Here is a 56,775-nt window from a genome sequence, read left to right on the forward strand (position 1 = left end):
AAATCCTCCCGGACACAAGGAATCAGCCCCAATCAATCACCGCAAGAACAATTGAGTATCGAGCCTAGAGCATTTTTGCTTCTAATGAATCAGAAGCAGACTCCAGGATTTTTCATCGACACGTTTTCTTCACGCGAACCGGTATTCCCTTCGGGTTGCGTGGATCAGACTTGTCGGTTGTCTTTTGGTTTGAGCATGATCTTTTCCGAAAATAGGTTTCCACTTTTCGGGATCATGCTCTAGCTATCACCTGCGTTTAATCGCGCCATGGAATAACGCGTTCATCCAGTGCTTGCGCGATGTGCTCAAGCAGTGCCTCTGTTTTGTGCTCCGCCAAATTAGAGGAGCGCTCCAGCGACAGCGATATATGATCGGGAAACCGCAGCCCTTCGAAATGAGAGTTCCCAGCGCATTCAAACCTCGGGAATATCTCAGCCAGCTCTCTCGCGACACGCTCCCAATCTTGATACCCCATACGGCGCCCCTCTACGAATACAACGGCCGCAAAATAACTCGGGTTACGATCGTCTAAAAAGCTGATTGCCTTTGAATAGTTACGGAAGCGTTACGAATCGTTACAGAAGCGTTAAAAAGAGGTCAAAATAGACAAACGCTGCCTCTATAGCGTTTTCAAGCGAAACGGATACCGGTTCACGCGAAGAAAACGCGTTAATTCAAATCCCAGAGCCCGCTTCTAAATCAGAAGCGAACAGGCTCTGGTCGTCGCTGAAGACCCATACTGGCAAGCTCGCATGCGAAAGCCCTATGCCCTCTGTCTCTCCGGAGAGACATTGGCGTCGGCGATCCGGAATTCCTCGATCCCTTTCCCCGTTTTGATCGCGGCTACCAGCCACCGCGGTAACTTGCCACGGCCAGACCATGTCTCGGAAGGGCTTTGAGGATTACGGTATTTAGGGAGTACGCGTGGATATTTTCGTCGTCTCTTGGCAACTGGCAGGGAACCGGCGTCGGCCTGCTCCTCCGGTGAGGCTATTCCCCGATGAAGTACAGCCAAACGCTTTTCCAGCTCGAGCTTTTCTGCCTGAATCCGATCTGCAAGCAGACTGCTTATCTCTTCATGCAGCGACCAGAGTTCATCAAGATTCATCGATTCCAATGCAACGCTCGGAGTGAATGTGCTGGGCTTTTGCGCAGTCAAAATGCTTCTCCATGCCTCAAGCTACAAAGCTCGGTTTATTCTGATCGCGGCCACGTTTCGCGATTGTCTCAACCGGTAAAGCGTCGCGTCCGGCATCCGCCGAGTTCAGTATTTGAGTATTGAGCACCGAGTGGTGCAGTTGCATCTTAAGGGTCAAATGCGGCCTCGTTCAGATAGATCGGAAACGCAAGAACTGAACAACTTTGTCGCACTAAATGATTCTATCATTCCGAACCATTATTACGGAAAAATCAAGCCAATCTAGGGCACAGCAAATATTAAATATCAAGCGATCAAAACTAATCCTGTTTTCGGCGACTGAACTTGCCCGCCACACAGTCGGTTTGTATCCAGCTATCGCGTGCGGATTACAGCGATCATTTCGCTGCACAATGCCATTTGGGGCCTCAGCGGGTCACCCGCTGCAACTGGCGCAAGCAAGGGTCAGTGCAAAATGTCTTCGTCTTGCAGTGCACAAAACGTGATGCGGTTCTGAACGGCATCAAAGCGAAGTTTCCAGCACTCCAAAATCATTGGCCAAGTCCGACGCGAGTCGGAGCATAACCTCGCGCGAGAATGGCTTTCCACCAATCCTTCCGGTCGATGTACCAGCGGACCGTGCTTTCAATTCCACTCTCGAAGTTTTTCTCGGCTCTCCAGCCGAGTTCACGCTCTAACTTGGAGGCATCAATGGCATAGCGCCTGTCATGCCCGGGTCGATCGGCGACAAATAGAATCGAATCGTGCCGCGAGCCGGAGACGTGCGGCGAAAGCTCGTCCAGCAAATCGCAGATGGCCTTCACAACCTGGAGGTTTGTCCGCTCGTTGCGGCCCCCGATATTGTAAGTTTGCCCGACTACGCCACGTTCGAGCACGAGGGTAAGAGCCTTCGCGTGGTCTTCAACGAAAAGCCAGTCGCGGATGTTCTGGCCGTCGCCGTAAACAGGCAATCTCTCGCCCGCCAGTCCTTTGATGATCGTGTGCGGGATCAGCTTTTCCGGAAAATGGTAAGGACCATAATTGTTCGAGCAATTGGTAAGAAGCGTCGGCAGCCCATAGGTCTCATGCCACGCCCGAACCAGGTGATCCGACGAAGCCTTGCTTGCCGAGTAAGGCGAGTTCGGAGCGTAGGGCGACACCTCTGAAAAAGAGCCCTCCTCTCCGAGTGAACCGAAAACTTCATCCGTGGAAACGTGCAGAAAGCGAAATCCTTCACGTTGCGCCCCCGTCAGCCCGCGATAATAACGCAGAGCTTCCTGCAGCAAGGAGAACGTGCCGATGACATTGGTCTGTATGAACTCACCAGGGCCGTCAATCGAACGATCGACATGGCTTTCGGCGGCAAGGTTCATCACCGCGTCAGGCTGAAATTTTGCAAAAAGCTGTCGCAGCAGCGGCGCATTACAAATGTCGGCTCGCTCGAACGCATAACGTGAGTTTCCGGGACCATCCGGGATGTTGTCAAGACTCGCTGCATAAGTCAGCTTGTCGAGATTGATGACGTTGGCTTGCGTATCAGCGAGAAGATGCCGGCACACCGCTGAGCCTATGAAGCCGGCGCCGCCGGTCACGAAAATCGTCGCTCCTTTGAATCGCATGGTGTGATCCTGCTAATATTGGCCGGCTTCAAAGTTACGATAGACGGTCATCAAATATTCGCCGTAGCTGCTTTTGGCGCACTTCTTGGCCGCATGGCTGAACTGCTCCAGAGAAATATAGCCTTGGCGGAGCGCGATCTCTTCCGGACAGGCGACCCGCAAGCCCTGACGCTGCTCCAGAATTTGAACAAAATGGCTCGCTTCGACCAACGAAGAATGCGTGCCGGTGTCGAGCCAGGCGAAGCCGCGGCCTAAAACCTCGACAAAAAGATCACCGCGTTCCAGGTAGGCTGAATTGACATCCGTGATCTCGATTTCACCACGGGAGGAAGGCTTGATCCCGGCAGCAATATCGACGACGTCATTGTCATAAAAATATAGTCCCGTCACTGCGACGTTGGATTTCGGGCTCTTTGGTTTTTCTTCGATCGAAAGCGCCCGGCCGGCAGAATCAAGTTCAACCACGCCATACTGATCGGGGTTCTTGACGACGTTACCAAATATCGTGGCCCCTGCTCTACGGGCCGATGCCTTGGTGAGAAGCTCTGGCAAGCCATGTCCGTAAAATATGTTATCGCCCAACACCAAAGCGACGGCATCTGATCCGATAAAATCACGCCCGACGATGAAGGCGTCGGCCAGCCCCCTGGGGTGATCCTGAACGGCGTAGGAGAATTTCAATCCGAAATCGCTGCCGTCGCCGAGTAACCGTTGAAATAGCGCTTGATCCGAAGGCGTGGTGATCAGCAAAATCTCGCGTATTCCAGCGAACATCAGCACCGAAAGCGGATAATAAATCATTGGCTTGTCGAACACCGGGAGCAATTGCTTGGAGACGACAGTCGTAACCGGAAAAAGGCGGGAACCGGTTCCGCCAGCAAGGATGATGCCTTTCATGGTCCCTCAAAGGATTAAATTGAGAATTAGCAACCAGCGCCGCCGACAGCACACGTTCGTTATATACGTATTTATTGGCTGAACTCAGAAAAAAATGCTGTTAAATTAATATCATAGCCGCAACCATACCAAGAAGCACCTATCATTGAGCCTCCGGTCTTCCACGATCCAAGGGGCTTCTTTTTGGGAACCTGTCACCGCATGGAATCCCACGGCCCTTCCAGCCGGGGGCGTGCTGCGGGGGCTTCTTGCTCAGAACCCGATGAGCCAAGGCAAGCTCAAACAAGAACAAATGGAGCGCGGAATCCCCGTCAACGAGCTAAGCACGTCTCCGGGGCTTGCCCCGGGAATGGCCAGCGGTTTTCTTGAAGAAAATACGATAAATCAAACTCTTAGATCAAATTTTGATCCATCAGAAGCGAAAGGCTCTCATGTTGAAGTGTGACGATCCTCCGGGCGAAGCCAGGGCCTGCTCGCCAGTGTGCAGGCATGTTTTTCGAAAATGACGCTCGGTTGGGCTGAACTGTCCTCTCACTGTGCAAGTCTGCCGCATTGTTCTAATGTTATTGATGGTGATTCTGCTTGGTATGAACTTCCAAGCGGGACTCTTTGCCATACGAGGGTACACTGTGAAAAACCTCGGGAGTCCCCCAATCACAACGGCGAGACATGCTCAAGGGGCGGGTAGGAAAATTTGAGAAACGGGCACGCGCTCCGTCCGGGATTCGCATCTATGCCATTGGCGACATCCATGGCTGTGCAGATTTGCTCGAAAAGGCTTTTGCGGCCATCGACCACGATATCGCGGAGTATGACACTGAGCGCGTCATCCACGTTTTCCTGGGAGATTATGTCGACCGCGGGCCTGATACGAAACGCACGCTTGATCTGCTGATCGATCGCGGCCAGAACCACGAAGCCGTCTTCGTTCGTGGCAATCATGAGCAACTGATGTTGGACTTTCTGGACCGCCCCTCGGTCCTGCCGGAATGGTGGTCGATGGGAGGCGCTCCGACGCTGTTGTCCTATGGGCTGTCTCCGGGTTCGAAATGCAGGCCTGGCGAAGAGTTCTCGCTCCGCGACGCACTGGTTGAAGCCATGCCGCAGTCCCATCGCGCATTTCTTTCGTCATTGAGGTCGGCATATAGTTGTGGCGATTTTTTCTTCACGCATGCGGGAGCGCGGCCCGGAGTAGCGCTCGAACTTCAGCGCGAGGACGACCTCATGTGGATCCGGGAGCCTTTCCTCAGTAGCCAACAAGATTTCGGAAAGATGATTGTTCACGGTCACACGCCTGTCCGCGAGCCGGAGATGCGTCACAATCGAATCAACATCGATACCGGTGCCTACGCGACGGGCTGCCTTTCGATCTTGTCGATCGAGGACAGCCAACTCGGTCTACAGCTTGTCAGTAGAGCCGGTGTGACAACTTCAATTGCATAATCCGCTTTCAGCCGATTTCCGACGAAATTAATTTTAATTCCGGAAAGCGTGAGGTCATAGCGGTCTTGAGGAACTTGAGGTGCTCGATCTGGTTTTCAAGTTCCGTTAATCGGCGTTCTCCATTCTTGACTTCTGCGTCCAACAAATTTTGAAATTCGTTATCGATTGCGTCTCGTTCGAGATATTCATCAGTTCCGGATCCAAAGGTCACGGCCGCGCGTGCAATGGCATCTCCGATACGCCTATGCAGGCCGATACGCTCCGCCTCCGCAGTTGCGATCGCGCTTTCTATTGCTTCAGCCACGGGCCTGAGTCGCGCTTGATCGGCATTGGTATTGCGGGCATCGGAACGGGTTCTGAAAAAATTGTGAGCGCGCGCCGGCAAAAATCGTTGAAACATGGCTGATCTCGCGAGATCGAAAAAAACCCTCCATAATTGTAATTGTTATGGCTCGTAAAGCCTAGAATATTTCTGTTGCAGCGCACGAGTCTTCTGTGGGGATCGAAGATCCGTCGAATCTCCGAAGGAAGCAGGTCGATCATAGGGTCGTGCACTCTAATTGACACCGCCGCCGTTGCGCGGTGTCGCAGAATCTGCTTAGCAGCCCAGCCGCCGCGGCATCATGCGTTCCGGTGACGCCGCTCCAGTGGGCGGCGTCACCGACCGATCGGCCGTTTACGTAAACATGATTGCCATTACGGGGAAGAAACGACCGACAATGATGCGATGAAGGCTCTTCTCGATTGCGATCATGGGATGAGCAGCGGGTCAGGTCAGGTCCGTGGCGCCCCCCTGCTCCGGCATTGAGCCCGAGCCCGATTTGAAGGCCAATTGACAACTCTCCGCGATCAGGACCTCAAACCCTTGATCACCGGGCTCTTGAAGACCACTATCACCCAGCCCAACGAGAATTTCGCTCCAGCCGCGGTCTAAAATTTTAAGCCAAACCTTGAACCTTTAATTCGCTCCGAAGACTAACTTCGGCGACAGTACGACCGCCGATGAAGGAACGACAACATGTCTCCAGATCAGCGTCTTGCGACGATTAGGCTTCGCACGACAAATTTAATTAATGAATTGCACCAACTGAATTTGTTGCGGAACAAGTTCCAAAGGGCGAAACTGTCGGCCAGACGAACCCGGAGCGTTAAAGAAAGGGTGATGTCACGATCGAGATTGCAGCGGGCACAGCATTGGCGGCATCACACTGACGGCGCCAAGGGCCGTTGCAGCCCACGCGATGCTAGGACTTGATGTGGCCAATGACGGGTCGATGACGAAGCCGCGGAAACCTTAACATTAAATTCGCAAGGCCCGGCGTGCCCTTATCCTATCGATACTTCATACGAGGGAATAGATTGCCCCCTGCCGTTTACCGAGTAAGGCAGTATAAATTCACGTAAACGAAGATGAAGATATCGTCACGCCGAGAGGGATATTAGCATTGAGCGAAGCCGCGCCAATAACTTACTCAATGTCGGAACCTCATCCGCCTATCCTTCCGCCGGGATTTGCCGTCGATCGTTTAGTCCGTTTAATGCAACGAGCGATCTCGGCCACAGAGCTCGACCTCTCAACTATGACGGTTCTTACCGAAGCTGCGACCGGAGCTTATGCCGTAACCCCCATAATCGCGGCGATGGCCAACGCGAAACAAGTCTTCGCGCTCAGCCGCCCCAGTCGATATGGCAGCATGGTCGAGGTTAAGACTTGGATCCACCAACTAGCCAAAGCCGCAGGTGTGTCGGAAAAGGTCAATATAGTCAGCAATCTCTCATCCGACCTTCTTCGCCAAGTCGATATTGTCACCAATAGTGGACATCTTAGGCCGTTAACAGCCGACCTGATCAATTGTCTTCCCTCCTCGGCAGTTGTCGCTTTGATGTTCGAGGCATGGGAGGCGCGTTCCGAAGATATCGACTACGCAGCCTGCGCGCGCCGTGGCATTCCAGTTGTTGGTATCAACGAGCAACATGAAGCCGTGGACGTTTTCTCGTTTCTCGGTCCACTATGTGTCAAGCAGCTGCATGACTGCGGGATACCCGTCTATCGCAACAAGATCGCTCTAATCTGCGATAATAACTTTGATAAACCTATTTTGCGCGGGTTGAGTGGCCAAGGTGCGTCGGTCAGATTGTTTTCAGATGTGGGAATATTGAACAAAGATGACTGGGATGCGGTGGTTATTGCGCTGCAGCCTCATCGCTCTCCAAGAATTGGGCTTGCAGAAGCTCAGCATCTAGCAGCGGCGATGCCACGGAGCGCCGTGCTCGTCCAATTTTGGGGTGACATCGATCGTGATGCTGCAGCATCGAGTGTCCTCACTGTCTGGCCACTGCAGCCGCCAACCTCCGGACACATGGCCATTTTACTTTCTGAAATCGGACCGGAGCCAATTGTCCGTCTACAAACTGGCGGGCTGCGCGCCGCGGAATGGGTCCGGCGCGGGCTTCCAGTACAACCAGATGGTTTTTCTCAACTCGTTGGTCGCGGTTAAGCAATCCAGTACAGCTGGATCGGGATGCAGTTAGTAAGAACAATATGAAGAAAATAAATGTACTACTGCTTGGTGACGGCCCCACATCGCTGACAGCTTTACGTTCCCTGTATGAATTCTGCAATGTCGTCGGCGTATTGCGTGCAGAGTCGGCATCCGACCCCGTTCGAGACTACGCGGCGAAGCACGACATTCCTGTATGGTCTCTAGGCGGCCTCAATGAGTTGCCTGCAATCATTGCAACGCGGCAACCCAACGCAGTCGTTATCTCATCTTTCAACAGAATTATTCCGCCTGACGTTCTCCGGTTGAGCCTGTTTATTAACGTCCATTATTCGCCACTACCAGAATACCGCGGCCGCGCCAACGTTAACTGGGCGCTTATAAACGGCGAAAATACGGCCGCGATTAGTATCCACTTAGTGTCGGGGGGACTCGACGACGGAAATATCTTGTTTCAAGAACGGATATTGATCACGCCGTCGGATACGGCACAATCACTGTACGAACGCTTAAATGCCATTCAAGAGCGTGAGCTAGGGCCAGCGGTGGACCGAGCGGTGCGCGGCGATTCTGGAGTTGCCCAGGACCATTCCGCCGCAACATATGGCTGCAGCCGAATTCCGGAGGATGGCGAGATCGATTGGACCATGTCTTCATTGGCAATCGATCGTCTCGTTCGTGCTCTCTCTCCGCCTTTTCCTGGCGCCTTTACACATCTCGGACACCGCCGATTAGTAGTTGCACGCGCTCAACCGAACAACGATGCCCCTAAGTATAAGGGCTGCGTACCTGGACGAGTCGTGGCACGATCGACACACGAAGGCTGGGTCGATGTATTAACCGGCGCTGGAATTCTGCGTTTATTCGAGATCATCTCCGATTCGGGCACAATCTCGCCCGCATCATCAATCATTACATCTACCCGAGCGACCTTGGGGCTCTCACGGCTCAATTTACTACGATTAATTAGTGATCTCGAAACTCGTGTTGCTACGCTAGAGGCGATGCTCCATATCAACGCGAGGTAGCCTAGCCTAGAAGTTCAAGAACTGCCAATTGAGCCTCGGCCCTATAAACTCTTCTCACCTCTAGGATCGCACTTCGCCGTCAACCCGTCAGTGCCATCCGATCGTTTCTACGGGCGGCACGACCTGTTCGCGGACTGTCGCCGAGCGCATCCGTAATCTGATTCAGAGCCTTCTGATCTGCCGCATCGACGGCCGTATATCGCTTTGCAGGCCGGTGCGCGTCTTCGACGATCTTGGCCTTTTCAGGGGGCGTAACCACCTCCATGGCTGTTTGCTGCCTGACCGCATTGATCGCAGCGACCATCGTCGCTCGAGGATGGGTCTTCGCAAAAAGCAGTCCCTTGAAATAGATCATCCAGAGATGCTCGGGCTTGATGTCAAGACGCCCGGCAGATCCGATTGCATTGAAGACGGACTGGCTGAAATCAACGATCTGCCGATCAAGCGAATGCGTGCACCGAGTCGTCGACAGAGCCCGCTGATGAAGAATCCAGGTCAACGCGACTTCCAAAACACTGGTATCGATGAAGGACTCGGAAGAAGAAGGCGCGGAAACCTTCTGCGCAGGTAGGATGACGATCGGTTGAGGATTGCCCTGCTCACGGCCCCGCCCCCTCACAATTTCTGAAGTCCGCACCATCATTTGGCTTCGCATCCATCTCAATATCTCCGCCTTTCTAGCGGGGCGCGGATGTTAACCATGACGATTTCTCAATGAACAGCCTTCTTGCTTAGGATTTAAGGCCCAAAAACCTTTGTGGGACGACGGCAGCCGTCCACCGTTCAGCCGCCCAAAAAATAACAACCGGTAAAAAAAACGTGCGGCCTCAGTTAGATATCTGCACCGTGGATCACGGGCGTCGGGACGTCCTGAAACGTCAATCTTAATCGCGCTCGCCGGATCGATTTCCACAGAATACAATCCATTTAATTTTCAGATGGCGCCCGGTTTAAAAAGAGTTTATGCATGGGCTTTTACTGATTTTGGCTGGCGTTTTTTCGGGGTCGGATTGATGAGCACGACAGAGACAGCGGGCAGCGCTGGTTCCGCGATTGATGCCTGGAACACGCAATGGCAACAACAAGCCCTCACTTCACCGTGCGGCTCCTGCACTGGCAGGGCATGCACGGTCTGCTCGGTCCGCACCGGCGGCACACCGGGCGAAAATGGCATGCCGTCCGGCTACGCGCCCAAAGTCCTCGAATACTACAACCCGACTGATACGGCGACCGATCTAGGCACCTTCAGCCCGTTGACCTTGACCGTCACTTCCGATGGGACGCAAACCGACGCGAAATCGGACACGACCACTACGTTCGCGACGACAGCCCCTTCGCTGATGGCGACCGCGGCGACTCCTAATGCGATTGTTCTCGAAAACATGAAGCAGGGAACGCCCGAGAGCGAGTGGTGGATCGACCAGGGCGACAGCAGCATCGAAGGCTACGCCGCACAGTTCACGATTGATCACGGGCAGCGCGTTGACTTCAAGATCAATACCGACGCAACCAACTATCGCATCGATATCTATCGGATCGGCTATTACAATGGTGACGGCGCCCGCAAGGTCGGGACGATCGATCAATCTCTTCCGACCGCGCAGATTCAGCCGGTACCGCTGTTTGATCCGACGACGAAGCTAGTCGATGCCGGCAACTGGTCGGTGTCGGCTTCCTGGAACGTTCCCGGCGATGCCGTGTCGGGCGTCTACTTCGCGGAACTGACACGCCTCGATACCGGCGGCAAGAACATCATCCCCTTTATCGTCAGGGACGACGAGAATCCGAGCGACATCACGTTCCAGACTTCGGACACCACTTGGCAGGCCTATAACTGGTGGGGCGGCTATAACCTGTATGGTGGCATAGATGGAGGCGGCAGGGCTGGCCGCGCAGATGCCGTCAGTTACAATCGTCCGATCATCACGCGCGACGGCGGCTATTCCGCCGGGCCGCAGGATTTCATCTTCAGTGCCGAGTATCCAGCGATCCGATGGCTTGAACAGAACGGCTACGACGTCAACTACATTTCCGGCATTGATACCGCTCGTGACGGCGCGCAGCTCCTGAACAGCAAGCTTTTCCTGTCGGTCGGCCACGATGAATACTGGTCCGCGGACCAACGGGCGAACGTCGAGGCCGCGCGCGACGCTGGCGTCAACCTCGCCTTCCTGAGTGGCAATGAGGTCTATTGGGAGACCCGCTGGGCACCGAGCATCGACGGCAGCGGCACGCCGTACAAGACTATGATCTCCTACAAGGAAACCTGGGACAATGCCGACTCGGATCCCGGAAATACGACCGGGACGTGGCGCGATCCTCAATATGGCGCCGGCCAACCCGAAAATGGACTCACCGGCACGATCTTCACCGTCGACTCCTATCGGCTGGATACGATTACAATCCCATACGATCTTTCCAACTTCCGCTTCTGGTCCAATACGGACGTCGCCGATCTTCAGCCGGGCCAAGTCTACTCGTTGACGCCTAATCTGCTCGGTTATGAGTGGGATTCCGATCTCGACAACGGCGCACGCCCGGACGGCCTCATCGCGCTGTCGTCCACGACGGTAGACGTCAACACCCTACTATTAGACAATGGTGTCACTACCGGACCTGGCACTTCCACGCACAGCCTGACGCTCTATCGCGCCCCGAGCGGAGCCTTGGTGTTCGGCGCGGGAACAGTCTATTGGACCTGGGGTCTCGATTCGCATCACGACAACGAAGCTACGCCCACCGATCCGAATGTCCAGCAGGCCATGGTGAACCTGTTTGCGGATATGGGCGTGCAGCCACAGACCCTGATGCAAAGCTTGGTGCTTGCCTCAAAATCTACCGACACCACTGCTCCCACATCAACCATCACCTACCCAACGGCAAGCGACTCCTTTATCGCGACGCAGCCAATCACGATTACCGGAACAGCTACCGACACCGGAGGCGGATTAGTCGCCGTTGTCGAGGTTTCGACTGACGGCGGCACGACGTGGCACCGCGCAACGGGCTACGAGAATTGGACGTATACTTTTACGCCCCTTGCAGGGGGGGTATACGATATTCGGTCGCGCGCAGTTGACGACAGTCTGAACCTAGAATCACCCAGTAGCGGTCTGAGCCTCTCGGTTTCGTCTGCGCCGACCGCGACATTGTTTTCAGATTCTGACGTGCCGACAAACCTCTCAGAGGCCGACCGTTTCGTCAATCTGGGCGTTAAGTTCACGACGTCCCAATCCGGTTCGATCGTAGGAATAAAATTCTATAAAGGACTAGGAGACGGCGGCACACACGTCGGTTCATTGTGGAGTAGCACGGGCGTTCTATTGGCAAGTGCGACATTTACTGAAGAGACCGACAGCGGCTGGCAGACTGTTGCCTTTGATCATCCAATCGCAGTCGGACCCGGAACTTCCTACGTCGCAAGTTATCGCAGTAGCGGAAACTATGCGGATACTACCAACTATTTCACGATCGATCACACAAGCGGCCCGTTAACGGCACAAGCAAACAACGGCCTTTATACCTACGGCACCGAGAATCTGTTTCCAACTAGCGTATCGAATTATAACTATTGGGTTGACGTGATTTTTAGTTCGGTGACCCCGCCCAACCTCGCGCCCATTGGCAATAACGATAGCGGATATTCTGCAATACAAAACAATCAATTGATTATCTCAGCATCACAACTATTGGCGAATGATGTCGATCCAAATGGTGACCCTCTATCGATATCAGGAGTAGGTGCGGCATCAAATGGCACGGTTTCATTCGATCCGATCAACAACGTAGTCATATTCACGCCCAGTCCAAACTACGTGGGATCTGCAAGTTTTGGATATGCCATTTCTGACGGACGTGGGGGAACCGGTTCCGCTATAGTAAGTCTGAATGTTGTATCTTCGATTTCAAATTTGAGTTTGTTTTCAAGTACGGACGAACCATCTTCGCTTGGGGATTATGATTCTTCGTCCGTAAATCTCGGCATGCGGTTTACTTCATCCGCCAATGGCGTCATCGACGGCATCAAATATTATAAGGGCGCCAACGATAACGGCACACATACTGGCTCGTTGTGGACCAGTACGGGCACTTTGCTGGCCACGGTCACGTTTTCGAACGAGACGGCTAGCGGATGGCAAACCGCAACCTTTAGCAGCCCGGTCGCTATTACTGCTGGGACCACTTACGTGGCGAGCTACCACAGCAATGGCCATTATGCTTCGACGGTCGACTACTTCTCAACCGACCACGTTAGCGGTGTCCTGAGTGCGCCTGCGGGCGGCAACGGCGTCTACACTTACGGCAACGACAGCCTTTTCCCGAGCAACTCGTACAATGCGACGAACTATTGGGTCGACGTCATCTTCAGTTCGGAGACAAGCAGCAGCAACCATCCACCAGTCGCCAACAACGACAGCGGTTTAACCACGCCCCAAGACAATACGCTGACGATCGCAGCAGCGACGTTGCTGGCCAACGATACGGACGCCGACGGCGATACCCTGACCATCACCGGCGCAGGTATAGGGGTCAACGGCACCGCCGCCTACATCATGAGCACGAATTCGGTGACGTTCACGCCGACGCCCGGTTACACCGGTCCGGCTTCGTTCACCTACGCCATCTCCGATGGTCACGGCGGCACCGCTAATGCCACGGTGAATCTGACGATTGTTCCATCGAGCAACCATCCTCCGGTTGCCGTGAATGATAGCGGCTTCACGACGACACGAAACACCGCTCTTTCAATATCTGCCGCTGCATTGCTGATCAACGATACCGATCAAGACAATGACACGTTGGTCATTACCGGGGCCAATGGCGGTATAAATGGAACGGCGACCTTCGACGCGCAAACCAACACTGTGACCTTCACCCCGACCGCAAGCTACACAGGGCCCGCATCGTTCATCTACTCGATCTCTGATGGCCATGGCGGCACCGCCAGCACCACCGTGAGCCTGACTGTAAATGCCCCCCCCAATCAGCCTCCTGTTGCGGTCGACGATAGTGGTCTCGTGGTTTCTCGAAATGCGAGTCTATCGATCGCGGCATCTGCACTGCTGGCCAATGACACCGATCCAGACAACGATACGTTGACCATCAGCGGAATCGTCAGCGGCAGCGCCGTCAACGGCACCGCTATCTACGATAGTCAAACCAATACCGTCACTTTCACTCCGACTGCAGACTACGTAGGAGCGGCGAGTTTCAGCTATTCTGTTTCAGATGGAAAGGGCGGGACAGCCACTGCAAATGTCAGTTTGACCGTCGCACCCCCCTCCGTCAGTTTATTTGGGACTTCAGATACTCCTGCCATACCCTCCAATTCTGACATCAACCAAGTCAATCTTGGCGTGAGATTTGTTGCTTCCGGCGACGGTACAATCGTGGGCATCAAATATTACAAGGGTGTCAACGATACCGGAACCCATACCGGATCGCTCTGGAGCAGTAGCGGCACATTGCTGGCCACTGCGACGTTCACCAACGAAACCTCCAGTGGTTGGCAGACCGTCACCTTTAGCAATCCCGTCTCGATTACAGCCGGGACAGTCTACGTCGCAAGCTATCACAGTAACGGTCACTACGCATTGACAAGCGGATATTTCAACGCCACCTACACAAATGGGGTGCTGAGCGCGCCGGCATCTGAAAACGGTGTCTACGCGTATGGCAATCCTACCCTGTTCCCCGATAGCAGCTATGGCGCGAGCAACTATTGGGTCGATGTGATGTTCAGCCCGGCCGCTACGGGCGCTAATCGATCGCCGATTGCGGTAAACGACAGCGGCTTCAGCGCCACGCAGGACTCCGTCCTCACGATCCCCACTTCGGCCTTGCTCACCAACGACAGCGACCCGGATGGCGATGTGCTGTCGGTGACAGGCGTCAGCGACAGTTCACACGGCGTCGCCGCATTCGATCCGCAGACCAACACCATCACCTTCACGCCGGATGCCGGCTATAACGGGCCAGCCTCTTTCAATTACGCGATCGCCGATGGACGGGGCGGTGCAGCGACCGCAACGGTTAGCCTTTCCATCAATCCCGCGTCTTCATCGACCGTGAGTCTGTTCAGCTCGACTTCAACGCCTCAGATTACTTCGATTGCGGACTCGAATCCGGTCGAGCTTGGCTTCAAGTTCCAGGCTTCGGACGCCGGGCAAATCACCGGCATCCGCTTTTATAAGAGCGCCCTGGATGTCGGCACTCATGTCGCGGATCTCTGGACTGCCAGCGGTACATTATTGGCGACAGCCACCTTCACCAACGAAACGGCAAGCGGCTGGCAACAGGTGGAGTTCGCATCGCCCGTCGCCATTGATGCGAACACGACCTATATCGCTTCGTATCATAGCTCCGGGCACTACGCAGCCGATCCGGGCTTATTCACTAACTCCGTGACGAACGGACCGCTGACGGCTCCGTCGTCGTCTTCGGTCGGCGGCAACGGCGTTTATGCCTACGGTAGTTCGAGCCTATTCCCGACCAATTCGTACAATTCGACGAGCTACGGCGTTGACGTCCTGTTCCGCGCGCAGCTCGCTGCATAACATGAGAAAGGAGAAAGTGGAGGATTAGGCCCAAAGAGTTTGAAGGATCAGCTTAATTGAGTCCGGGACCAGGCAATTAATGGAAGGTGCTGAGACCGAGACGCTTGGGCTTTGTGGAAGGCAAAGGATTTACTGAAGGCGATCCGGGACATCTCGTCGATATAGGCATGGGACGAACTCCCAGCCCACTCTGTGCGTTTTGCTCTGGCCCGTGTGATCGCCGTGATGCGATAGCCGATTTGATTGAACTTACCGAGCTTTTTGATATCGATGTAAATCAGCTCGTCAAGATTCCGCGCTTACGAGCTCTTTAAAAGACTGCAGTGCGATACGCCTCTGGATGCGTCGCACCGATCATCGGGAAAGATGACTTGCTGCCTTTGCGGCCAGTTCGACGAAGATGTTGTTGAACACACCGAGCCGGCTCCAGCACGAAACCGATTATAGATCGCCTTGTGAGGTCGCAATCCGTGCGAAAGCGGAAATACGGCTCGATCCGGCGCATCTGAGCTTCCGACAGCAACAACACTTCAGCCATAACGATCGCCCCAACCTCACCGTTGAATCAACCCGCCACCTTCGCAACGATCCTGGAACCTTGGCGATATCGTCGAAAAACAATCTGTTCGGAGGCAGGATCGCAGACGAAAAGAGATCGGCATCAATGCTTCGGCTTTGCACGGCTGCAACCACTCCGTAGTGATCGATCGATCCAACCTGTCGCATTGGCAAAACGCGCAGCGTGGACTTTACAAAATTCTCCAAGCTAGCACGACGCCAATATCGTTAACATGTGAGACTGACGCAACCGGTGGGGAGTACGCGCGCGGTTTCCTTAACGACGGTTGATCCGAAGGGGCGTGGCTCCAACGAACACTTAATCATATCTAAAAAATTTGTCATCATACGCCCTTTCAACATTTAAAATAATATAATAAACTAAAAAATAAATAAATAACATATGAACTCGCTGGACTTTGTCGATGGAGATTATTGTCGTAATTTCATATCCTTAGGCCGAAGCTCCGGCTGGACCACAGAACCCGACGAATAAAATAATCCATCCCCTCGGTCAGTTACGGTATTTCTGAGCGACTATGCTATCGATCTACTCCTAACCTGCAAAAAAGCTCGGGAAACCGTCGCACTCAAGGGTAACCATGAGATCTTCGTCCATCGCTTTCTTGCCGATCCTTCGACATTTGACGAATGTCGAAGCTGCGGTGGTCTGGAACGGGTTGCGGCCGTCGATCCATCCTGATCGCTACGAACAAGAGCAACTCGCCACGAGTTTACTCGAGCGATACCTCCAAAACATCACGCGTTTTTCGGTTCACTCGAGCTTTCGTTCTGTTGCGGAGACTTTTTATTCGTTGATGCCGGTGCCCTCCCCGCCAATCCGATCCACAGAACAAGGGGATCACCAGCTCTGGATCCGAGATGAATTTCTTTCCCGGGATCGTGGTCATACATCTGTGCCTGTACCGGATATCCGCTCCAATCGAACCGACGTCGACAACGATGCATTCGCGACCGGCAGCCTAACACTTGCCTAGCAATCGAAGGTTTGCGCATTACGATGCTGATGCGTTCAACTGGGGGCCTGATGCTCGCAACCTCCGACATCCAGAAACGAGGGCAGAACGTGCGTTACAGGGATGAACAAGCAGCACTGACGCAAACCCTTGAGCCTATTTTGACCAATTCTCGCAAAGGGAAGGAAGCCACCGGCTTGGCTGCCGCGACCAGCGAGGCCATTGCCGTCGTTATTGTCACGTACAACAGTTCCAAGCTGCTCCCGGATCTGATTGCCTCGCTCCCTGCCGGCATGGGCGGCCTTGAATGGCACCTCATCATCGTTGACAATGACTCGTCGGACGACAGCGTTGCGCAAGCTCATCGTCTGGCACCCAACTCGATTATTATCGAGACTGGTCGAAATGCAGGCTACGCTGCCGGCATTAACGCTGGCGTGGCAGCCGCTCCTCCGCACGGCTACGTCCTTGTCCTCAATCCCGACGTTCGCCTCCTTCCCGATTGCGTACCGGAGCTAATCACTGCGCTCGGCAAGCCTGGCACAGGCATTGCCGCGCCGCATCTCGTTGATCGTGAGGGTATCCGTATCGACACACAACGTCGTGAACCGTCAATTATCCGGGCTCTTGCCGACGCGTTGCTGGGCGCCCGCACAGCGGGCAAGATCGCTGGACTCGGAGAAGTGATTACTGATGAGGACAGCTATCGTCGCGAGACCTTGGTCGATTGGGCCGAAGGCTCGACATTGCTTATCAGCAAGGCCTGCTGGGATACCTGCGGCCCATGGGACGAATCTTTCTTCCTTTATTCCGAGGAAACCGACTTCGCGCTGAAATCACGCGACGCTGGTTTTGTGACGCGCTATACGCCCTCCGCCCGCGCTATTCACCTGGAGGGCGATTCCGGACAGTCGCCAGCGCTGTGGGCGCTTCTCAACCTAAATCGCGTGCGCCTGTATCGCCGTCGCCACGGTGCGGTGCTCGGTGCGCTATACTGGGCTGCACTTGTGTTGAGGGAAGGTAGTCGCGCAATGTTGGGGCGCCAGGTCAATCGTGCAGCGCTCCGTGCCCTCCTCAGCCCTAGCAAGATGCGCGCCGTTGCCGGACCAGACCTGGTTCAAACGCTGGGTTAAGGGCATGTCGGTCTCAATTCGCGCTATTCAGGGCGGCGATCTGCCTGCCGTCGGCCAATTCCTACATTCTCATCTTAACCCGCGGATCAGCGCCCAAACATGGGCCTTTGCGCCGCTCGTTCCATGGCAAGTATCTTCACCCAATCATGGCTTCCTGCTTGCGGATCGCGACGAAATTGTTGGGGTTTATCTGGCGTTCTACTCAGTCCGATCCTTTGGCGGCGTCGATGAACCATTCTGCAATTTAGGCGCCTGGTGTGTTCGCCACGAATATCGTGGACATAGTATGCGGTTGCTGAAAGCTATGCTCGGCCAGAAAGGTTACACCCTCACCGATCTGTCGCCTAGCGGCGCAGTAATCCCGCTGAACGAACGGCTCGGGTTTCAACATTTGAACACGGCCACTGTCCTGATTCCTGCTCTGCCCCTGCCGATTTGGCCCAGCCGCATCCGCATTTCAGCAGATCCGGCCGAAATCGAACGCGTATTGACCGGCAAACAATTACAGATATACCGCGACCACGCGCGCACTGCGGCGGCCCACCATCTGCTGCTGACTAGAGAGCGGGAGACTTGCTACGTCATCTATCGACGTGACCGGCGTAAGAACCTTCCGGTTTTCGCTTCGATCCTTTACGTCAGCGACCCGGACTTGTTCAAAATCGGGTCTACCAACATGTCACGGTATCTGCTGTTCAGACATGGAATATTGGCGATGCTTGCTGAAGTACGAACAATAATTCACCGTCCAAAGCTCTCACTGATGCTGACTTCACCCAGACGCAAAATGTTCAAAAGCGAGCGCCTGAAAGCAGAGCAGATCGACAACCTATATAGCGAACTCGTTTGCGTGCCCTGGTAACCTTTACATTGGAAAAATCATGCGGCGGTATCTGCACGACCTAGTGAGGCAATCAGCCCGAGATTGCACTACAGCCACAGCGCTAACATCCGGCACGACGACACTAACATATGGAGAGCTCTGGCAACACATCAAGGCGGTCGGGGCCGGCCTACAACGTCTCGGACTTACGCGAGGTGACCGTGTCGGCATTTTCTTGGATAAACGGATTGAAACGGTAACAGGCATTTTCGGCACGTCAGCCGCGAGTGGTGTGTTTGTGCCAATCAATCCGTTGCTTCGATCACGACAGGTAAATTACATCCTCGACGACTGCGACGTCCGGGTACTTATTACAAACAAGGAACGTTATGACCTACTGCGGGACGGTCTTGTCAATCTCCCAGCTCTTGAGCACATCGTGTTGATCAATGGCATACCGACGTCGGAAACCAACGGAGGCCACCGCATCCATTCTTGGGCAGATTTGACGTCCGATAGCCATGCTGAACCTAACGAAACCGGCTTGATCGACGTCGATATGGCTGCGATATTTTATACGTCAGGCAGTACGGGAAACCCGAAGGGCGTCGTCATAAGTCATCGCAACCTGATTTGTGGTGCTGAGAGCGTTGCGAGTTACCTCGTCAACAATCCGTCGGATGTCATCCTTGCCGCACTTCCACTGAGTTTCGATGCCGGGTTCAGTCAGTTGACGACGGGATTCGGCGTCGGGGCACAAGTCGTACTGATCAACTATCTGTTGCCGTCGGATATCGTGAAGGCGTGCGCCAAATACGGAGTGACCGGTCTAACTTGCGTGCCGCCCCTTTGGATCCAGGTTGCTGAGTTGAAGTGGCCTGAAGAAGTTGCGCAGAAGCTGCGTTACTTCGCCAACACTGGCGGCCGAATGCCGCGCGCGACACTGGATAAGCTGCGCGCAATATTCACCAAAGCCTCACCCTATCTAATGTACGGTCTAACTGAGGCTTTCCGTTCGACTTATCTTGATCCATCGGAAATTGACCGCCGCCCTACCTCGATCGGCAAGGCTATTCCCAATGCGGAAATCCTCGTCGTGCGCCCAGACGGGTCGATATGTGACGCGAATGAAGAAGGAGAACTGGTGCATCGCGGCGCGCTGGTCACGCTTGGCTATTGGAATGACCCGGAACGAACCGCCGCGAGATTTCGGCCGGTGCCCGGGCGGGCTAAAGAACTCAAAATACCGGAGCTGGCGGTGTTCTCGGGTGACGCCGTCATCCGAGACGATGAAGGCTTTCTCTACTTCGTCGGCCGAAAAGACGAAATGATCAAGACATCCGGCTATCGCGTCAGTCCGGCGGAAATCGAGGAGGTCATCTACGATACCGGCATGGTACGTGATGCCGTTGCATTTGGTATGGAGGACGAGGCTATCGGCCAAGTCGTCGTGATTGCGGTCAGCCCGCCGCAAAATGGGACGCTTGATGAATCGGCTTTACTCGCAGAGTTGCGCAGACAGCTACCCCTTTACATGATTCCACATCGAGTCATCATTCGCGATGAGCTCCCACGATCACCGAACGGCAAATTCGATCGCACCCTGCTACGCTCGGAGATCGTGGCGTGAGTGCACGAGACACCATTGCAGCGTTCGAAATCATCGATGGAAAGCTCGCCGTCGGCGGCCTGCCTCTTGACCGGTTAGCCGCACGGATCGGTAGCACGCCATTCTTCGCATATGATCGACGGTTGCTGACCCAGCGCGTCGCGCTTCTGCGTGAAAAGCTGCCGAGCAAGATTAATCTGAGCTACGCGATCAAGGCAAACCCGATGCCTGCCGTCGTGCAACATCTGAGCTCTCTTGTCGATTCATTCGATGTTGCTTCGACCGGTGAATTGCGGATCGCGTTAGACACACCAATGAGGTCCGACCAAATCAGCTTCGCCGGCCCCGCCAAGACGATCGCTGAACTCACCCAAGCGGTAGCCGCAGGCGTGACGATCGAACTGGAATCCATCACCGAAGCCAGGCGCGTTCTCGCGATCGGAGAAAAACTCGGTGTGCGCCCGAGAGTCGCGATCCGGGTGAATCCCGACTTTGCCATCAAGGGGTCCGGCATGCGGATGGGTGGTGGACCGCAGCAGTTCGGCGTCGACTCGGAGGTCGTGCCGCAATTTCTCCACGAGCTGAGTAAGGTCGACCTCAATGTCCTCGGCTTCCACGTCTTTGGCGGCTCGCAAAATCTCCGCGCCGACATTATCTGCGAAGCACAGCGCAAGACGGTTGAGTTGGCAACAAAGCTTGCGGCGGCAATGCCGTCCCCTGTCCGCTACCTGAATCTCGGAGGAGGTTTCGGTATTCCTTATTTCGACAAGGATGAGTCTTTGAATCTCGCGATGGTTGGCACCAACCTGCAGGAGTTGTTCGATGGTCCAATCCGCAACCACTTTCCCGAGGCCCGGTTGGTCATCGAACTTGGCCGTTATATCGTCGGCGAGTGCGGCATCTACGTTACGCGCGTGGTCGATTGCAAGCAGTCACGTGGCAAGCAATTCGTAATGGTAGACGGCGGTCTCCATCACCAGTTGGCGGCATCCGGCAACTTTGGTCAGGTTATCCGCCGCAACTACCCGTTGGCGATAGGCAATCGGATGACCGAAGCGGTGACTGAGACCGCAAACGTTGTTGGTTGCCTATGTACACCGCTCGACCTGCTTGGCGAAGGCGTCGGCGTGCCAAAAGTTGAAATCGACGATCTTGTCGTATTGTTTCAGGCCGGCGCGTATGGCATGAGCGCTAGCCCAAGCGCGTTTCTCAGCCATCCACCAGCAATTGAGGTTCTAGTATGAGCCCAAATCTGACTCTCGACTTATAAGACTTGCGAGGAATGTCAATGACAAGCACGCCACTGTTCGATGAGGTGAAGGACGTTGTCGTTACAACTCTAGGCATCCAGGATCGCGCATCTGCACTTGAGCCTTCGACCCCGCTCCTGGGGAGCGTTCCGGAACTGGATTCCATGGCTGTCCTGGAAATCTTAGTCGCCATCGAGCAACGATTCAATTTCGAGATCGATGATACCGAGATGGCAGGTGAAATTTTCGAAACTTTCGGTAGCCTTGCGAATTTTGTTGCGCAACGCCGGAATTAAACCGCTACTGTTCGCCCCGAGCAGGGCCATGCCGACGTCCTCCGCAAACGCCCGGCGTTAGCGATCGTGGCAAGCCTCTATCCTCGCCGACCCGTCTTCATCGACGAGACCTGGATCAAGACCACCATGCACCATGGCTCCGCTGCGCGATGGGCGCCGAAAGGAAATCGCCTGCGTGGCTTCGCGCGACACTGCCACTGGCGCACGATGACCTTCCTCGGAGCGCTGCGTTACGACCGTCTCGCGGCTCCCTGCAGGGCGATGTGATTCAGATTTTCCCTGGTCTGGGAGGCTTGGATGGCAAAGCAGGTTTGCTGGCTGAGCGATGCGGAGTGGCAACGGATCGAACCTTTGCTCCTGCGGGGCCGGCGTGCGCATCGGGTCGATGATCGTCGGATGATCAGCGGCATCGTCCATATGCTGCGCTGTGGGGCCCGCTGGCGTAATTGCTTCCGCCTAATAGCAAACGCTCTAGAATTCGACGAAGCCTCGATTAGCGGACACCGTGGGCAGCTATCTTTCCCTGAAGGCTCGCTCTGCTTGTTCGCGTAGCGGCTTGATCAGATAGGCCAATGCCGTCCGGCCGGTGGTTTGGATGAAAACATCCACAGGCATGCCAGGAACGAGTTTATTCGAACCAAGCCGCGCAAGTTGCTCGGGCTTTAGCGAAATCCTACTTGTATAATAACTCATTCCGGTCCGTTGATCCTGCGTCAGGTCCGCGGAAACCAAGCTCACATCGCCCTCGATCTCCGGCGTGGTGCGCTCGTTGAGAGCCGCGAAACGCATGAAGGCCGATTGCCCGACATAGACCTGATCGATGTCACGCGGTGCGATCTTGACCTCGACCGCCAACGTATCGTTGTCAGGCACAATCAGCATGATCTGTTCGCCGGGCGAGATCACGCCACCAACAGTGTGCACCGACAGTTGATGGACACGCCCGTTCTGCGGTGCACGAATATCGACGCGATTCAATTGATCTGTGGCAGCAATCTTTCGTTCCGAAAGCTCGGAAATTTTCGCGCGCGCCTCTATCAGATCCTTGCCAACCTCGGTTCGCAGGTCCTGATCGATCTGGATCGTCTGAAGTTCGATTTCGGATATCTTCCCTTTCGCCTGGGCGACCATTCCCGACAGTTGGCTGCGCTCGCCTTCCAGGCGCGCCGTATCGCGCTCCAGTGCGGTCAAGCGAGTGATTGGAACCAGATTCTTTTGCCAGAGCCCGCGAACACCTTCCAGTTCCTGATGGATGAAATCGACTTCTTTCTGTTTGGCATCAAGTTGGCCGTTGTAACCTTTGATTTCATCACGTAACTGTGCGCTGCGCTCTTTAAGTTGCGCCTTTTGCCCGTTGCGCGCCTCACGACGCAAATCGAACAAACGACGTTCGGCCTGGATGGCATGCGCAGCTTCCGAATTCGCGTCGCGCGCGCGCTCCAACAGCGTGCGGGGAAATACGATCTGGGACGCGCTATCGCGCTCCGCCTCGAGTCGCGCCTGGCGTGCCAGCAATTCCTCGTAGCTTTTCGTGATGATGGTCGCATTGGCAAGCGTCTGGGTTTGATCTAGCCGGACCAGAATGTCACCCGCCTTAACTCTGTCACCGTCCTTGACGTTCAATTCACTGACCACGCCGCCGGTCGGATGCTGAACTTTCTTGACGCTTGAATCGACAACAACTGTGCCCTGCCCAATTACCGCGCCGGACAGCTCCATTGTTGACGCCCAGCCGCCGATCCCGAACGTGACCGTCACCGCCAAAATGATACCTACGACCATATAACGTTGAATCGATGCCAAGGCAGACGTTGCCGGGGCACTCATCGTTGATCTCCCACGACCTTGAGCGGTGGACCAGGTTTGAGCACCTTGCGCAGAACATCCTCTTTCCGACCGAACGATTGGACCTTGCCATCGGCGACAACAAGAACATGATCAACGCCATCGAGCGCCTTCGGGCGATGAGCGACAACTACCACGATGCCGTTCCGCCGCCGCACGTTGAGAATGGCTTCGGTCAGCGCCTCCTCGCCATCGGAGTCGAGATTCGATGTCGGCTCGTCGAGAATAACAAGGAACGGATTGCGATAGAATGCCCTCGCAAGACCGATGCGCTGACGCTGGCCGGCGGAAAGCGCGAACCCACCCTCACCAATCTTCGTGCCGTATCCGTCGGGGAACGAAAGAATCAGATCGTGGACACCAGCCGTCCGTGCCGCCTCCAGCACCGCCGCCGGACTGGCCTGGGGATCGAAGCGCGCGATGTTGACCGCGATGCTGCCGTCAAACAGTTCGACGTCCTGCGGCAAATATCCGACATGGCGCCCGAGGTCGTCCGACGCCCATTGCCCCAACGCAGCGCTGTCGAGCGTGATCTTGCCACGTAACTGAGGCCACACACCGACCAACGCACGCACCAGGGTGGACTTTCCGGAGCCGCTCGGGCCGATGACCGCGAGCCCCTCGCCCTTCGCCAACTTGAAGGAGACGTCATTGAGGATGAGGCTGTCCGATCCCGGCGCCACGACATACAGGTTTTCGACCGAGATGCTGTCGACGGGCGGCGGGAGCGCTAGCGGCGCCTCTTCCTTTGGCAATAGCGTAAGCAATTGATCGAGCCGCCCGCCCGCCTGACGCGCACCGACAAAGCCCTTCCAATTCGCGATCGCCATTTCCACCGGTGCCAACGCACGGGATGTCAATATCGAACCGGCGATGATGATGCCTGCTGTGGATTCCTGATAGATGACCAGATAGGCGCCGACGGCCAGAACGCCGGATTGCAGGATAGCTCGAAATACCTTTGATACACCGCCAAGTCCGCTCGCGATGTCGCTCGCCGCCTCATGCGCGGCAAGATACTTCTGATTGGCCTCGCGCCAGCGGAGCGCCGCCTGCTGGCGCATGCCCATCGCATGAAGCACTTCGGCATTCCGTCGTCCTTCGGCCGCTAGCGCGTTTCTCGAGACCGCGAAGCGCGAATAAGCCTTGGTCGGCCCTTGGGTACGAACCTCGGTCGCAATGGTAATGGCAATCAGGAACAGCGCTCCGATCAAAGCGGTCACGCCGATCCAGAAATGGAACATGAAGCAGATCGCCAGATAAACCGGCATCCAGGGCAGATCAAACAACGCCGCCGGTCCACCACTTGACAGGAAACTGCGGACCTGATCGAGGTCACGCAACGGCTGCAGGCCATCGCCGTCCCCCTTCGCCTTTAACGGAAGTCGGACAATGGCATCGAATACGCGCTCCCCCAGCGTCTCATCCAGATAGCGGCCAATGCGCACGCTGATCCGGCCGCGAATGAGATCAAGCCCACCCTGGAATGCGTACAACACCACCGCGAGTACCAGCAGCGCCAGAAGCGTGGGAACACTCCGGCTTGGCAACACCCGGTCGTAGACCTGCAACATGAAAAAGGAGCCGGTGAGCATCAGGATATTGCTCACGCCGCTAAAGATCGCCATGCCCCAGAAAATCTGGCGACATGAACCCAGGAACGTCACGATTTCGGACTTTGGCGCGGCATATTCAGCACCGGTCCGCAACTGGCCAGAAAACAACTTGCGACGCGCCGCTTCGAGCATCTGTCGCGCAACTGCAAAATACCGCAGCCGAGTCTCTTTACACTGCGTCCATAAACGTTCGATCGTCAAATGAATGGCACGAGTGCCGCTTTCCCCAAAGCCGGTGCCACTGATACCCGCACCCTCGATCCCGGAGGAAGGCATCTCCCCCCGTCTGCCGAAGCTTGTCATGATAGCCGTCCCCCAACCATCACCACTCGGGGGTCGCCCCGAGTGGCCGTGGTCTTATCAATCGCAACGAGATACCCGATCAGGCGAAGTGGAAATCGAACTTATCGAGTGAAGCAAGTTTCATATTTTTCAGTGTCAGCGAATCACCATGCCCCGTAGAGATTACAACGTCATGGCTGCTTTGCGACGCATGCGCAAGAACATCCGCGAAGCTGTCGAAGATACCCTTGTCGAACTGCAGCACGTCGTGTTGCCAGCCCTTCGCTCGAAAGTCCTTGATGGTATCGTTGCCGAAGTTCGGGGCAAACACAAACGTATCCGAGTGTCCGCGCCCGACCAGCAGATCGTCCCCCGTGGTACTGACAATCTTGTTGCTCGAACAATTCCCCAGAATCGCGTGCCCCGAACTCGTGACCGCCTCTCCGGCCGCATCCACTCCCTTGGCGGAGAACGATTTTACCGCGCTCGATGAACCGGAAGAACTGGTAAGAGTCCAGTTGCCGTCGGCGTCCGCCGCAGCGGTGCCGATCGCCTTTGTGCCGTCATAGACCTTGATCTGGCTATAAGCGTCGGCCGTCCCCTTGATGGTGACCGAAAAATGCGACCACCAGTTGTGCGAGACATCGGTAAAGTCGATTCCTTTCGAAGATGACTGCGGCGCATCGAGGATCGAAATCGCCTTGGCGGACGAAGCAGCGCTTGTATTGCCAACGGCATCCGCTGCCGTCGATGTGAACGAGTGCTTCCCATCCGCCAGGTGGCCGGTGTCGAAGCTCCAGCTGCCATCCTTGGCAGCGTGCGTCGTGCCGATCTGTTTGCCAGCATCGAAGACATTGACGACGCTGTTGGCCTCAGCCTTTCCTTTCAACAGAAAGTCATCGACCTGGGTAGATCCACTCAGAGCCTTCCCACTCGAAGAATAGACGGCAAGCGTTGGCGCGGCAGGCGCCGTTGTATCGATGGTCACGGCCAGAGCCGACGAAACCGAGCTGGTATGGTGCGAGGCATCCGTCGCAGTCGCGGTCAGATTGTGCGCACCATCAGCGAGTGTGGCCGTGGTATACTTCCAGGTACCGTTCGCATCGGCCTTCGTCGTGCCGAGCTTTTTATCACCGTCGAAAACCGTAACGGTGCTTTTCGCATCGGCCGAGCCGGTCAACGTCAACGTCTTGTCGTTCGTGATATGATCGCCGGCGACGCCGCTGTCCTTGGAGAAGGATACGATGCTCGGCGCCTTCGGATTCGCCGGCGCAGGATTGGAAATATCTATTTCCAGCACCGTGGATGACTTGCCGACATTACCGGCCACGTCCGTCGCCGTTGCGGTGAACGCGTGATGTCCGCCCGCAAGCGAGTCGGCCGTGAACGACCAGGTGCCATCGGTCCCAGCCGTCGTCGTACCGATCTTCTTGCCGCCGTCGAGAATGGTGATCGTGCTCTTGGCTTCGGCCTGACCAGTCAGGTGAACGGCTTTGTCGTTAGACGAACTCGACGCAGCCGCTCGTGCAGCGAGCAACTGAGTGGCGCCGCTGCCTTCCGCGATTGTGGGAACTCCGGGCGCATGCGTATCGATCGTTACCGTGAGGCCCGCCGAAGCAGCGCTGGTTTGTCCGGCCGCATTGGTCGCGGTTGCGGTCAACGTATGCTTGGCATCCTTGAGGGCTGAGGTATCGAAGCTCCATGCACCCTTGGCATCCGCCTTGGCGGTGCCGATCTGCGTGCCGCCATCATAGACCTTGATGGTGCTATTGGCAGCTGCACTGCCCTTCAGCGTCAGGGTGTTGTCATTGGTGATGCCGTCTCCCACCACGCCGCTATCGTTCGAAAAGGAAGCGATTTTAGGCGCGCTTGGAGCCGTCTGCTGCGTCGATGGTGCCACCGCGACGGCGAGAGCGGCCGAAGCCACACCGGTATTGCCTGCCACATCCGTAGCCTGGGCCGTAAAGTTGTGATTGCCGTCCGCCAATGTACCGGTTGTGAAAGTCCAGACACCGCTGCTGTTGGCCTTTGCAGTACCGACCTGGGTGAGGCCGTCAAAGACCTTTACGGTGCTGTTCGCTTCCGCGGTGCCGTCGAGCTTCGCCACGTGCGTCGAAGCCAGGTTCGAGGCCGAGGTCGAAAGTTTGAGCGTGGGAGCGTTCGGAGCTGCCGTATCGATAACCAGGGCAAGCGGTGAGGAAGCCGAACTGGTGACCCCGCCGCTGGTGGCAGTCGCCGTCAAGCTATGGTTGCCGTCATTCAGTGCCGCGCTCGTGAATTTCCAGGCGCCGCTTCCGTCGGCGGTGGCGGACCCGATCTGCTTGCCGCCATCAAGCACCTTCACCGTGCTGTTGGCCGCCGCCTTACCGCTCAGCGTTACCGTATTGTCGTTGGTGATCTTGTCACCTGCGACACCGGTATCGGACGACCATCCCGCTATCACGGGCGCATCCAGACCGGGAGCCGACGAAGGTGGCGAAGATGGCGAAGATGACAATTTCCCATCCACCGATATGGTCTTGCCTGAGCCAATTTCGGTGTTACCCTGCCAAACAACAGTGTTGTTGCTTATGTAGGAGAAGCCCCAGTAGCCCGATCCCAGCTTGTTATTGGTGAATTGGACGCCATTTATTTGGGGGCCTGAGCCTCCACCCTTTTCGTCCGAATAGACGGTGAAGCCGGCGCCGATCAATTGATTGTCATCGACAATGACACCGTTGACCGGTCCCCAATCATTCGAAATGTATATAGTGCCGGTATCGCGCTGCTGGTTAACGATCGTATTGTGACTGATCGTAATATTGGACAGAGCGCCGCCGATTTGAATCCCATCATAGTGGGGATCGCCGGACGCATGAAAATCGTGAATATAGTTGCCCTTTATGACGGTGTTGTTTCCATCGACAGCTATACCGTTTTCAACGTTATAGATATTATTATTTAGGAAAGTCCCCTGCCCCTGAATCCCATCGACCCCTTGCGGACTCGTGCCGGTTCCATTGATTTCGCAATTCTGAACCACGGTGCCGGTTACACCGCTCTTCACGTTAACGCCCCAGTAGTTAACGAACGTAATTTTGCAATTCTCAATCGTTACGTTGGGAGCATTGATGAAAACCGTACCCTTGATATCAAGGCCCGAGATCACCGCCCCCGGCGTGTTTACAACGAGATCGCCATTATACGTCTTCAGAGCTACTCCCGATTGCACACCAGTCGTCGTCGCATCCGGATACCCGGACAAAAGTGTCGTGGCCAAATTTCTGCTCCCTCTGTCTAGTCAGCGCCGGCCTCTCACTCGATTTGTCCCTGAGTGAGGACCACACCCCAAGCTGCCCGTTCGTAATGCTCTGCGTCGGGCGGCTTTTTTTTGACCAGACGAGGGCGTGGCCGAGGTCATTTTGAGAACTCGCTGGAGTATGCCCCTCTGAAATAAATAAGACCTTGCAATCCCACCGATTAATCGTCTGAATGGGAAGAGAATTCATTAAGCAGACGTGCTGCTCGACTGCATTCCCGCTACCTACCGATATGGCAATTTGGGCCGCCGTCAGCACTGTAACCGTTGGGCTGCTTGCGGCGCTTGTTGTCCACATCCCAAGCGTGAATTACGCGCCTCCGTGGAGCCGTCACAGCTATTTCCAAACAAGCTATTTTAGAGCGGCTAAGACCTCGGCAAATATGGGCTTTCTTCTGCAGAGTTTTAAAAGTAAATTTACTGCAATTTCGATATTCCGCTGATACGCGCGTCGGTTCTGTGCGATTATCCCCAGGTCATCCCCTGGAGATTAGGCATGGACCTCTCGGGCACCACTCCACCCTACAAAATATAGTGTTACCAACTCGATTAACCGACTCGATAATTTGAGCTTATTTTTAAAAAATATCATATTGATTAAGTCTGTCTGTTTAATTATCGTTCTAAAAAATACACGTAATTTAATTTTATGCACTTGCTATTAAGGTAGAATATGAGCGAGCTATTCCGTGCAAGAAATCCTGCTGATCGGCGCTCCAAAGCCGCGCGCCGCAAGCTGCTGGCGATTGCCTCGGGCGGCGGGCACTGGATTCAACTTCTTCGCATTGGACCTGCATTCCGGGATTGCGACGTGACCTTTGTGACGACCCACGCGTCCTATCGATCCCAGGTGCACGGTCATCGGTTTTTGACCGTGACCGACTCCAATCTCTCTACGAAATTCCGTCTTCTCAAGACTGCAGCCGAAGTGGCCTGGATCATCTTGACCGAGCGCCCGGATATCGTCGTTTCGACCGGTGCCGCGCCTGGCTATTTCGCTCTCCGCCTGGGCCATCTCATGGGGGCCAAGACAATCTGGCTGGACAGCATCGCGAATGTCGACCGGCTATCGGTATCCGGCCGTCGGATCGGCCGCTGCGCAGATCTGTGGCTGACCCAGTGGCCTGATCTGGCGAAAGTCGGCGGCCCATACTACGTGGGCTCCGTCCTATGATTTTTGTCACCGTCGGCACGCAAGGGCGCTTCGACCGCCTAATCCGGGCAATCGACGAATGGGCCGGCACACGTGGCCGCACAGACATTTTTGCCCAGACCGGTCCTTCCGACTTTCATCCCCTGCATATCCGCTCCGCACCGTTCATCGGTGCTGACGAATTCAGACAACACGTCGAAGTCGCCAGCCTGATCGTCGCCCATGCCGGGATGGGGTCGATCATTACTGCCCTCGAACTCGGCAAACGAATTCTCGTGATGCCGCGTCGTGCGGATCTCGGCGAGCATCGTAACGATCATCAGATGGCAACCGCTCAACGATTCTCCGAGCAGGGCCGTATTCTCACTGCGATGGATCAACAGGAACTCTGTGAGAAGCTCGATCAACTCCAAAATCCGACCAGTTCGGAACGACTCAATTTTGAAGTGTCTCCAAACCTGATCCGCACCATTCGAATGTTTATTGAAACAAAGAGCGTTCAGTTTAACGACAAAGACGCCTCAGCTTAAATTAACCAACAGAACCCAACGGCTGGCTCACGAAACGGCGAAGCCGTCTTGGACGCTGAACGATCGTGAAATTGTCCTCTCGGCGCACCTCGCTTCTACACGGGTGCGATATGAGGATTTTCGATATGACAGGTAGGACATGGCGAACAGGCAACTAGGCATTGGTGTTATCGGGTACGGATATTGGGGTCCAAATCTCGTCCGAAACTTTTCGAACGGCATATCGACCCATGTGATCAGTATATGCGATCTAGATCCTGGCAAGCTTGCAACGAGCCAGCGACTTTATCCGGGGATCACAACGACTTCAGATTTCCGCGACCTACTGACAAATCCGGGGATCGATGCAGTCGCGATCGCGACACCAACCCACACCCATTACGATCTGGCACTGGCTGCTTTAAAGGCCGGAAAGCATGTGTTCGTCGAGAAACCCATAGCTCCAACGGCAGAGCAAGTCCGCCGTCTGATCGACGAAGCCGACCGCCGCAATCTTGTTCTGATGGTAGATCACACATTCCTGTACACACCGGCGGTCCAGAAGATTCGCGAACTCATTCACACCGATAGCCTGGGTGAAATCTATTACTACGACAGCATCCGCTCGAGCCTTGGCCTGTTTCAAAGCGACGTCAATGTAATTTGGGATCTCGCCGTCCACGACATTTCCATTATCAATTACATCCTCAAGGACAAGCCTGTTTCGGTTTCTGCAACAGGCTCCTGCCATGTCGCCGGATCGCCGGAGAATATGGCCCACATCACGCTGTTTTTTGATTCCAAGTGCGTCGCTCACGTGAGCGTCAACTGGCTCTCGCCCATCAAGGTACGTCAAACCTTCATTGGCGGAAGCCGCAAGATGATTGTCTATGACGATGTCGAGCCGACCGAGAAGATCAAGGTTTACGATAAGGGCATCATCCTGAATCCGTCGCCCGAAAATGCTCATCAGATCAAAATCGGGTATCGCGCTGGCGATATGTGGGCCCCGCACATATCCGCGAAGGAAGCCTTGCAAACCGAGATCGAGCATTTCGCCGATTGCGTCCGAAACAACCAGAAACCTATCTCCAGCGGCGACTCCGGACTTCGTGTGATTGAAATTCTGGAAGCTGCGTCCCATTCAATTCTGGAGCAGGGAAGACCGGTTCGTCTGGGCCAACCGCTGGAACTTCGCAAGCGAGCATAGGGGCTTTCTGATCGTTCCAGCAACCAGGTGAGTTACCTATCCCGATGAGCTCCGTTCAACATTCGATCTTTTTCTCAGCGATTGAGCGCTACGGGAGTTTTCTGCTCTTTTTGATTTCCACTGCGGTACTTTCGCGATTGCTGACACCAAGTGAGTTTGGTGTTTACGCCGTCGTGAACGCGATTATCCTAATCTTGACTGCCTCATTTCAGGAGTTCGGTGGAGCGAACTATCTCATCCAGAAGCAAGAACTCTCGCAATCAAATATTCGCACTGCATTCACGATCGTCTTCGGGATTTCTGCGCTGATCGGACTTGTTCTATATCTTGCCGCAGACGTTTTCGTCTGGATGTTCAAAAAGCAAGACCTAAAGCTTGGTATCGAGGTATCGGCGCTTAATCTTCTGTTGACCCCATTTGTCGTCGTCATGGCCGCTCTTCTGCGCAGGGAAATGGCCTTCAACAAGCTTGCTGTTTGCAATCTGGCAAGTAACTTGGCCGGAGCTCTCGCATCCATCCTGCTTGCGGTCTTGAACTTCAGCTTTATGGCTCCGATCTGGGGAGTGCTAGTCGGGAATCTAACGCTCGTCGTCTTGCTGATGTTCTTCTCAGGAAACGTCGGTCTCTTCTTTCGTCCTTTGCTTTCCGGCTATTCCGACGTGTTGAGATTTGGACTGTATTCGGGAGGGGTCAGCCTGATCAATGTCTTCTACAACCTGGCTCCGCAATTATTTCTCGCCCGCATTCTGGATTTCAATGCGGTCGGCCTCTTTACGCGTGCTAACGGCATCACGCAGGTTTTCGACAGACTGATCGGTCAGGTGATCGGACCCGTTGTGATGCCGGCAATCTTTGCACAAATCAAAGCAGGTGGGAATCTCAAGAACATCTATTTGGAGGGAGCAGGATATCTGGCAACCATACAATGGCCGTTCCTGACCTTTGTTGCGATCATGGCGCATCCCCTCATCTTGATTTGGCTCGGTCCAACGTGGGTTGAGATCGTTCCGCTGGTGCGCCTGATGTGCATCGCCAATCTCGCATTATTCGCGGCGTGCCTGACCTATCCCGTTCTGGTCGCTACCGGTAGCGTACGCGATTCCCTTATTTCATCATTGATATCCCTTCCTCCGTCGTTGGCTTTGATCTTCGTGGCCTCTTTCTTCGGCGTGGAAGCGGTTGCGGCATCGATGTTGATCACTCTTCCCTTCCAAGCCGCGGTCGCCATCTACTTCATTCGCCGGCATTTGAAATTTGAATTCAGTGAATTGACCCAGGTGGTATCGAAAGGTGCGCTTATAACGCTGATAACCTCGGGTGGAACTGCTATTTGCGCCGTGTTTGTGGAGTTGAACTGGCTCCCGACCGCGGTCGGATTAGTGCTAGCAGGCTTTGTGGTGTCGATTTGCTGGCTGCTGGGTTTGGTTTTAACAGCACATCCGTTGTTGCCCAGGCTGCAACTCGCAGCCGGCGAACTATTCAAAGTGGTTCTCAAATCAACTGGCTTCTTCAGACGCAATCTGATCAGGTAAGGTTGATCTATCAAAGGTAATTATCTGATGCCGATCACTGACGACGTACGTCTTGGACGCGACGTCCGCATTTTTCATCCCGACCTGGTGAATCTCTATGGATGCACCATCGGGGATGAAACCCGCATCGGAACCTTTGTGGAGATTCAGGTCGGAGCCAGGATCGGCGCGCGATGCAAGATCTCGTCGCACACCTTTATCTGTGAGGGCGTCACGATTGAAGACGAAGCCTTTATCGGACACGGCGTCATGTTCACCAATGACAAGCTTCCACGCGCCACGACCGAGGATGGTCGCCTGCAGGGCGCCGCGGATTGGCATGTCGAAACCACAAGGGTCGGACGCCGGGCATCGATCGGCTCCAACGCCACAATTTTATGCGGCATCTCGATCGGCGACGGTGCCGTTGTCGGCGCAGGTGCCGTTGTCACGAGGGACGTGGCTCCGGGCGATGTTGTCGCGGGAGTTCCCGCCCGCTCTGTCAGATCCCGGATCGATACATTAACCTGAGATCGCAACTCCATTATTAATCAAACGTGCCGGAACTTCCGTCTAACGATCGATATTCAATTTATTTCTGTTTTCATTTTTTTGATTATGTAGTTTAGTTTTTTACGCCGAAAATAAATTGAAACGTCCCAACGTTTTCCCGCATAGGAATATTTCCTTGATCCCCTTTCTCGATCTGAAAGCACAATACCTGCAAATGAAGCCCGAGATCGATGCCGCCGTCCTGCGCGCCATCGATAGCACACAGTATGTGCAAGGTCCGGAGGTTGCCGCCTTTGAGAAGCGCTTTGCGCCTTACTGCGGGGTCGAACATTGCCTCGCGGTCAACACCGGGACATCGGCTCTGCATCTGGCCCTTCTCGCAGCCGGCATCGGAGCCGGCGACGAGGTGATTACCGTATCTTTGACGTTCGTCGCGACCGCTGCGGCCATCCTTTACACCGGAGCCAAGCCGGTTTTCGTCGACGTCGATCCCGAGACCTGGACGATGGATCCGGCGACCATCGAAGCGGCGATCACGCCCAGGACCAAAGCGATCCTGCCTGTCCATCTTCACGGATTGATGGCGGATATGGACCCCATCATGGAAATCGCCCGGCGTCATGGCCTCGTCGTTATCGAGGACGCCGCGCAGGCCCATGGCGCGGAATATAAGGGCCGGCGCGCCGGGGCGATCGGCGATCTAGGCTGCTTCAGCTTCTACCCGGGCAAGAACCTCGGCGCATATGGCGAAGGCGGCGCGGTGGTCACGAACAACGCCGAATTTGCGAAGCGCATTTCGCTGCTTCGCGATTGGGGCCAGGAGTCCAAGTATAACCACGTGCTCCGGGGTTATAACTACCGCATGGACGGCATTCAGGGCGCCATTCTCAATGTCAAGATGAACTACATCGAGGCATGGACGGAAGGCCGCCGCGCGGCCGCCTCACAGTACGACCAGCTGCTGCAGAAACTGCCCTGTCAACGACCGGCGTCACCGGCGAGCCGCAGGCATGTCTACCACGTCTATGCGGTGACCCTCGCCCGACGCGACGAAGCACAGGCTGCCCTGCAGGCCGCGGGAGTCGCCACCGGTATCCATTATCCCATTCCGGTGCATTTGCAGAAAGCCTATGCCGATGCCGGCCACGGCGCCGGCTCGCTTCCGGTGACCGAAGCGCTTTCGAAACAATTTCTATCGTTGCCGATCTACGCCGAGCTCAAGCCCGAGCAAGTTGACGTGGTTGCGACGGAACTGGAAAAAGCTCTGCCGGCTCTCGCGGCCTAGCGCCTGTCCTGTCGCTTCGTTCTCAAACGAAGCGACATTCATCGAATTACAAATGGAGTGTAATGTGGCCGACTTGAAGGGAAAACGAATCCTGGTCACTGGCGGCGCCGGATTTATCGGCTCTCACATCGTTGACCTTCTGTGCGACGAAGATTGCCGGGAAATTGTCGCTATCGACAACATGGTGCGCGGGCGTCCGGAAAACCTGAAGAACGCCCTGGCACGTGGTCCGGTCCGATTGATCGACGGTGATATCCGCGACAACAAGCTGATGACTGAGCTGGTGAAGGATGCGGACATCGTGTTTCACCAGGCGGCCTTGCGGATCACGCACTGCGCTGCCGAACCCCGTCTCGCAATGGAGGTCATGGTTCAGGCCACCTATGATTTACTCGAGCTTTGCGTCCAGCATGAGATCGAGAGGGTGATCGCCGCATCCTCGGCATCGGTCTATGGCATGGCCGATGAATTCCCGACGACGGAACATCACAACGCGTATGACAACCGCACGCTCTACGGCGCGGCGAAAGCCTTCAACGAAGGCCTGCTCCGCACCTTCAACGACATGTACAAGCTCGATTACGTTGCCTTCAGGTATTTCAACGTCTACGGCGAACGCATGGATATTCACGGACGGTATACCGAAGTCCTGATCCGCTGGATGGAGCGGCTGGAAGCTGGCCTGCCGCCGATTATTTTTGGCGACGGCCAACAGACCATGGATTTCATCCACGTCAGGGACGTCGCCCGCGCCAATATTCTCGGCGCCAAATCGAACGTTACCGATCAGGTCTTCAACGTGGCCAGCGGAACCGAAACCAGCCTGGCGCAGCTCGCGACGGCCCTGACGTCGGTCATGGGTCGAGGCGGTCTCACCCCGGATTTCGCTCCTGAGCGCAGCGTCAATCCTGTTCCCCGCCGTCTGGCCTCGACGGCGAAAGCAGAAGAGCTGCTTGGTTTCCGTTCCACGATTCTGCTGGAACAAGGATTGGACCAGCTCGTCGCATGGTGGCGCGACGAGCTTTCATCCTCGGCAAAGCCCCGGCAGAAGGAGGCCGCTGTTTCGTGATCCCGATAGCCTTACCGTTCCTGGACGACGAGGAAGCGAACGCGGCTCGCGACGCTGTATTGTCAGGTTGGGTCTCGCAGGGCCCACAGGTCGCCGCGTTTGAGCACGAGTTCTGCGCTCTCGTGGGCGCTCCCTATGCGACCGCGGTTTCGAATTGCACGACCGCACTTCATCTCGCGCTGGCGGCCATCAACGTCGGCCCCGGTGACGAGGTCATCACGGCAAGCCATTCGTTTATCGCAACCGCGAACAGTGTGAGGTACTGCGGAGCGACGCCGGTCTTTGTCGATGTCGATCCCGACACCTACAATATCGACCCGCTCAAGGTCGCGGAGGCAATTACACCGCGCACTCGCGCCATTATTGCCGTTCACCAGATGGGCATGCCTTGCGACCTTCCGGCCTTGGTGGCGCTTGCGCGCCAGCATAACCTGGTGCTGATCGAGGACGCGGCCTGCGCAGCCGGCAGCGAAATCCGCGTGAACGGGAGCTGGGAGCGGATCGGTAAGGCGCACGGCCAGATCACATGCTTTTCCTTTCATCCAAGAAAGGTCATAACCACCGGCGAAGGCGGCATGCTGACCACCTCGGAGCCGGAATTCGACCGCAAGTTCAAACTGCTGAGGCAGCACGCCATGAGCGTGCCGGACACGGTTCGGCACGGCGCGTCGCAGGTCATCTTCGAACAGTATCTCGACGTCGGCTTTAATTATCGGATGACCGATATGCAGGCGGCCATCGGTCGCAAACAGCTCAAGAAGCTCGATGACATCGTTACCCGACGCCGGGCGCTGGCTGCAACATACGCAGAAATGCTCGGCAATATCGAAGGACTGCGTCTCCCCTTCGAGCCGGATTGGGCCCGCTCGAACTGGCAAAGCTACTGCGTGCGCTTGCCGGATCATGTCGATCAGAGAGAAATCATGCAGGCTATGCTCGATCAGGGCATCGCAACGCGGCGCGGAATCATGTGCTCACACCGGGAGCCAGCCTATGCAGGCGAGAAGCCGCGCCATGATTTACGACAGTCAGAACTTGCGCAGGATCATTCCATCCTGCTTCCAATATACGCCCAAATGACTCACGAAGATCAAACTCGCGTGGCAGATGCGGTAAAGACCGAGCTCCGCTAGCTGCTAATGAACTCATTATCGATACGCTGCAGATCCACGAGATTTGGAAGTTGGAGCCCATGCCAAAGGTCGATATTGTGGTTCCTTGCTACAATTACGGACGGTTCCTGACCGCGTGTGTGAAGAGCGCTCTGGAACAATCCGTCCGCGATATTCGCGTCCTTATTATTGATGATGCCTCAACAGACGATTCTCTGATTGTCGCCAAGGAACTCGCCCGCGACGACCCTCGCGTGAGCGTCATCGCGCACTCACAAAACAAGGGGCACATCGAAACATATAACGAGGGGATTGCTTGGGCGGCCGCTGACTATTTTCTGCTATTATCGGCTGACGACATGTTGGTTGCCGGCGCGCTCCAACGGGCCACACAAATCATGGATGAAAATGCAGATGTCGTGCTTACACACGGCGATTGCATCGCGTGGCGTGATGATCAACCACTCCCTGTCGTCGAGCAAGCACATGATTACACATGGAAACGTCACGACCTGATCTTCGAAATGTGCGGAACTGCAGTGAATTTGGTTCCGACCCCAACAGCGATCGGGCGAACGAAAACTCAAAAGGCAGTCGGCGGCTATCGAGCATCGCTACCCCATGCGGGGGATTTGGAAATGTGGCTTCGCTATGCGGCGCATGGCTCGGTAGCCCAAATCAGCGCAGTCCAGGCCATTTACCGAAAGCATGCCGCTGCCATGTCCAACAGCTATTACAAAAGAATGTTGTTGGACTACCGACAATGCCAACAGGCTTTCGATAGCTTCTTTGACGAATACCACGCTCGACTGACAGATTCTTCCTACTTGCGTCGCGTAACAGCTCAGACATTGGCCAAGCGCATGTTCCGCAATGGGATCGGCGTATTTCGACGCGGGCATATCGTTGAGGGGATTCAACTCGTCCGCGCAGCAGCTGCTGTTGGCTATCAGTCAGTACGCGTGGCTGCGCTTCGGAAGCCTCCCGCTAATACTAAATCGGCACTTCCCGATGGGCACCAAACACCCGGGCAAGCAGGGGCACATCATGAAGGATGATCGACCACTAGAATCTGCAGGTGGCAACATCACACCATTAGTTAGCATCATAATGTGTGCCTACAATGCAGGAGAATATCTTCGTGCGTCGCTCGTAAGTATCTTGACCCAGACGTATCAGAACCTGGATATCGTTATTATCGATGATGGCAGTACCGACGATTCCTTCGCATCCATTACTGATCTGCTGACCGACCGTCGTATTCGGGTTTTCCATCAGGAGAACGCCACCCGACCCGTCGCTCTGAATCGCGCATTGGACCTTATTCGTGGGGATTTCTATGCAATTCAAGACGGCGACGATATTAGCCATCCCACTCGTATTGAAAAGCAAGTCCGCGCCATGCTCAGCCAGCCACAGGTGGCTGCCGTCTTCTGCGGAAATGAGCTAATTATTAACGACAGGTCGATAGCGCCCACGTTTGCCGCGAAAGATACAGATGAGTGCAAACGCTTGATAGACGCATTTAGCATGCCGGCGCATGATCCAACCGGAATGTTTCGACTATCGCTTGTCAAGAATTTTCGATATCAACAAGATCTACAATATGTTGAGGCATTCGACTACATTCTGCGAGTCGGAGAGCAACACCCCATGATCGTATTGGGCGAATGTTTGTACGGCTATCGGATTCTTTGGAGTTCTGTTACCCGGCGCGATCCTGCAAGACGCGTTAAATTTGTCGCTGAGGCGATGAAACAGGCCTGCGATCGACGCGGCAAAGAGCATCATCAAGATACTGCGGGGCGGTCGGGATTAAGGTCTCAAAATAGTATATTGGACAATAATTTAGCAGCCCATTTTATGGAAAGCGTTTTGGATCAACGCAAGATCGGCAACTACTGGGGAGCATTCAAAGCAGGCATGGAATGCGCCAGATTACATCCGCTTGACGCGCATTATTATAAAGCGCTGATTTACGCCATAGCACCCTTGAACGTTATTTTTTTCATTCGCGATAAAAGGTCACGTCAGCACAAACCAGGAAGAGCGAAAGCTTATTTCAGTGGAACTTAACATAAATGATCTAGATGCATGACGGACGAGGGACTCGTCTTATGAGGGCGGCACAGCTTCATTCGCAACGACCGTGGAGCCGCACAAAGCAGCCTCAAGCACGCCCAGTCGCGGCAAGCGGCAAAGAGACTCTACTAAAATTCTTAATTGTCCTTCTGTGTCTGCCTGAAGGCCTCTCATTCTTTATAGGTGATTTCCGCCTTTCATTAGCTAGGCTCCTCATTATTCCACTGACGATCGACGCAATAGCACAATACCTTCGGCGTCCTTCCAAAGTCTTCGTGCCGTCAGATGCGTTCGCTGTTGCTGCGGGGCTCTGGATGATGCTCGCCGCGATTATTATCCAAGGACCAGCTGCCGGGCTGAAGAGCGGCGGCATTATGGCATTAGAGTTTAGCGGCCCTTATTTTATTTTTAGGACTTTATTAAGCCCTGTAGATAGCAGCGTCCGGATCATAGCGTTCACAAGCAAACTACTCCTGGTGATCGTGGCGATTGCTGTGCTGGACCCTCTTACAAACAAACCTTTTACGTATGAATTCATAAAGGCAATTACCGGGTATACGATACCTGATTACGAGTGGGCCAAAGAAACACTTGCCGACACGCTGTACAGGAAGGGTGTCGCTCGTGCGATGGGGCCCTTTGAGCACTCAATCTTGTTTGGCGCATTCTGCGCCTGGGTTGGCACACTGGCAATTTGTACTTTCCCCTCGCGATTTATCGGCTGGAGCACGGCGGCAATAGCGTTCGTTGGAATACTTGCTTCGCAAGCGCGAGGGCCACTAGTCGCCTACGCACTTTCGTTGGGACTTACCACTTTTTACTACGTTTGCAGTCGCTTCTCCGCCAGGTGGAAATTACTGGGTGCATTGTTCTCGATTGGCTTCGTTTTTCTTAGCCTCAGTTCTTCGAGCCCTCTTGCTACCATAATGAACCTTAGTGGCATCGATCCCGCAACACGGTGGAATCGAGAAGCAATATGGGCAGCCGTTGTTCCACTGTTAATGCAGCAATCTCCAATTTTCGGCTTGGGCATGGATGTCGATTGGGATTGGTACAGTTATGGACTTTATGGCCCAAGCGTCGATTCCATGTGGCTCAGAATTGCCATGACTATGGGAATACCCGCCAGCTTTTTGGTATTATTCACAATGATCGGAGCATATTGGAAGGGCTCGCTCGATCGGTCTCCGTATCTCTCTCTTGAAGAACGGCGTTTATCAGTAGCCCTTGGTATAATCACTGTCTCCTCAATATTTATCGGATTTACTGTTCATTTTTGGGGTACGTGTTGGGTCTTTTTGGGAATTTTTGCTGGCATGCGCGCGAGTTTGGTGGAAATAAACATTTGTCGGAGCAGAACCACACGTGTGGCTGTTGAGAAATGATTCGCCCAAGATCTGAGGCTCGGAGGAAAGCTGTCCATCTATCCTCGTTGGCGAGTCTCGCAACGCAGTTTATCCTCTTGGGAGCAGCTTTAGCTACGGTTGATCCTTGTAGCGCCAGCGTAAAGAAGAACGGGTCTGCTGCCAATTCAGGAGACAAGGTTTCAGCAGTGATCCGCGCGGGACCATTCGAGGATAGCAGCAATAAAAAGAATTATATCTCTCCTCCGCTCAGCGGTGAGTACGCATACCACGCGATCCTTGCCGCATCCGCAGAGGGAAATAGCATTGAACAGACGCAGAAAACGCCAAATGATGCTGCTTGTATTCTGTCGACTTATAGCGCTTGCGACTACCCCAACTCCACAAACACTGGCGTCCCCTCAGGCATTTCGTTGACCAAGCTGACAACTAATGACGATTGCCTTGTGGTCTCCGTTGACAATACCATAATCGATGGAATGCACATTACTGGTTGCATTGATGTCGAAGCGAACAACGTGACGATTCAGAATTCACACGTAACCGCAACGGCACAAATATGGTGGGCGATCAAATACGGCAGTTCGAAACCAAATGTCACCGGCCTCAGGATCTTGCATGTCAAAATCGATAGCATCCCTGGAAAGGGGCCGGCCGCAGAGGGCGGATATGCATATGGGATAAGCTCTCAAGGAACGGGCTCGCTCGAGGTAGGATATAGTGACATCTCTGGCTTCAAAGACGGTATCAACATTGCTCACGGACTTGTTCACAATAACTGGATCCACGATTTATCGAAATATACTGGCGCGCACACTCAAGGAATATATCTATGGAAGGCTCCTGCAGGCGCTACCTTGGTCATCAAGCACAATACCATCACTGACTTAGTTCAAAATTCGACCGCAGCAATCTTTATGAAAGAGGGGCTGGGCATTCATGATGTGACGATCGAAGACAATTGGCTGGCGGGCGGTTCATTCACTCTCTATGGCGGCGGGGCCGATGCAAAGAACATCCGAGTCTTCAACAATAAATTTTCAACTGAAATAGCACCAAAAGGGGGACAATTTGGTGCTATTTCTTATTGGTCGACGAAAAATTCGGGCAATAGCTGGAGCGGTAACATCTGGGCGAATGGCCCAAAAGCGGGTCGAACCGTTACCCCGGCTTATTAGGCATGCAGTAAGTTAAGCTCATTTACTCAGATTATATTCATTCGCATTTTTATTTTGCTTTTCGCGGTTCTTTTATCAGGACAGGCATGATCTCGATCGTCGTTCCCGCCCATAACGAAGGTTCAGTTATTGCCCGAACGCTAGGCGCGTGGGCCGGCCAGAGTTCAGAAAGCATTGAAGTTGTTGTCGTATGCAATGGATGTACGGATGACACTGCGAGCATAGCTCGACGGTTTAGTCCAATGGCGCGTGTTGTCGAGACTGAGGTCGCGAACAAAATCCATGCTCTAAACCTCGGCGACCAAGTCGCAAGCGGCTTTCCACGAATCTACATTGACGCCGATATTGTTATTACTGTTGAAGCTATTATCGCCTTGGCGCAACGCCTCGAAGAAGGCGAGGTGCTGGCGGTAGCGCCGACGGCAGACATCAATTTGGCAAAATGCTCACTACTCGTTCAAAAATACTATGAAATTCGCTCCAAGCTGCCTTCGTCAAAGGAGGGAATTGGCGGCTCTGGTGTTTATGCTTTGTCTGAAACTGGACGCAGCCGCTTTTCGTCGTTTCCTGATGTCATTGCCGATGACATTTATGTCCGTCACCTATTTAAGCCGGCAGAGCGGGAAACCTTACCATTCGTTAAATCCACCGTGTTTCCACCACGGACGATCGCACAGCTAATCAAAGTCAGGACGCGTGCTTACGCTGGAATAGATGAACTTGACCGTGTCTTCCCCCTCCTTCGAGCAAATGAAGGGAAGCCGAATAATCGAGCTATCATCGGGCTTTTCAGAAATGCAAGCTTATGGCCTGGGCTATTGATCTATTGTTACGTTAATATCGTAGCTCGATTTAGATCTCGCTTTCGCCCAAGAATAGCATCCCATATTTGGCAACGAGATGAAACATCGCGTCGTAACGTCTAGTTTGGATTGTGTTTGACTATCTTTGGTGTTGACCTATGGGAGTTCTCGAGTGCCGGCGGTCGAGGACCACTTCATTGTCGATCACTCAATGCTTGTGCATGCTGATCAGGAACGCGTCGATGCGCTGTTGCAGCCAGTTTGGCTCGCCAAAGTTGGCATAATTAATCCGCGAAGCTAGAGTTTCCGGGCGAGGCTCGCTTGGTTCGAAGGTCGTCTCGAGCCGGTAGGCAGCGTTCGCTATCCCTGCCCGTTGGATTGCGAGGGTCAGTTCGGTTAAATGGAGTGTAAAGGCATGCGAGGGAAACGAGGGGCGGCCGGTCGCGATCGCATCGGCCAGTTCAGCGATCCCGAGAACCTTATCCTGCTGACCGAGTTCCCGGAGTTTCAGTGTGCGAAAAACTTCACCAAGCTTCCACCATTTGATTTTGGGCTGCACGCCGCAGTTTGCGGATCCCGGAGGTGGCAAACATAGCAAAGGCAGCTTCCGGCCCCTCACGCCGAATAGCCACTGCAAGAATGAGTTGCGCCGCACACTCATCGCCTTGCGAGCGTTGAGGCTAAGCTGACTGAACCGTTCTAGATAGACTGGGCATCGATAATCCCGATATGTATCGGCTGAAATCATGCCCTTATTGCCAAAGACCCGCATACGATGATCGTAGGGAGCTCCGATCGAACAGGTGACACGTCCAACGACGCCGCTTTTGAAGTTAAGGCAGGCGACGGAGAAATCGGGGGTGTTAGGAGGATCCAGCGGCTTGTTCGTCTTATCGGGCAGCGTTTGCTTGGAGAACGCAGTCACGCTTTCAACGGGGCCAAAAATTGCGCATAGCCAAGTCAAATGGTAGCCGACATGCTCGAACGTACATCCCGCTTCGTATTCATGCAAATAGGGCCACGGCGCGCCAGTACGGCTGCGCCAATCCTCAGGGTGCATTAGATAGATGACGTTGTCGTCAAACTCTGCGTAAACTGTACGTACATCTCCGACCGCGCCGTCGCGCACCGCCTTCCACATCGTCTGTGTGGTGTCGCCGAGCGCGTTCGACGGCGCACTGGAAAGCCGCAGACCTTTCGATTCCGCGAGATCGAAAAGCTCGCGCGCTTGGTCCATGTCGGTGACAAGGGGTTTTTCGGAATAAACGTGCTTACCCGCGTTCAGTGCCGTGCGTGTCACTTCATAGTGACTCCTGATGCTGGTGAGGTTGATAACGACGCCGATCTCGGGATCAGCGAGCAGCGCATCATTCGAAGCGTAGGCCTTCAATTCGTAGAAAGCGGCGGCTCGATCCCGCCGTAACGCATCGATGTCCGCAATACCGGCAATGACAAGGCCTGGATAACGATTCCAGGTCGCCATGTAATGATCGAACACATAGCCGCATCCGATGATGCCGATTTTCATTCGTGTTTCCTCTGACTTTTGAGTGTTTCAAATGAAACGCCTCGCCGACTCGTCGAGGAGTTCTGCAGCAAGCAGAGAACGCGTCAAAGGAGAAACCGGGCTTTCCACAAGTCCGGTCGCGACGCAACGCGCGGCTTCGTCAGCTTGGTAGTGATAACCGTTACCTTGATAAGGGCTAACTACACTGCGATTCCGCGCGGAATTAATTACGGATAAGATCCCATGGAGCCGTTGTTGAGCACCTTGGGCTAACATAGACTCGCGTAAGGTCGAAAATCGTCCGTGTGAGTTGAGCCGCTTTACGGGGGCCGCGCGCGCCACTCGAAAGCGGAACGGTCTATAGATGGGCGGGGAGACCAGCAGGCGCCCCTTGTCGCCGGCTATCTCGATATCGTTCCTGAGCGGAGCCCGCAGACTTGCCTGCAATGTCGAAAGCGCCCCAGAATCGTGACGCAGTATTACGACGCAATCCTCGTCGACGTTCCAAGATCCGATATGGCCGGCCGCCCCAACAACCCGAGCAGGACCCAGGAGGGCAAGCGCCCATGCTAACGGGTAGACCAAGCGATGACGGAGCGCGCCGCCACCCAAAGCAGCATTGAATTGATTGTCGCTGTGGGAGGGAATATTGGAGGTGCCGAAGCTTCCGCTGAAACTGCGAACTTCTCCAACGAGACCGCCTTTCAATACCTCCTGCATTCGGTCTGCTATCGGCAAGTGTAGATTCCAGAGCCCCTCCATACAAAAGAGACCTGCATCCCGCGCGGCGGCCACAATCAACCGTGCATCATCCGCGGAGGCCGCGAGCGGTTTCTCGATCAACGCGTGTTTGCCGGAGGCAAAAGCGCGAAGCGCATGTTCTCTATGGAGGGACGGCGGCGTAGCTATGAAAACGGCATCGACGCCATCAGCAAGCGCTTCGTCCCAGTTTCTAGCTGCTTCCGGAATCGCGAGTTCACGTGCAAAAGTACGCGTGTTGTCGAAATTTCTGGAATAGACGCGTTTTACACCGCAACGAGTGGAGAAACGAAGTCCAAGTACGAATTTCCTAGCAGCGAACCCTGCCCCGATCACTCCCCAATTGAACATTCGCAACGCTCCCGCGGACCGCTAACACCAAACTTTTCCGCCATTGGCCCCAGACCGGTGGAAGATCGAACTCCGGCACCGGACCTTAAAGGATCGCAACCTTGCTCGACACTCGTCTGATAATCCAGACAGCAGGCCGCTGCCTTCGTGAAGTACTATATAGTTTATAATAATGGCCGCTATTATTTACGAGAGCATCAACCAACCTTAGCTCGCCGATATATACTTGGTTGATCCTTGAAGACACCACACAGCGCTGGAAACGATCAACTCGCTGGGCGACAACGCCGTCGGCTTCCTGCCAAACTGCAAGCCAACCGACCATGCTAGCGGCGCGGTGTACTTCGTGCGACTATGCGACGCTGAGAAACCTAAACTCCATCGCATAGCCCTAATTAATGAGAACGCCCTCAATACCTAGGACAATATGATAATGTTAATGGTACAAAAAGCAAGCAACCAGGCAAAGGCAACGACGTTAGATTGCCGACTTCGCCGGGGCGAAATCAAACGCCATCTGAAGCTTGCAATTAGCCTAGGTTATTTTACAAAACAGGTGCTCGCTCGCTCGCTAAGAAGGGCATTAGGTAAGCCTCACCAACCGCAACTCATCATTTTATACTATCATGGAGTGCCCAACCGCCTCCGATCCCGCTTTGCGCGCCAATTGGACAAAATCCAAAGCAAAGCTAAGGTATTTCCGGCATCTCACCGCGGCTGTCTGTCGGACCGGAAGCCAAGCGTCGCGATTACATTCGATGATGCATATCTGAGCGTAGCTGAAAACGCGTTACCGGAGCTTACTGCTCGAGGCTTGCATTCTACAATCTTCGTGCCCGCTCGCTTATTGGGTAGGCAGCCCAACTGGACAATGGAAGAAGGAAGCCCTGATTCGGAGGAGATCATTATGCCTGCCGAGATGATTGCATCCTTACCGTCCCCGCTCGTATCGCTTGGATCACATACCTGCACACACCCTCGCCTCTCTCGAATTGATCCGGCCCAAGCCCGCGAAGAAATTGCGGCTTCTCGCTCCACGCTTGAAGAACTGACAGCTCAAGACATTCGGTTGTTAGCATTTCCTTACGGCGATCATAATTCTCTGGTCGTAGAGCTCTGCAAGGAAGCCGGCTACGACATCGTTTTCAGTACGATACCCTATGGCGTGGATACATTAGGATCCGAGTTCGTTAGAGGACGAGTAAAGGTCGATCCATTCGACAGCCGCCTTGAATTCTACCTCAAGTATAACGGGGCCTATGCATGGATCCCTTATGCATCGTTTATTAAGAGGAAGCTTCGGCTATAGCGTTTGCGCTGAGGCCGAAGGCTCTCGTCGAAAGCTGGAGTTTTCCGGCTATTCTAACGATGACAGGCTGGCGGCGGTACCCTGATTTGCAGCGCGGTCGTAGCTGACTGCGCTGTGAGCGCCAAACCTCGTTGTCGTCGTTGCGCCACTCCTCCAACTGTTCCGGGCGTCAGCAAGCGTCAGAAATAAGCATTATCGCGCGGTCTCACTCCGCCATTTCGGGGCGCGACCGACCGAATTGGCGCATCTGGAACGACAGTGGCATCTGGGCTATGCCGTCACAAGGAGTCTAATACTCGCGGATGCTTTCATCGAGGCCGCGTAGCAGCGGGTATAGGAAATACGAAATCACACGGCGGCTTCCGACCTTGAGTTCCGCCGTAACGGCCATACCCGGAAGCAATTGCATATGCTCCGGTTGCCGGCGCAGTTTCGTATCGGCGACATCGACCAACACCCGATAGTATGGCGCTTGGATCCGGTGCGCCGGTTCGTTCTTGGCATCCGGCGCAAAAGCATCGTGGCTGACCACACGAACCGTACCTGAACCGGTACCGAACTTCTGGAACGGATAAGCTTCATACTTGATCCGAACCGGCTGCCCGACCTCGACCTGGCCGATATCACGCCCCTCAACATCAACCTCGGCCTGCAACGGCACATTTCGCGGCACCAGCACAAACAGCGTTTCAGCTTCTCGCGCAACCGACCCGACCGTGCGATTGGCGACCTCAAGAACGATAGCATCCGCCGGCGCCGTCAGCACAATCAACTTGCGGCGCAACTCGGCTTTCTTGAGATCCTCGGCAGCGCCGTTACGCTTTGCCACGGTCTCCACCAGATCCTGCGAAGCTTGCTTGCGAAAGTCCTCGATGAACACCTGACGATCGGCCGACACCTTCTCGACGCGGTGGGCATAATCGACCTGGCTGCCGCGGGCACGCGAAAGATTGCTTTCCACTTCGAGCCGAGCATCGCGGGACAGCAGGAAATTCAGACGCGACCCGACCTTCTTTTCCATCAACGTGCTGCGCATCGACTCGATCGAATTCATGGTCTCCAACCGCTGCACCAGCACGTTTTCCTCGTTATGGCTTGTCTCCAGGTTGGCGCGGGCGCTGGCGATCTGAGCGTCGAAGTTGCTCAACTGCGCGACATTGAACGATTTTCGCTGCTGGAAAAGCTTGTCCTGCAGGATTTGATCCGGATCCGACGGATTTGTTACGGTGTAGTCCTTCCCCGCCAGCTCGGCATTGAGGCGGTTGATCGCGGCATCCAGCGCCGAAACGCGATCGCGGAGCTGATCGAGATCGGCCTGAGAGAAAGTCGGATCCAGCGTCGCAAGCACATCGCCGCGATTGACGACATCGCCCGCCCTGACATGGATTTCGCGAATGACCGAGGTCTCCAGCGGCTGAACCACCATATTGGGTCGGGTGGTGATCAACCTGCCTTGCGCGGTCACGATCATATCGACATGCGAAACCGTGGCCCAGACCGTAGCCGCGAAAATTAAGACGACAACGCAATACAGCGTGATCCGCGCAAGCCGCGGCGGCTTGCGTTGTTCAATCTCCATTGCATCTGATTGAAATTCGCTGACGACGGGCAATCTTGCCGGCGTCGCGCGGGAGATCTCACGCTTGCGGCGCTGGTTGTCGCGCAATCTGGCAAAGCTGCTTTGCCGGGGTTTGGACGGTTTTTCAGTATCGCCCGTCATGCGACATGCCTCATCTGCTGGTTCCACAGATGGCGATACATTGAACATTTCGTCAAAAGGCTGTCATGACGGTCGATATCGACAACGCGTCCCCGGTCTATGACGAGTATCGCATCGGCCTCCGACAACATAGACAGTCGATGCGACACGATGATTACGGTGCGCCCCGCAGCAATCCGCCGCAGATTCCTGCGAATGATCATCTCGCTTTCTGAATCGAGCGCGCTCGTAGCTTCGTCGAGGATCAACACGCGAGGATTGACGATCAAAGCGCGCGCGATCGCAAGCCGCTGCTTCTGCCCGCCCGAGAGATTCGAAGCGTTTTCCTCGAGCATCGTGTCAAAACCGCGCGGCAAACGCTCGATGAATTCATCCGCGCCGGCCAGCTGTGCCGCCTGTACGACTTCTGCGAAGGAGGCTCCCCGCTTCACGCTGGCGATGTTATCCCGCACGGTACCGCGGAAAAGAAAATTATCCTGCAACACCAGACCGAGATCCCGGCGTAGATGCGCAAGGTCAAGCTCGCGCGCATCATAGCCGTCGATCCGCACGAGTCCCTCCTGAACCGGATGAAGCCCCGATATCATGCGGGTGATCGTCGTTTTTCCGGAGCCGCTCCTGCCGACGATTCCGAACACCTTGCCTGGCTCGACCTTAAATGACACATCGTCGAGCGCCAGTTGTGCATCGGGGCTGTAGCGGAACGACACGTTTTCGAACTCGATCCTGCCGACCAGTTCGGGCCGCAACCCTTCGCGCCCGCTCTCGCGCTCCGGCTTCTGGTTCATCACCTCGCCAAGCATCTTCACCGCAAGCGCGACTTCCTGGTATTCATGGACCATGGTGACCATCTGAACCAGTGGTCCCGAGACCCGACCCGCCAGCATGTTGAACGCGACGAGCGCGCCGATCGTCATTTCACCGCTGAAAACATCCAATGCCCCGAGCGCAATAATTCCCAGGGTCATCAGCTTTTCCAGCAGTCCGGTGATCGATTGGGCACCCGCCGAAATCTTCTCGACACTAAAACGCATTTCCGTCGACAGAGCGCAACGATCGTCCCACTGTCGCCCCTGCAGCGGCTCCATCGCCAGCGACTTCACGGTTCGCATGCCATGGACGGTTTCGACGAGAAGGGCCTGCCGCGCGGCCTCGGCTTCATAGAGCGCGAGCAATCGGCGCCGGAACGGGCCCATCAACAGCATGACAATCGTCCCGCTGAGCGCGGTAAAGGCAAGCACCAGGCCGGTCAGCTTGATGCTATAGAACGCGAGCACCGGAATGAAGACAAACAGCGAAATGGTATCAAGCATCGTGACGAACAGCCGGCCCGTCAGGAATTCACGGATACGCGCCGCCTGTTGCATATGCTTGACGAGGACGCCTGCGGAAATGTGCTCGAAGAACGCAACCGGCAGGCCCAGCAGATGACCAAACGTCTTGGTGGCGACGCGAATGTCCACCCGATTGGTGGCATAAAGCATCAGATAACGGCGGAGGAAGTTGAAGATCGCATCGAATATCAACGCGCCGATCGCCCCGGCCGCCAGAACATAAAGCGTCGTAAAGCTTTCGTGGACAAGGACCTTGTCGATAACGAGCTGGAAGAAGATCGGAAGGACCAGCCCCAGCGCATAAAGCAGGATCGCAGCCACGGCGACATCGGCAAACAGCCGCCATTCGCGCAGTAACTCCGGTACAAACCAGCGAAAGCCGAATTTCTCCCGCTCGCCGGCCGAACGATTATGACGCTTGACCAGCAGGACGACGCCGCTCCAATTGGCGCAAAAGCGAGCCCGATCGACGATGACAGGCTCGTTCTGGCGCTCGGCAAGCGGATCGATCACACGAACGAACTGCTCGCCGTCCGGTGCGGCGGCGGCGGCGGTCACCACAACCCAGTTGTCGTTGGTGAGTTGCACCGCCGCGGGATAAGCCTCGCCGAGATTGAACAACGTCTGCCAGTCGGCTCTCGTGATGCGCGCGCGCAATCCCGCTTTTTTCGCCATCCGCAGCATCATCGCCTGCGACACGACTTCCTGGCCGACGGCGTATGTATGCTTCAGCCGCTCCACCGAAAGATCAATGCCGTGGTGGGTTGCAACCCATGCAAGACATTCGAGGGCGGTCCGACTGCCTTCGCTGGAAGGCTCGATCCGAGGGGAGCTGGCGACGTCGGACTCAAGGTTGTCGTTCTGAGCAGACTCAGCGGAAATTGCTCGAGACATTGGGTGACCGCGGGTTCTGAGGGGTACTGGTATTTTCAGGCGCTGCACCGGCATGGGGAGGCTCGGGCTGCATTCTCGGCGAGTTCCGCTTCACGACGCCGGCGTCGACCAACCCTTGCAATGCGTTCTGCATCACCTCCACAGAGTTGGCGAAGCCTTCTATCGAAAAGATGATCCGCTGGCGGAAAACCTTTTGCGGCGCATTATTGGCGTCGCGCTCGGTCGGCGAGAGACTGACGAGATCGACACGAACGATCGAACCGCCAACCATGATCTCACCGATTCCGTCCGTATAGATTTCGTCATGCATTGCGTCCTCCTATGCGGGTAGCTGTGCCTGGAACAGGACATCCACCCTGCACCATGGAACTGAAAATGCTTGTCGGATCTTTAAAGGCCCGCACTGCCCTGGGCACAGATGCCGTTGCCGCGGCCTGCGCTCGGCAGGGCGTCCGGCCTGCCATTTGGCGGGATCGGCGGTAAGGAACGCGGGGTCGGCGGATGGCTCCCGCCGAATGATACGATGCGACATGGGCCATTCCAGCCGGGATTACCGGACTTGTATCATCGACCTGCTGCCGGCCGCAAACCAGCGATCTCTCGGTCAGCCGTGCCATTACGTTCTCCCGCAGGACGATGTGCCATTTTGTGAAACTTCGCAAGGAACGTTCGATTTAAGCAAGGACGGATAAGGGGGAGCCCTTCCCTGCGGCGGGGTCACGGTCCGGCCAGCCCTCTACAGGGAGACTTGCGAGGCCTCGTAGTAGAAGCCTCGTTAAGTGTGCGGACCGATCGGCTCGAATATGGCCGGGGCTTGCGTCTTCGGCCGGAGTCGGCCGAAAGCGACATCCTCGTAATCGTGCTCCAACTGATAGCTTGGACATCACCGCCTTGCCGATCACAACGCAACGTCCGTCCACCAGATGCACGCCGAGACGGGACGAGGCCAAGCCGTCACGAGCGCCGCTGGAAGAGAGGGTACGCCGGTCCGAAAAACATTAACGACGTTTGGCGAAATGGCGCCAAGGATGTCCAAAACGAGCCATCGTGTTCCAGCAATGACTTCAAGACCGTACCCTTAGCCATCCGAAAAAGACCGGATAGCGCCCTCATATCGGATCAATCTCACCATAACGAAACGGCCGCCAGACCTACGAGCAGGCAGGTGGCGGATGAGGCTCAAAGCCGTTGCGCGAACGCATCACATTAACCTTATCATCTCAGGCCCCGTGCACGACCAGACGTTTGCTGGCAAGGAGGTACCCTATTGTGTCGAAGCATGAGCTTGCGCTGCTTCATCACATCTTCGGCACTGATTTTTTGCTTTTTGAGTTATCGCTTGGATCCTTCGAGGACCCTATCTGTTATCAGAGGCTTAGGAGGACACCCTGCGACGATATTAGCTAGCGTTTAAATAAAAATAAAATGTGGAATCTGGTTGGTCTTCGTTATATGATTCGGTCAGTTTATTTTTAGGAGTAACTTAAAATGTTTGGATTTTTGTCCAAAATAATTCTCCTTCTCCTAGCCATGATCGGCGGCGCAGCCACGGGTTATGTTTACTATCATGGTGGAGTACCATCTAATATCTTTCAGTTCGGGTCACCCGACCATTGGCAGCACGGAGGCGTTCATGGAGCTCCGGGGCCGTTAATGGGGGCGGGCCTTCCCATGGTCGGAATTGCGTATGGCGTTTATCGCTTCATCCGGTGGCGTCGCAAAGTTGACTAGCTGGAAAGCCGACCAGGCTCAGGACTCATTAGATCAGAGCTAAAAGATAACTGCTGCTGCGATGCAGATGGGCAGACATGAATGTATGTGCGCATCGGTCGTAGCGGATGCGCCGCCAGTCCTCCTTTGCGGGGACAGGCTTTTGAGCCTGTCGAACGCATTTTCGATTTTTTGCCGTTGGCGATAGAGGATGTGGCGATAGAGAATGCGATCATGTTCGATCGGTCTTCGTCGGTTGGACCTCGATGGGATGCAGGCCGTGATATCCCGGACCGCGACGAGCGCCTGTGGAGCCAGTTAGCGTCGTAGCCCTTGTCGCGAAGCAACTGCATCGCGGGTGGCCCGCATCGATCATCAAGGCCGCGCTCTTATAATCTCTGGCCTTCGCTGAACAGCATGACAATAGGACATCGCATACGGCGTGCAGCTTGGAGCTCAGGCCGCCGAATGGCGCTTTAATCAAACGTCTTCGAAACGTAAGCGCGAAGCTGAAGCCGTTCAGCGTGGATGAGTCCACGTCATGAGTTCATTAATCCGGCTATTGGGCCATCCGCTAGAATGCGCTCAAGGTGTGGGTGAGCCAGGCGAGAGGATCGACCGGATTCATCCTGGCCGCAGCTAACAGAACGGCGATGGTAGCCCAGGTGTGACCGCCCCCATCGCTGCCGGCGAACAAACTGTTCTCGCGCGTAATCGTTCGCGGCCGGATTGCACGCTCGACGGCGTTGGAATCGATCTCGATCTCGCCGTCGGCCAGGAAGCATCCAGGTGCAGCCGCCTGTGCAACCCATCGCCTCAAGATGCGTGTTGCGCTGTTCGACTTGAACCTGAACAAATCGAAACTACGGCGCTAAGCCGGCGCGTCCGGTTCATCGGAAGGATGAGGCTGGTGATAGCCATTCGGATTATTCAATTGCCATCGCCAATGGTCGGCGCACATCTGAGTCAACGATTTTGTCGATTTCCATTCAAGCAGATCGGCCGCCAGCGTCGGATCGGCATAACATGCCGCAACATCGCCGATGCGTCGTTCGCCTATGGTATGGGGCACGGGAGAGCCGCTTACAGACTCGAACGTCTGGACGATCTGGAGGACGCTGGTGCCAGTTCCGGTGCCGAGATTTACAGTCATAACACCTGAATCGTTCAGGTGTTTAAGGGCGCTTAGATGCCCCGATGCAACATCGACAACGTGAATGAAATCGCGGATCCCGGTTCCGTCGAGCGTTGGATAATCGTTGCCCAAGATAACCAGCCGTTCCCGCTTCCCGAGAGCAACCTGCGCCACAAGCGGCAGCAGGTTGTTGGGTATGCCGGAAGGATCCTCACCTAAAAGGCCACTTTCGTGCGCTCCGACGGGATTGAAATAGCGGAGGATTGCAATCGTCCAATCATTGTCGGATCTATGAAGGTCTCGGAGCATTTCCTCGATGAAGTACTTCGTCCGCCCGTAGGGATTGGTCGGGGCGAGGGAGTGGTTTTCGTCGATCGGCAAATAAGCGGGGTCTCCATAGACCGTAGCCGACGAACTGAAGATGAGTTTCTTGACGCTGGCATTCTTCATCGCTGACACGAGCCGGAGTGTCCCGACGAAGTTGTTGTCATAATAGCCTAGAGGATTCTCATTCGACTCACCGATTGCCTTAAGTCCCGCAAGATGCAAAACTGCCGTCACGCCAAAATCTCTCAGAGTTTTGCATATCGCCTCCTCGTCCCGCAGGTCGATCGGCCTGAACGAAAGCGATTTCCCGCAGATCGCTTGAACGCGATCCAATGAAGTGCGCTTGCTGTTCGACAGATTGTCCACAACAAGAACATCAAACCCAGCGTCGAGCAATGCGAGGCAGACGTGAGAGCCTATGTACCCGGCCCCACCCGTAACCATAATCATTTGAATTTCACCAATCGGTCAATTCGTCCTCAGGATCCACCCGACTGTCGGCCCCGCTGCATATCCATGCCCGTCATGCCACCAGCTGAACTCGCGGTCGTTTCTAGAGAATCGATTTCGCTTTCGTGTCCGCTAGTTCAGATTAGCGACAGCGTCTGAGCCGACGGTCATGATTTCGCTCGTGTTCAGAACTTCACCGCCGTCAACAAACCCCAAAATCCGAGGGTTCGCATGAATACCAGATGGCGCTCCCTAGGGGAATCGAACCCCTGTTTCAGCCTTGAGAGGGCCGCGTCCTAACCGCTAGACGAAGGGAGCGTACCGGACAGGCAATAGCCTTGAAATCGGCGCGCTGCAAGGTGCTGCCCGGATCACGGCTCGCTTGCGAACTTCAAGGTCCCGGCCGGCCGCAGCGTGTGCAGGTCGAAGGTTCGTATCTGGACGGAACCGCCGACATCGAGGGTCACGACAAGCCGATCGCCCGCCACCGCGGTTGCGGTGATCCTGGCCCCCTTAGGCAGGGTCGCGGTAACATCGGTCGCCGGCCTGCTTCCCTCGGCGCGAAAAAAACGATAGCCGATGGCGATCAGAACGGCCGCCACGGCAAGCGCCGTGGTCAGACCGGCGATCAACATCATCCGCCGCACCCGCGCGAACAGCGCGACCTGTTCCGGTGTCGGCGCGGGATTCACAGACTCGGTCATGCAGGGCTCTGCTTCAAAAGGCGTCTCTTCGGGTGGCGGTCAAAGGATTGAAATCGTCGTCAGGGGTGACGAGGGATCGGTGCGCCTTGATCGGGTCCTCGCAACGCACAGTCCTGAGCTGTCGCGCTCCCGCCTGAAGTCGCTGATTCTGGCGGGTCAGGTCCTCGTTGCAAAACCTTCCATTGCACAGGACTCGGCCAAGGCTGCCCCCATTCGCGACCCCGCTTATCATGTCGCTGCCGGCGATACGATCACAATCGACGTGCCGCCCGCAATATCTGCCGAACCGAAAGGGGAAGCCATTGCGCTCGATGTCGTTTACGAGGACGACGATCTGATCGTCGTCAACAAGCCGAAGGGGCTGGTCGTCCACCCCGCCGCGGGGCACGAGACGGGGACGCTGGTCAATGCCCTCATAGCACATTGCGGCGAAAGCCTGTCCGGCATCGGGGGCGTCCGCCGCCCCGGCATCGTGCATCGGCTGGACAAGGACACCACCGGCCTCATGGTCGCGGCCAAGAATGACGCCGCGCACAAGTCGCTGAGCGCGCAATTCGCCGATCACGGACGCACAGGCGCGCTGCAGCGGGGCTATCTGGCTTTTGTGTGGGGACTGCCAAACCGTCCGCACGGCACCGTGGACGCGCCCATCGACCGCCATCCCTATGCCCGCGAAAAGATGGCCGTGCGGGCGGGCGGACGCGAAGCGATCACCCATTGGGAGGTGCGGGAGGCCTTCAATAGCCGCGACGGCAAACCGGTTGCCGCCCTCCTCGCCTGTCAGCTCGCGACCGGCCGTACCCATCAGATCAGGGTACACCTCGCTCATGCCGGCCACCCCTTGTTGGGCGACGGCGTCTACGGCCCGCATTTCAAGACCAAGGCCAATCAATTAGGATCATCAGCCCGGACTGCCCTCGGTGCCCTTGAGCGGCAGGCGCTCCACGCTTATCTGTTGGTAATCGAACATCCCAGGACCGGAGAGGTGCTGCGGTGGGAGGCGGACCTGCCGGAGGACCTGCTTCTGCTGAAGGCGGCCCTGGCGGCGACGGAATGACGCAGAATTACGAAAGTGAAGCCGTACCAGATGGTTACGGGCTGATCACGGAATCGTAATCACTTTTTGTTCTTTTCTTTTCCGAATGATCTGGTTATGCTGCACCTGCGTTGAACATCCGACGCGGAACATTCGCAGCGCGGTGGCTTTAACAAAGGGACCGCCTGCCGGGCTCGCCGCTATCGGGGGCCTGAACCAGTGGAGGGCGCTACCATGGCCCGTACTGCTACCTTACCGGTTCTCAACGGAGAATCTGGTCTTTCCCGTTATCTCTCCGAAATCCGCAAGTTCCCGATGCTGGAACCGCATGAGGAGTACATGTTCGCCAAGCGTCTGCGCGAACATGACGATCGCGATGCGGCGCATCATCTCGTGACCAGCCACCTGCGGCTCGTGGCCAAGATCGCCATGGGTTATCGCGGCTACGGGCTGCCGATCTCGGAAGTTGTGTCAGAAGGCAACGTCGGCCTGATGCAGGCCGTGAAGAGGTTCGAGCCCGAGAAGGGTTTTCGCCTCGCCACATACGCCATGTGGTGGATCAAGGCGTCGATCCAGGAATACATCCTGCGGTCGTGGTCGCTCGTGAAGATGGGCACCACCGCGAACCAGAAGAAACTGTTCTTCAACCTGCGCAAGGCGAAGAGCAAGATTTCCGCGCTTGACGAGGGCGATATGCGCCCCGATCAGGTCAAGCTCATCGCCAAGCGTCTTGGCGTCACGGAACAGGACGTTGTCGACATGAATCGCCGCCTCGGTGGCGATGCTTCGCTCAACGCGCCGATCCGCGACGATGGCGAGGCCGGTGAATGGCAGGACTGGCTGGTCGATCACTCGCCCACCCAGGAAGCCGTCATGGCCG

42 protein-coding genes, 1 tRNA gene and 5 pseudogenes are annotated in these 56,775 nt (G+C 55.3%); 29 read left to right on the forward strand and 19 right to left on the reverse strand.

Going from position 1 to position 56,775, the window contains the following annotated elements; translation table 11 throughout:
• Positions 1-243: hypothetical protein (locus BGO16_RS06610; protein WP_292617810.1), on the forward strand; the 243-nt coding region annotated here is incomplete at its 5' end.
• Between the two features lie 520 nt (positions 244-763).
• Here BGO16_RS06610 and BGO16_RS06615 read toward each other — a convergent pair.
• The 3 genes from BGO16_RS06615 to rfbA all read right to left on the reverse strand — a co-directional run bounded on the left by BGO16_RS06615 (position 764) and on the right by rfbA (position 3,654).
• Complete coding sequence (locus BGO16_RS06615) at positions 764-1,108, reverse strand: H-NS histone family protein (RefSeq protein ID WP_292617862.1); 345 nt, start codon at positions 1,106-1,108, stop codon at positions 764-766.
• A gap of 581 nt (positions 1,109-1,689) precedes the next feature.
• Positions 1,690-2,757 carry a dTDP-glucose 4,6-dehydratase gene (gene rfbB / locus BGO16_RS06620; RefSeq protein WP_292617812.1) on the reverse strand — a complete coding sequence of 356 codons (1,068 nt, stop codon included), beginning with the start codon at positions 2,755-2,757 and terminating at the stop codon, positions 1,690-1,692.
• 12 nt (positions 2,758-2,769) lie between these two features.
• Positions 2,770-3,654, reverse strand: a complete 885-nt coding sequence (gene rfbA, locus BGO16_RS06625; RefSeq protein WP_292617814.1) for a glucose-1-phosphate thymidylyltransferase RfbA — start codon at positions 3,652-3,654, stop codon at positions 2,770-2,772.
• A gap of 262 nt (positions 3,655-3,916) precedes the next feature.
• On the opposite strand from rfbA, the gene BGO16_RS06630 reads away from it, so the two are divergent.
• Together BGO16_RS06630 and BGO16_RS06635 are read left to right on the forward strand one after the other, a co-directional pair.
• Positions 3,917-4,099, forward strand: a complete 183-nt coding sequence (locus BGO16_RS06630) for a hypothetical protein (protein ID WP_292617815.1) — start codon at positions 3,917-3,919, stop codon at positions 4,097-4,099.
• Positions 4,100-4,323: 224 nt separating this feature from the next.
• Positions 4,324-5,097: a metallophosphoesterase family protein gene (locus BGO16_RS06635; RefSeq protein WP_292617817.1), complete on the forward strand. Its 774-nt coding sequence runs from the start codon at positions 4,324-4,326 to the stop codon at positions 5,095-5,097.
• A gap of 7 nt (positions 5,098-5,104) precedes the next feature.
• Here BGO16_RS06635 and BGO16_RS06640 read toward each other — a convergent pair whose 3' ends face one another.
• Positions 5,105-5,497 carry a hypothetical protein gene (locus tag BGO16_RS06640; RefSeq protein ID WP_292617818.1) on the reverse strand — a complete coding sequence of 131 codons (393 nt, stop codon included), beginning with the start codon at positions 5,495-5,497 and terminating at the stop codon, positions 5,105-5,107.
• Positions 5,498-6,542: 1,045 nt separating this feature from the next.
• Between BGO16_RS06640 and BGO16_RS06645 the strand changes: the two genes are divergently transcribed.
• The gene (locus tag BGO16_RS06645) at positions 6,543-7,595 is read left to right on the forward strand and encodes a hypothetical protein (RefSeq protein ID WP_292617820.1); all 1,053 of its coding nucleotides are present in this window, start codon (positions 6,543-6,545) and stop codon (positions 7,593-7,595) included.
• Between the two features lie 44 nt (positions 7,596-7,639).
• A complete protein-coding gene (locus tag BGO16_RS06650) occupies positions 7,640-8,626 on the forward strand; it encodes a formyltransferase family protein (protein ID WP_292617822.1) in 987 nt (328 codons plus the stop codon).
• A 79-nt stretch (positions 8,627-8,705) separates the two neighbouring features.
• On the opposite strand, the gene BGO16_RS06655 is transcribed toward BGO16_RS06650, so the two are convergent.
• On the reverse strand, positions 8,706-9,269 hold the full coding sequence (locus BGO16_RS06655; RefSeq protein ID WP_286783994.1) for a hypothetical protein: 564 nt from the start codon (positions 9,267-9,269) through the stop codon (positions 8,706-8,708).
• A 370-nt stretch (positions 9,270-9,639) separates the two neighbouring features.
• Here BGO16_RS06655 and BGO16_RS06660 point away from each other — a divergent pair, with 370 nt between their 5' ends.
• Entirely contained in the window at positions 9,640-15,183 is a 5,544-nt protein-coding gene (locus BGO16_RS06660) for a DUF4082 domain-containing protein (RefSeq protein WP_292617825.1), read from the forward strand.
• Between the two features lie 128 nt (positions 15,184-15,311).
• On the opposite strand, the pseudogene BGO16_RS06665 reads toward BGO16_RS06660, so the two are convergent.
• A pseudogene (locus BGO16_RS06665) lies at positions 15,312-15,467 on the reverse strand (IS481 family transposase); the annotation flags it as partial.
• 1,295 nt (positions 15,468-16,762) lie between these two features.
• Here BGO16_RS06665 and BGO16_RS06670 point away from each other — a divergent pair.
• The 7 genes and pseudogenes from BGO16_RS06670 to BGO16_RS06700 form a co-directional block, all read left to right on the forward strand.
• Positions 16,763-17,851, forward strand: a complete 1,089-nt coding sequence (locus tag BGO16_RS06670; RefSeq protein ID WP_292617826.1) for a glycosyltransferase family 2 protein — start codon at positions 16,763-16,765, stop codon at positions 17,849-17,851.
• Positions 17,817-18,713: a hypothetical protein gene (locus BGO16_RS06675; RefSeq protein WP_292617828.1), complete on the forward strand. Its 897-nt coding sequence runs from the start codon at positions 17,817-17,819 to the stop codon at positions 18,711-18,713. The genes BGO16_RS06670 and BGO16_RS06675 overlap by 35 nt, the downstream gene beginning before the upstream one ends.
• A 19-nt stretch (positions 18,714-18,732) precedes the next feature.
• The gene (locus BGO16_RS06680; RefSeq protein WP_292617830.1) at positions 18,733-20,304 is read left to right on the forward strand and encodes an acyl-CoA ligase (AMP-forming), exosortase A system-associated; all 1,572 of its coding nucleotides are present in this window, start codon (positions 18,733-18,735) and stop codon (positions 20,302-20,304) included.
• The gene (locus tag BGO16_RS06685; protein WP_292617832.1) at positions 20,301-21,527 is read left to right on the forward strand and encodes a pyridoxal-dependent decarboxylase, exosortase A system-associated; all 1,227 of its coding nucleotides are present in this window, start codon (positions 20,301-20,303) and stop codon (positions 21,525-21,527) included. The genes BGO16_RS06680 and BGO16_RS06685 overlap by 4 nt, the downstream gene beginning before the upstream one ends.
• Before the next feature lie 44 nt (positions 21,528-21,571).
• Positions 21,572-21,829, forward strand: a complete 258-nt coding sequence (locus tag BGO16_RS06690; protein ID WP_292617863.1) for a phosphopantetheine-binding protein — start codon at positions 21,572-21,574, stop codon at positions 21,827-21,829.
• 78 nt (positions 21,830-21,907) lie between these two features.
• Positions 21,908-22,084: pseudogene (locus tag BGO16_RS06695) on the forward strand (IS630 family transposase); the annotation flags it as partial.
• Positions 22,085-22,126: 42 nt separating this feature from the next.
• A pseudogene (locus tag BGO16_RS06700) lies at positions 22,127-22,285 on the forward strand (transposase); the annotation flags it as partial.
• Positions 22,286-22,342: 57 nt separating this feature from the next.
• Here the strand turns inward: BGO16_RS06700 and BGO16_RS06705 are convergent.
• From BGO16_RS06705 to BGO16_RS06715, 3 genes are all read right to left on the reverse strand, one after another.
• A complete protein-coding gene (locus tag BGO16_RS06705; RefSeq protein ID WP_292617833.1) occupies positions 22,343-23,656 on the reverse strand; it encodes an HlyD family type I secretion periplasmic adaptor subunit in 1,314 nt (437 codons plus the stop codon).
• Positions 23,653-25,422 carry a type I secretion system permease/ATPase gene (locus BGO16_RS06710; protein ID WP_292617834.1) on the reverse strand — a complete coding sequence of 590 codons (1,770 nt, stop codon included), beginning with the start codon at positions 25,420-25,422 and terminating at the stop codon, positions 23,653-23,655. Before BGO16_RS06710 ends, BGO16_RS06705 begins: the two co-directional genes overlap by 4 nt.
• Before the next feature lie 250 nt (positions 25,423-25,672).
• Entirely contained in the window at positions 25,673-28,831 is a 3,159-nt protein-coding gene (locus BGO16_RS06715) for an Ig-like domain-containing protein (RefSeq protein WP_292617835.1), read from the reverse strand.
• Positions 28,832-29,543: 712 nt separating this feature from the next.
• Between BGO16_RS06715 and BGO16_RS06720 the strand changes: the two genes are divergently transcribed.
• The 13 genes from BGO16_RS06720 (at position 29,544) to BGO16_RS06780 (ending at position 42,782) form a co-directional block, all read left to right on the forward strand.
• Positions 29,544-30,044 carry a UDP-N-acetylglucosamine--LPS N-acetylglucosamine transferase gene (locus BGO16_RS06720; RefSeq protein WP_292617836.1) on the forward strand — a complete coding sequence of 167 codons (501 nt, stop codon included), beginning with the start codon at positions 29,544-29,546 and terminating at the stop codon, positions 30,042-30,044.
• Positions 30,041-30,553 carry a glycosyltransferase gene (locus BGO16_RS06725; RefSeq protein ID WP_292617837.1) on the forward strand — a complete coding sequence of 171 codons (513 nt, stop codon included), beginning with the start codon at positions 30,041-30,043 and terminating at the stop codon, positions 30,551-30,553. The genes BGO16_RS06720 and BGO16_RS06725 overlap by 4 nt, the downstream gene beginning before the upstream one ends.
• Before the next feature lie 139 nt (positions 30,554-30,692).
• Complete coding sequence (locus BGO16_RS06730) at positions 30,693-31,742, forward strand: Gfo/Idh/MocA family oxidoreductase (protein WP_292617839.1); 1,050 nt, start codon at positions 30,693-30,695, stop codon at positions 31,740-31,742.
• 44 nt (positions 31,743-31,786) lie between these two features.
• Entirely contained in the window at positions 31,787-33,274 is a 1,488-nt protein-coding gene (locus tag BGO16_RS06735; RefSeq protein WP_292617840.1) for an oligosaccharide flippase family protein, read from the forward strand.
• A 27-nt stretch (positions 33,275-33,301) separates the two neighbouring features.
• Complete coding sequence (locus BGO16_RS06740) at positions 33,302-33,784, forward strand: acyltransferase (RefSeq protein WP_292617841.1); 483 nt, start codon at positions 33,302-33,304, stop codon at positions 33,782-33,784.
• A 157-nt stretch (positions 33,785-33,941) separates the two neighbouring features.
• A complete protein-coding gene (locus tag BGO16_RS06745; RefSeq protein ID WP_292617842.1) occupies positions 33,942-35,051 on the forward strand; it encodes a DegT/DnrJ/EryC1/StrS family aminotransferase in 1,110 nt (369 codons plus the stop codon).
• Between the two features lie 73 nt (positions 35,052-35,124).
• Entirely contained in the window at positions 35,125-36,120 is a 996-nt protein-coding gene (locus BGO16_RS06750) for an NAD-dependent epimerase/dehydratase family protein (protein WP_292617864.1), read from the forward strand.
• Complete coding sequence (locus tag BGO16_RS06755; protein ID WP_292617843.1) at positions 36,117-37,253, forward strand: DegT/DnrJ/EryC1/StrS family aminotransferase; 1,137 nt, start codon at positions 36,117-36,119, stop codon at positions 37,251-37,253. Before BGO16_RS06750 ends, BGO16_RS06755 begins: the two co-directional genes overlap by 4 nt.
• Before the next feature lie 59 nt (positions 37,254-37,312).
• On the forward strand, positions 37,313-38,290 hold the full coding sequence (locus BGO16_RS06760; RefSeq protein ID WP_292617844.1) for a glycosyltransferase family 2 protein: 978 nt from the start codon (positions 37,313-37,315) through the stop codon (positions 38,288-38,290).
• Positions 38,244-39,308, forward strand: coding sequence for a glycosyltransferase family A protein (locus BGO16_RS06765; protein ID WP_292617845.1), 1,065 nt, complete (start codon positions 38,244-38,246; stop codon positions 39,306-39,308). Before BGO16_RS06760 ends, BGO16_RS06765 begins: the two co-directional genes overlap by 47 nt.
• 320 nt (positions 39,309-39,628) lie before the next feature.
• On the forward strand, positions 39,629-40,699 hold the full coding sequence (locus BGO16_RS06770; RefSeq protein ID WP_292617847.1) for an O-antigen ligase family protein: 1,071 nt from the start codon (positions 39,629-39,631) through the stop codon (positions 40,697-40,699).
• Between the two features lie 47 nt (positions 40,700-40,746).
• Positions 40,747-41,856 (forward strand): hypothetical protein, encoded by a 1,110-nt coding sequence (locus tag BGO16_RS06775; protein WP_292617848.1) that lies wholly within the window; start codon positions 40,747-40,749, stop codon positions 41,854-41,856.
• A gap of 86 nt (positions 41,857-41,942) precedes the next feature.
• Positions 41,943-42,782, forward strand: coding sequence for a glycosyltransferase family 2 protein (locus BGO16_RS06780; RefSeq protein WP_292617849.1), 840 nt, complete (start codon positions 41,943-41,945; stop codon positions 42,780-42,782).
• Between the two features lie 85 nt (positions 42,783-42,867).
• On the opposite strand, the gene BGO16_RS06785 is transcribed toward BGO16_RS06780, so the two are convergent.
• Both BGO16_RS06785 and BGO16_RS06790 read right to left on the reverse strand, forming a co-directional pair.
• Positions 42,868-44,187 (reverse strand): Gfo/Idh/MocA family oxidoreductase, encoded by a 1,320-nt coding sequence (locus BGO16_RS06785; RefSeq protein WP_292617850.1) that lies wholly within the window; start codon positions 44,185-44,187, stop codon positions 42,868-42,870.
• Positions 44,188-44,214: 27 nt separating this feature from the next.
• Entirely contained in the window at positions 44,215-45,276 is a 1,062-nt protein-coding gene (locus BGO16_RS06790; protein ID WP_292617851.1) for a Gfo/Idh/MocA family oxidoreductase, read from the reverse strand.
• Positions 45,277-45,715: 439 nt separating this feature from the next.
• On the opposite strand from BGO16_RS06790, the gene BGO16_RS06795 reads away from it, so the two are divergent.
• Entirely contained in the window at positions 45,716-46,585 is an 870-nt protein-coding gene (locus BGO16_RS06795) for a polysaccharide deacetylase family protein (RefSeq protein WP_292617853.1), read from the forward strand.
• Positions 46,586-46,874: 289 nt separating this feature from the next.
• Here BGO16_RS06795 and BGO16_RS06800 read toward each other — a convergent pair whose 3' ends face one another.
• From BGO16_RS06800 to BGO16_RS06835, 8 genes and pseudogenes are all read right to left on the reverse strand, one after another.
• Positions 46,875-48,305 carry an HlyD family type I secretion periplasmic adaptor subunit gene (locus BGO16_RS06800; protein WP_292617855.1) on the reverse strand — a complete coding sequence of 477 codons (1,431 nt, stop codon included), beginning with the start codon at positions 48,303-48,305 and terminating at the stop codon, positions 46,875-46,877.
• Positions 48,302-50,533: a peptidase domain-containing ABC transporter gene (locus BGO16_RS06805; protein WP_292617856.1), complete on the reverse strand. Its 2,232-nt coding sequence runs from the start codon at positions 50,531-50,533 to the stop codon at positions 48,302-48,304. The genes BGO16_RS06800 and BGO16_RS06805 overlap by 4 nt, the downstream gene beginning before the upstream one ends.
• The gene (locus BGO16_RS06810) at positions 50,511-50,843 is read right to left on the reverse strand and encodes a hypothetical protein (RefSeq protein ID WP_292617857.1); all 333 of its coding nucleotides are present in this window, start codon (positions 50,841-50,843) and stop codon (positions 50,511-50,513) included. Before BGO16_RS06810 ends, BGO16_RS06805 begins: the two co-directional genes overlap by 23 nt.
• 1,460 nt (positions 50,844-52,303) lie before the next feature.
• A pseudogene (locus BGO16_RS06815) lies at positions 52,304-52,605 on the reverse strand (transposase); the annotation flags it as partial.
• Positions 52,606-52,762: 157 nt separating this feature from the next.
• Positions 52,763-53,024 (reverse strand): annotated as a pseudogene (locus BGO16_RS06820) (transposase); the annotation flags it as partial.
• Between the two features lie 90 nt (positions 53,025-53,114).
• Complete coding sequence (gene galE, locus BGO16_RS06825) at positions 53,115-54,155, reverse strand: UDP-glucose 4-epimerase GalE (RefSeq protein WP_292617858.1); 1,041 nt, start codon at positions 54,153-54,155, stop codon at positions 53,115-53,117.
• 243 nt (positions 54,156-54,398) lie between these two features.
• Positions 54,399-54,473 (reverse strand) — tRNA-Glu (locus tag BGO16_RS06830).
• A gap of 53 nt (positions 54,474-54,526) precedes the next feature.
• Positions 54,527-54,859, reverse strand: coding sequence for a hypothetical protein (locus tag BGO16_RS06835; protein ID WP_292617859.1), 333 nt, complete (start codon positions 54,857-54,859; stop codon positions 54,527-54,529).
• Here BGO16_RS06835 and BGO16_RS06840 point away from each other — a divergent pair.
• Together BGO16_RS06840 and BGO16_RS06845 are read left to right on the forward strand one after the other, a co-directional pair.
• Positions 54,858-55,916, forward strand: a complete 1,059-nt coding sequence (locus BGO16_RS06840) for an RluA family pseudouridine synthase (RefSeq protein ID WP_292617860.1) — start codon at positions 54,858-54,860, stop codon at positions 55,914-55,916. The genes BGO16_RS06835 and BGO16_RS06840 overlap by 2 nt on opposite strands.
• Positions 55,917-56,129: 213 nt before the next feature.
• The coding region (locus BGO16_RS06845) for an RNA polymerase factor sigma-32 (RefSeq protein ID WP_292617861.1) at positions 56,130-56,775 on the forward strand (646 nt) is incomplete at its 3' end.

The sequence above is a fragment of the Nitrobacter sp. 62-23 genome (assembly GCF_001897285.1).
GTDB lineage: Bacteria > Pseudomonadota > Alphaproteobacteria > Rhizobiales > Xanthobacteraceae > Nitrobacter.

Bases quoted from the DNA above. Each gene is read 5' to 3' on its own strand.
- BGO16_RS06615 (WP_292617862.1), bottom strand. From the start codon at position 1,108: ATGAATCTTGATGAACTCTGGTCGCTGCATGAAGAGATAAGCAGTCTG.
- BGO16_RS06780 (WP_292617849.1), top strand. From the start codon at position 41,943: ATGATCTCGATCGTCGTTCCCGCCCATAACGAAGGTTCAGTTATTGCC.
- rfbB (WP_292617812.1), bottom strand. From the start codon at position 2,757: ATGCGATTCAAAGGAGCGACGATTTTCGTGACCGGCGGCGCCGGCTTC.
- BGO16_RS06765 (WP_292617845.1), top strand. From the start codon at position 38,244: ATGGGCACCAAACACCCGGGCAAGCAGGGGCACATCATGAAGGATGAT.
- BGO16_RS06725 (WP_292617837.1), top strand. From the start codon at position 30,041: ATGATTTTTGTCACCGTCGGCACGCAAGGGCGCTTCGACCGCCTAATC.
- BGO16_RS06630 (WP_292617815.1), top strand. From the start codon at position 3,917: ATGAGCCAAGGCAAGCTCAAACAAGAACAAATGGAGCGCGGAATCCCC.
- BGO16_RS06800 (WP_292617855.1), bottom strand. From the start codon at position 48,305: ATGACGGGCGATACTGAAAAACCGTCCAAACCCCGGCAAAGCAGCTTT.
- BGO16_RS06705 (WP_292617833.1), bottom strand. From the start codon at position 23,656: ATGAGTGCCCCGGCAACGTCTGCCTTGGCATCGATTCAACGTTATATG.
- BGO16_RS06680 (WP_292617830.1), top strand. From the start codon at position 18,733: ATGCGGCGGTATCTGCACGACCTAGTGAGGCAATCAGCCCGAGATTGC.
- BGO16_RS06730 (WP_292617839.1), top strand. From the start codon at position 30,693: ATGGCGAACAGGCAACTAGGCATTGGTGTTATCGGGTACGGATATTGG.
- BGO16_RS06770 (WP_292617847.1), top strand. From the start codon at position 39,629: ATGATGCTCGCCGCGATTATTATCCAAGGACCAGCTGCCGGGCTGAAG.
- BGO16_RS06740 (WP_292617841.1), top strand. From the start codon at position 33,302: ATGCCGATCACTGACGACGTACGTCTTGGACGCGACGTCCGCATTTTT.
- BGO16_RS06760 (WP_292617844.1), top strand. From the start codon at position 37,313: ATGCCAAAGGTCGATATTGTGGTTCCTTGCTACAATTACGGACGGTTC.
- BGO16_RS06720 (WP_292617836.1), top strand. From the start codon at position 29,544: ATGAGCGAGCTATTCCGTGCAAGAAATCCTGCTGATCGGCGCTCCAAA.
- BGO16_RS06690 (WP_292617863.1), top strand. From the start codon at position 21,572: ATGACAAGCACGCCACTGTTCGATGAGGTGAAGGACGTTGTCGTTACA.
- galE (WP_292617858.1), bottom strand. From the start codon at position 54,155: ATGATTATGGTTACGGGTGGGGCCGGGTACATAGGCTCTCACGTCTGC.
- BGO16_RS06795 (WP_292617853.1), top strand. From the start codon at position 45,716: ATGGTACAAAAAGCAAGCAACCAGGCAAAGGCAACGACGTTAGATTGC.
- BGO16_RS06835 (WP_292617859.1), bottom strand. From the start codon at position 54,859: ATGACCGAGTCTGTGAATCCCGCGCCGACACCGGAACAGGTCGCGCTG.
- rfbA (WP_292617814.1), bottom strand. From the start codon at position 3,654: ATGAAAGGCATCATCCTTGCTGGCGGAACCGGTTCCCGCCTTTTTCCG.
- BGO16_RS06635 (WP_292617817.1), top strand. From the start codon at position 4,324: ATGCTCAAGGGGCGGGTAGGAAAATTTGAGAAACGGGCACGCGCTCCG.
- BGO16_RS06650 (WP_292617822.1), top strand. From the start codon at position 7,640: ATGAAGAAAATAAATGTACTACTGCTTGGTGACGGCCCCACATCGCTG.
- BGO16_RS06790 (WP_292617851.1), bottom strand. From the start codon at position 45,276: ATGTTCAATTGGGGAGTGATCGGGGCAGGGTTCGCTGCTAGGAAATTC.
- BGO16_RS06660 (WP_292617825.1), top strand. From the start codon at position 9,640: ATGAGCACGACAGAGACAGCGGGCAGCGCTGGTTCCGCGATTGATGCC.
- BGO16_RS06805 (WP_292617856.1), bottom strand. From the start codon at position 50,533: ATGTCTCGAGCAATTTCCGCTGAGTCTGCTCAGAACGACAACCTTGAG.
- BGO16_RS06785 (WP_292617850.1), bottom strand. From the start codon at position 44,187: ATGAAAATCGGCATCATCGGATGCGGCTATGTGTTCGATCATTACATG.
- BGO16_RS06640 (WP_292617818.1), bottom strand. From the start codon at position 5,497: ATGTTTCAACGATTTTTGCCGGCGCGCGCTCACAATTTTTTCAGAACC.
- BGO16_RS06655 (WP_286783994.1), bottom strand. From the start codon at position 9,269: ATGATGGTGCGGACTTCAGAAATTGTGAGGGGGCGGGGCCGTGAGCAG.
- BGO16_RS06735 (WP_292617840.1), top strand. From the start codon at position 31,787: ATGAGCTCCGTTCAACATTCGATCTTTTTCTCAGCGATTGAGCGCTAC.
- BGO16_RS06810 (WP_292617857.1), bottom strand. From the start codon at position 50,843: ATGCATGACGAAATCTATACGGACGGAATCGGTGAGATCATGGTTGGC.
- BGO16_RS06710 (WP_292617834.1), bottom strand. From the start codon at position 25,422: ATGCTCGAAGCGGCGCGTCGCAAGTTGTTTTCTGGCCAGTTGCGGACC.
- BGO16_RS06840 (WP_292617860.1), top strand. From the start codon at position 54,858: ATGCAGGGCTCTGCTTCAAAAGGCGTCTCTTCGGGTGGCGGTCAAAGG.
- BGO16_RS06670 (WP_292617826.1), top strand. From the start codon at position 16,763: ATGCTGATGCGTTCAACTGGGGGCCTGATGCTCGCAACCTCCGACATC.